This is a genomic window from Pseudomonas sp. GL-B-19 (assembly GCF_019956415.1).
Taxonomy (GTDB): domain Bacteria; phylum Pseudomonadota; class Gammaproteobacteria; order Pseudomonadales; family Pseudomonadaceae; genus Aquipseudomonas.
In genome coordinates, this window is record NZ_JAHBDK010000023.1 from 1 (window position 1) to 57,093 (window position 57,093).

Annotated in this window: 51 protein-coding genes, 1 tRNA gene and 1 rRNA gene; 34 read left to right on the forward strand and 19 right to left on the reverse strand. The window is 58.4% G+C overall.

All coding sequences use genetic code 11. The features are described 5' to 3' along the window. Positions 1-2 precede the first annotated feature (2 nt). Positions 3-118, forward strand: a 5S ribosomal RNA gene (gene rrf, locus KGB06_RS09495). Between the two features lie 423 nt (positions 119-541). Here the strand turns inward: rrf and KGB06_RS09500 are convergent. Then, positions 542-618, reverse strand: a tRNA-Arg gene (locus tag KGB06_RS09500). 348 nt (positions 619-966) lie between these two features. Between KGB06_RS09500 and gabD the strand changes: the two genes are divergently transcribed. The 3 genes from gabD (at position 967) to KGB06_RS09515 (ending at position 5,237) form a co-directional block, all read left to right on the forward strand. Beyond that, positions 967-2,409, forward strand: coding sequence for an NADP-dependent succinate-semialdehyde dehydrogenase (gabD, locus tag KGB06_RS09505; protein ID WP_223514491.1), 1,443 nt, complete (start codon positions 967-969; stop codon positions 2,407-2,409). 199 nt (positions 2,410-2,608) lie between these two features. Beyond that, positions 2,609-3,886, forward strand: a complete 1,278-nt coding sequence (gene gabT / locus KGB06_RS09510) for a 4-aminobutyrate--2-oxoglutarate transaminase (protein ID WP_223514494.1) — start codon at positions 2,609-2,611, stop codon at positions 3,884-3,886. A gap of 136 nt (positions 3,887-4,022) precedes the next feature. After that, complete coding sequence (locus tag KGB06_RS09515) at positions 4,023-5,237, forward strand: response regulator (RefSeq protein ID WP_223514496.1); 1,215 nt, start codon at positions 4,023-4,025, stop codon at positions 5,235-5,237. Positions 5,238-5,363: 126 nt separating this feature from the next. Here KGB06_RS09515 and KGB06_RS09520 read toward each other — a convergent pair whose 3' ends face one another. Together KGB06_RS09520 and desA are read right to left on the reverse strand one after the other, a co-directional pair. Beyond that, entirely contained in the window at positions 5,364-6,353 is a 990-nt protein-coding gene (locus KGB06_RS09520) for a GGDEF domain-containing protein (RefSeq protein ID WP_223514498.1), read from the reverse strand. A 149-nt stretch (positions 6,354-6,502) separates the two neighbouring features. Next, a complete protein-coding gene (desA, locus tag KGB06_RS09525; RefSeq protein WP_223514501.1) occupies positions 6,503-7,687 on the reverse strand; it encodes a delta-9 fatty acid desaturase DesA in 1,185 nt (394 codons plus the stop codon). 147 nt (positions 7,688-7,834) lie between these two features. Here desA and dibA point away from each other — a divergent pair, with 147 nt between their 5' ends. The 6 genes from dibA to KGB06_RS09555 all read left to right on the forward strand — a co-directional run bounded on the left by dibA (position 7,835) and on the right by KGB06_RS09555 (position 13,944). Next, positions 7,835-9,754 (forward strand): phosphodiesterase DibA, encoded by a 1,920-nt coding sequence (gene dibA / locus KGB06_RS09530; protein ID WP_223514503.1) that lies wholly within the window; start codon positions 7,835-7,837, stop codon positions 9,752-9,754. A gap of 157 nt (positions 9,755-9,911) precedes the next feature. Continuing rightward, positions 9,912-10,094, forward strand: coding sequence for a sulfur starvation response protein OscA (oscA, locus tag KGB06_RS09535; protein WP_134419279.1), 183 nt, complete (start codon positions 9,912-9,914; stop codon positions 10,092-10,094). 68 nt (positions 10,095-10,162) lie between these two features. Beyond that, positions 10,163-11,176 (forward strand): sulfate ABC transporter substrate-binding protein, encoded by a 1,014-nt coding sequence (locus KGB06_RS09540; RefSeq protein ID WP_223514506.1) that lies wholly within the window; start codon positions 10,163-10,165, stop codon positions 11,174-11,176. Positions 11,177-11,245: 69 nt separating this feature from the next. Further along, entirely contained in the window at positions 11,246-12,064 is an 819-nt protein-coding gene (gene cysT, locus KGB06_RS09545; RefSeq protein ID WP_223514509.1) for a sulfate ABC transporter permease subunit CysT, read from the forward strand. 13 nt (positions 12,065-12,077) lie between these two features. After that, entirely contained in the window at positions 12,078-12,950 is an 873-nt protein-coding gene (gene cysW, locus KGB06_RS09550) for a sulfate ABC transporter permease subunit CysW (RefSeq protein WP_223514512.1), read from the forward strand. A gap of 4 nt (positions 12,951-12,954) precedes the next feature. Further along, positions 12,955-13,944, forward strand: coding sequence for a sulfate/molybdate ABC transporter ATP-binding protein (locus KGB06_RS09555; RefSeq protein WP_223514515.1), 990 nt, complete (start codon positions 12,955-12,957; stop codon positions 13,942-13,944). A gap of 90 nt (positions 13,945-14,034) precedes the next feature. Here KGB06_RS09555 and KGB06_RS09560 read toward each other — a convergent pair whose 3' ends face one another. Continuing rightward, a complete protein-coding gene (locus KGB06_RS09560) occupies positions 14,035-14,553 on the reverse strand; it encodes a DUF962 domain-containing protein (protein ID WP_223514517.1) in 519 nt (172 codons plus the stop codon). A gap of 84 nt (positions 14,554-14,637) precedes the next feature. Between KGB06_RS09560 and KGB06_RS09565 the strand changes: the two genes are divergently transcribed. Together KGB06_RS09565 and KGB06_RS09570 are read left to right on the forward strand one after the other, a co-directional pair. Beyond that, the gene (locus KGB06_RS09565; RefSeq protein WP_223514519.1) at positions 14,638-15,324 is read left to right on the forward strand and encodes a Crp/Fnr family transcriptional regulator; all 687 of its coding nucleotides are present in this window, start codon (positions 14,638-14,640) and stop codon (positions 15,322-15,324) included. A gap of 70 nt (positions 15,325-15,394) precedes the next feature. Further along, a complete protein-coding gene (locus KGB06_RS09570; protein WP_223514522.1) occupies positions 15,395-15,760 on the forward strand; it encodes a response regulator in 366 nt (121 codons plus the stop codon). Between the two features lie 155 nt (positions 15,761-15,915). Here KGB06_RS09570 and KGB06_RS09575 read toward each other — a convergent pair whose 3' ends face one another. Beyond that, a complete protein-coding gene (locus tag KGB06_RS09575; RefSeq protein ID WP_223514525.1) occupies positions 15,916-16,920 on the reverse strand; it encodes an AraC family transcriptional regulator in 1,005 nt (334 codons plus the stop codon). 100 nt (positions 16,921-17,020) lie between these two features. Between KGB06_RS09575 and KGB06_RS09580 the strand changes: the two genes are divergently transcribed. The 9 genes from KGB06_RS09580 (at position 17,021) to KGB06_RS09620 (ending at position 25,112) form a co-directional block, all read left to right on the forward strand. After that, positions 17,021-18,094: a fatty acid desaturase gene (locus KGB06_RS09580; protein ID WP_223514528.1), complete on the forward strand. Its 1,074-nt coding sequence runs from the start codon at positions 17,021-17,023 to the stop codon at positions 18,092-18,094. A 411-nt stretch (positions 18,095-18,505) separates the two neighbouring features. Further along, positions 18,506-18,829, forward strand: coding sequence for a hypothetical protein (locus KGB06_RS09585; protein WP_223514531.1), 324 nt, complete (start codon positions 18,506-18,508; stop codon positions 18,827-18,829). Positions 18,830-19,013: 184 nt separating this feature from the next. Beyond that, positions 19,014-19,595 carry an alpha/beta hydrolase gene (locus tag KGB06_RS09590; RefSeq protein WP_223514534.1) on the forward strand — a complete coding sequence of 194 codons (582 nt, stop codon included), beginning with the start codon at positions 19,014-19,016 and terminating at the stop codon, positions 19,593-19,595. A gap of 58 nt (positions 19,596-19,653) precedes the next feature. Beyond that, positions 19,654-20,583 carry a sigma 54-interacting transcriptional regulator gene (locus tag KGB06_RS09595; RefSeq protein WP_223514537.1) on the forward strand — a complete coding sequence of 310 codons (930 nt, stop codon included), beginning with the start codon at positions 19,654-19,656 and terminating at the stop codon, positions 20,581-20,583. Positions 20,584-20,834: 251 nt separating this feature from the next. Then, a complete protein-coding gene (locus KGB06_RS09600; protein WP_223514540.1) occupies positions 20,835-21,617 on the forward strand; it encodes a MetQ/NlpA family ABC transporter substrate-binding protein in 783 nt (260 codons plus the stop codon). A gap of 547 nt (positions 21,618-22,164) precedes the next feature. Beyond that, positions 22,165-22,830: an amino acid ABC transporter permease gene (locus KGB06_RS09605; RefSeq protein ID WP_223514542.1), complete on the forward strand. Its 666-nt coding sequence runs from the start codon at positions 22,165-22,167 to the stop codon at positions 22,828-22,830. Further along, positions 22,811-23,470, forward strand: coding sequence for an amino acid ABC transporter permease (locus KGB06_RS09610; RefSeq protein WP_223514545.1), 660 nt, complete (start codon positions 22,811-22,813; stop codon positions 23,468-23,470). The genes KGB06_RS09605 and KGB06_RS09610 overlap by 20 nt, the downstream gene beginning before the upstream one ends. Next, positions 23,467-24,249 (forward strand): amino acid ABC transporter ATP-binding protein, encoded by a 783-nt coding sequence (locus tag KGB06_RS09615; protein WP_223514549.1) that lies wholly within the window; start codon positions 23,467-23,469, stop codon positions 24,247-24,249. Before KGB06_RS09610 ends, KGB06_RS09615 begins: the two co-directional genes overlap by 4 nt. Beyond that, complete coding sequence (locus KGB06_RS09620) at positions 24,246-25,112, forward strand: transporter substrate-binding domain-containing protein (RefSeq protein WP_223514551.1); 867 nt, start codon at positions 24,246-24,248, stop codon at positions 25,110-25,112. The genes KGB06_RS09615 and KGB06_RS09620 overlap by 4 nt, the downstream gene beginning before the upstream one ends. 145 nt (positions 25,113-25,257) lie before the next feature. Here the strand turns inward: KGB06_RS09620 and KGB06_RS09625 are convergent, their stop codons facing one another. Next, complete coding sequence (locus KGB06_RS09625; protein WP_223514553.1) at positions 25,258-26,454, reverse strand: AAA family ATPase; 1,197 nt, start codon at positions 26,452-26,454, stop codon at positions 25,258-25,260. Between the two features lie 177 nt (positions 26,455-26,631). On the opposite strand from KGB06_RS09625, the gene KGB06_RS09630 reads away from it, so the two are divergent. From KGB06_RS09630 to KGB06_RS09640, 3 genes are read left to right on the forward strand one after another with little or no spacing between them, the layout of a single operon-like run. Continuing rightward, entirely contained in the window at positions 26,632-27,735 is a 1,104-nt protein-coding gene (locus KGB06_RS09630) for an efflux RND transporter periplasmic adaptor subunit (RefSeq protein WP_223514554.1), read from the forward strand. Further along, positions 27,732-28,796 carry an efflux RND transporter periplasmic adaptor subunit gene (locus tag KGB06_RS09635; protein ID WP_223514556.1) on the forward strand — a complete coding sequence of 355 codons (1,065 nt, stop codon included), beginning with the start codon at positions 27,732-27,734 and terminating at the stop codon, positions 28,794-28,796. Before KGB06_RS09630 ends, KGB06_RS09635 begins: the two co-directional genes overlap by 4 nt. Then, positions 28,793-31,843: an efflux RND transporter permease subunit gene (locus KGB06_RS09640; RefSeq protein WP_223514558.1), complete on the forward strand. Its 3,051-nt coding sequence runs from the start codon at positions 28,793-28,795 to the stop codon at positions 31,841-31,843. Before KGB06_RS09635 ends, KGB06_RS09640 begins: the two co-directional genes overlap by 4 nt. A gap of 99 nt (positions 31,844-31,942) precedes the next feature. Here KGB06_RS09640 and KGB06_RS09645 read toward each other — a convergent pair whose 3' ends face one another. Together KGB06_RS09645 and KGB06_RS09650 are read right to left on the reverse strand one after the other, a co-directional pair. Further along, positions 31,943-32,572 (reverse strand): class I SAM-dependent methyltransferase, encoded by a 630-nt coding sequence (locus tag KGB06_RS09645; protein WP_223514560.1) that lies wholly within the window; start codon positions 32,570-32,572, stop codon positions 31,943-31,945. A gap of 186 nt (positions 32,573-32,758) precedes the next feature. Then, positions 32,759-33,115 carry a DUF6124 family protein gene (locus KGB06_RS09650; protein WP_223514562.1) on the reverse strand — a complete coding sequence of 119 codons (357 nt, stop codon included), beginning with the start codon at positions 33,113-33,115 and terminating at the stop codon, positions 32,759-32,761. 543 nt (positions 33,116-33,658) lie between these two features. Here KGB06_RS09650 and tssI point away from each other — a divergent pair. The 9 genes from tssI (at position 33,659) to KGB06_RS09695 (ending at position 43,962) form a co-directional block, all read left to right on the forward strand. Next, positions 33,659-35,731: a type VI secretion system tip protein TssI/VgrG gene (gene tssI / locus KGB06_RS09655; RefSeq protein ID WP_223514565.1), complete on the forward strand. Its 2,073-nt coding sequence runs from the start codon at positions 33,659-33,661 to the stop codon at positions 35,729-35,731. Beyond that, on the forward strand, positions 35,724-36,599 hold the full coding sequence (locus KGB06_RS09660; RefSeq protein ID WP_223514566.1) for a DUF4123 domain-containing protein: 876 nt from the start codon (positions 35,724-35,726) through the stop codon (positions 36,597-36,599). The genes tssI and KGB06_RS09660 overlap by 8 nt, the downstream gene beginning before the upstream one ends. Then, positions 36,596-40,018 carry a toxin VasX gene (locus KGB06_RS09665; protein ID WP_223514568.1) on the forward strand — a complete coding sequence of 1,141 codons (3,423 nt, stop codon included), beginning with the start codon at positions 36,596-36,598 and terminating at the stop codon, positions 40,016-40,018. Before KGB06_RS09660 ends, KGB06_RS09665 begins: the two co-directional genes overlap by 4 nt. A gap of 96 nt (positions 40,019-40,114) precedes the next feature. After that, positions 40,115-41,200, forward strand: coding sequence for a DUF6708 domain-containing protein (locus KGB06_RS09670; protein WP_223514570.1), 1,086 nt, complete (start codon positions 40,115-40,117; stop codon positions 41,198-41,200). Positions 41,201-41,217: 17 nt separating this feature from the next. Next, positions 41,218-41,403 (forward strand): hypothetical protein, encoded by a 186-nt coding sequence (locus KGB06_RS09675; RefSeq protein WP_223514572.1) that lies wholly within the window; start codon positions 41,218-41,220, stop codon positions 41,401-41,403. Between the two features lie 175 nt (positions 41,404-41,578). Next, positions 41,579-42,583, forward strand: coding sequence for a DUF6708 domain-containing protein (locus tag KGB06_RS09680; protein ID WP_223514574.1), 1,005 nt, complete (start codon positions 41,579-41,581; stop codon positions 42,581-42,583). Positions 42,584-42,600: 17 nt separating this feature from the next. Further along, positions 42,601-42,786 carry a hypothetical protein gene (locus tag KGB06_RS09685; RefSeq protein ID WP_223514576.1) on the forward strand — a complete coding sequence of 62 codons (186 nt, stop codon included), beginning with the start codon at positions 42,601-42,603 and terminating at the stop codon, positions 42,784-42,786. Further along, on the forward strand, positions 42,779-42,997 hold the full coding sequence (locus KGB06_RS09690) for a hypothetical protein (protein WP_223514779.1): 219 nt from the start codon (positions 42,779-42,781) through the stop codon (positions 42,995-42,997). Before KGB06_RS09685 ends, KGB06_RS09690 begins: the two co-directional genes overlap by 8 nt. A 251-nt stretch (positions 42,998-43,248) precedes the next feature. After that, positions 43,249-43,962, forward strand: a complete 714-nt coding sequence (locus KGB06_RS09695; protein ID WP_223514578.1) for a hypothetical protein — start codon at positions 43,249-43,251, stop codon at positions 43,960-43,962. 108 nt (positions 43,963-44,070) lie between these two features. Here KGB06_RS09695 and KGB06_RS09700 read toward each other — a convergent pair whose 3' ends face one another. The 11 genes from KGB06_RS09700 to KGB06_RS09750 all read right to left on the reverse strand — a co-directional run bounded on the left by KGB06_RS09700 (position 44,071) and on the right by KGB06_RS09750 (position 55,671). Beyond that, positions 44,071-44,715, reverse strand: a complete 645-nt coding sequence (locus KGB06_RS09700) for a methionine ABC transporter permease (protein WP_046031334.1) — start codon at positions 44,713-44,715, stop codon at positions 44,071-44,073. Beyond that, positions 44,705-45,826 (reverse strand): methionine ABC transporter ATP-binding protein, encoded by a 1,122-nt coding sequence (locus KGB06_RS09705; protein ID WP_223514580.1) that lies wholly within the window; start codon positions 45,824-45,826, stop codon positions 44,705-44,707. Before KGB06_RS09705 ends, KGB06_RS09700 begins: the two co-directional genes overlap by 11 nt. A gap of 2 nt (positions 45,827-45,828) precedes the next feature. After that, positions 45,829-46,638: a MetQ/NlpA family ABC transporter substrate-binding protein gene (locus KGB06_RS09710; protein ID WP_223514582.1), complete on the reverse strand. Its 810-nt coding sequence runs from the start codon at positions 46,636-46,638 to the stop codon at positions 45,829-45,831. A gap of 128 nt (positions 46,639-46,766) precedes the next feature. Further along, on the reverse strand, positions 46,767-48,125 hold the full coding sequence (locus KGB06_RS09715; protein ID WP_223514584.1) for an LLM class flavin-dependent oxidoreductase: 1,359 nt from the start codon (positions 48,123-48,125) through the stop codon (positions 46,767-46,769). Next, positions 48,125-49,318 carry an SfnB family sulfur acquisition oxidoreductase gene (locus KGB06_RS09720; RefSeq protein WP_223514586.1) on the reverse strand — a complete coding sequence of 398 codons (1,194 nt, stop codon included), beginning with the start codon at positions 49,316-49,318 and terminating at the stop codon, positions 48,125-48,127. The genes KGB06_RS09715 and KGB06_RS09720 overlap by 1 nt, the downstream gene beginning before the upstream one ends. 38 nt (positions 49,319-49,356) lie before the next feature. Further along, entirely contained in the window at positions 49,357-50,598 is a 1,242-nt protein-coding gene (locus tag KGB06_RS09725) for an SfnB family sulfur acquisition oxidoreductase (protein ID WP_223514588.1), read from the reverse strand. A gap of 403 nt (positions 50,599-51,001) precedes the next feature. After that, positions 51,002-51,766, reverse strand: a complete 765-nt coding sequence (locus KGB06_RS09730; protein WP_223514590.1) for a hypothetical protein — start codon at positions 51,764-51,766, stop codon at positions 51,002-51,004. 492 nt (positions 51,767-52,258) lie between these two features. Next, the gene (gene tcyN / locus KGB06_RS09735; protein WP_223514592.1) at positions 52,259-53,014 is read right to left on the reverse strand and encodes an L-cystine ABC transporter ATP-binding protein TcyN; all 756 of its coding nucleotides are present in this window, start codon (positions 53,012-53,014) and stop codon (positions 52,259-52,261) included. A gap of 4 nt (positions 53,015-53,018) precedes the next feature. Further along, entirely contained in the window at positions 53,019-53,684 is a 666-nt protein-coding gene (tcyL, locus tag KGB06_RS09740; protein WP_007949224.1) for a cystine ABC transporter permease, read from the reverse strand. After that, positions 53,684-54,478 (reverse strand): cystine ABC transporter substrate-binding protein, encoded by a 795-nt coding sequence (gene tcyJ, locus KGB06_RS09745; RefSeq protein WP_223514594.1) that lies wholly within the window; start codon positions 54,476-54,478, stop codon positions 53,684-53,686. Before tcyJ ends, tcyL begins: the two co-directional genes overlap by 1 nt. Before the next feature lie 200 nt (positions 54,479-54,678). Next, positions 54,679-55,671, reverse strand: a complete 993-nt coding sequence (locus tag KGB06_RS09750) for a D-cysteine desulfhydrase (protein ID WP_223514596.1) — start codon at positions 55,669-55,671, stop codon at positions 54,679-54,681. Positions 55,672-55,862: 191 nt separating this feature from the next. Here KGB06_RS09750 and epsC point away from each other — a divergent pair, with 191 nt between their 5' ends. Further along, the gene (epsC, locus tag KGB06_RS09755; RefSeq protein WP_223514599.1) at positions 55,863-56,789 is read left to right on the forward strand and encodes a serine O-acetyltransferase EpsC; all 927 of its coding nucleotides are present in this window, start codon (positions 55,863-55,865) and stop codon (positions 56,787-56,789) included. Positions 56,790-57,093: the final 304 nt, after the last annotated feature.

Consider the following 57,093-nt stretch of genomic DNA (forward strand, 5'->3'; position numbering starts at 1 on the left):
TTCTTGACGACCATAGAGCATTGGAACCACCTGATCCCATCCCGAACTCAGCAGTGAAACGATGCATCGCCGATGGTAGTGTGGGGTTTCCCCATGTGAGAGTAGGTCATCGTCAAGATTAAATTCCGAAACCCCTATCTGCGTATGCAGGTAGGGGTTTTGTTTTGTCCGCAGGAAAGTTCGTATCGTAGTGGTCTGACTCAGTTGGGAGGGCCTCCTGCTTGAGGGGCGCGGTCTTATAGAGCGCCGGAATTGATCAGAAAAAAACTACCTGAGTCAGCGAGCACACCATCATCAAGGTCCCAACCATGGCTTAGAGGCCGCGTAGCAGGCCCTAGAGGCTCGAATCAGGGCTCGTGATACGGAGAATGGCGCCCAGCTTTCGCCAACGCCCCTGACGTAGTCGTATGCCTTCAAGCATGGTTCGCCCTCGAGCGATGCTTGGCCCCGGCCGAGGAATGGCATTGCCCGGAATTGGTTCACCATTACCCACAAAAAAGCCCCAGACCCTACGGTCTGAGGCTTTTTCATTTGCGACGTATGGTGCACCAGGCGGGATTCGAACCCACGACCCCTGCCTTCGGAGGGCAGTACTCTATCCAGCTGAGCTACTGGTGCAAGCGGGCGCCATGATACTCATATGTGCAGCAGTCGTCCATGCTGCTGAATCGGCTGACTTTTTTGAAAGCGTAACGTGCGATTGCTACGTTGATCAGAAAAACTAGGCAAATGCGGCGTTTTCGTTCTTTTTTTCGAACAGCCTATTGTCCTTTACCCCCTTTGATCCTAGGATTCGTTTGAGATTTCAAACGCTCTTGTCTGGGTGCTGAACCGCACGATATCAATCAGTGCGCTATTTATGTGCTTCAGCCCAGTGAATGATTTCCCTGACGGCAGCCTATAGGGCGCCTTTCTACAATCATAATTTGCTCCGCGCTTGCCGCGGTGCTGTTAAGGAAAGCCGACATGCAGCTTAAAGACACCCAGTTGTTCCGCCAGCAAGCCTTCATCGATGGCGCGTGGGTCGACGCAGACAATGGTCAGACGATCAAAGTGAACAACCCGGCAACGGGCGAAATACTGGGCACCGTGCCGAAAATGGGCGCTGCCGAAACCCGTCGTGCGATCGAAGCCGCTGACAAAGCGCTGCCGGCCTGGCGTGCACTGACCGCCAAGGACCGCGCGAACAAGCTGCGTCGCTGGTTCGAGCTGATTATCGAAAACCAGGACGACCTGGCTCGCCTGATGACCCTCGAGCAGGGCAAGCCATTGGCCGAAGCCAAGGGCGAAATCGTTTACGCCGCATCCTTCATCGAATGGTTCGCCGAAGAAGCCAAGCGCATCTACGGTGACGTGATTCCAGGCCACCAGCCAGACAAGCGTCTGATCGTGATCAAGCAGCCAATCGGCGTTACCGCTGCCATCACCCCGTGGAACTTCCCGGCCGCGATGATCACCCGTAAAGCCGGCCCGGCGCTGGCTGCCGGTTGCACCATGGTGCTCAAGCCTGCTTCGCAAACTCCGTTCTCCGCGTTCGCCCTGGCTGAACTGGCTCAACGTGCTGGCATCCCGAAAGGTGTGTTCAGCGTTGTTTCCGGAAGCGCCGGCGACATCGGCAGCGAACTGACCAGCAACCCGATTGTACGTAAGCTGTCCTTCACTGGCTCGACCGAAATCGGTCGCCAGTTGATGGCTGAATGCGCCAAGGACATCAAGAAAGTGTCCCTGGAACTGGGCGGCAACGCACCGTTTATCGTGTTCGACGACGCGGACCTGGATAAGGCCGTCGAAGGCGCGATCATTTCCAAATACCGCAACAACGGTCAGACCTGTGTCTGTGCCAACCGTCTGTACATTCAGGATTCGGTCTACGACGCGTTTGCCGAGAAGCTGAGAGTGGCTGTGGCCAAACTCAAGATCGGCAACGGTCTGGAAGAAGGCACCACCACTGGCCCGCTGATCGACGAAAAAGCCGTGGCCAAGGTTCAAGAGCACATTGCTGACGCGATCAGCAAAGGCGCAACCGTTCTGGCGGGTGGCAAGGTCATGGAAGGCAACTTCTTTGAGCCGACCATTCTGACCAACGTGCCGAAGAACGCTGCTGTGGCCAAGGAAGAAACCTTCGGTCCATTGGCGCCGCTGTTCCGCTTCAAAGACGAAGCCGAAGTGATCGCGATGTCCAACGACACCGAGTTCGGTCTGGCCTCGTACTTCTATGCTCGCGACCTGGGTCGTGTGTTCCGTGTGGCTGAAGCGCTGGAATACGGCATGGTCGGCGTCAACACCGGGTTGATCTCCAACGAAGTCGCGCCGTTCGGCGGCATCAAGGCCTCGGGCCTGGGCCGTGAAGGCTCCAAGTACGGCATCGAAGATTACCTGGAAATCAAATACCTCTGCCTGGGCATCTAAGCTCGCAAGACAAGAGCCGGGCAAGGCATTGCTTCAAACGCAAAGGGCACGAGAGCGCTGTCCCTTTGCGACGCTTCAAACGGAATTTTCTCTGTGGTCGGGAAAGCTGTGGCAGTCGATCATCGCATGCTGCCGTAGTTGCCTCCCCGCTGCATTTTCCTTGAACCACACCGCCCGATGAGCGGTGAATGAGGACTTTATGAGCAAGACTAACGCATCCCTGATGAAACGCCGCGAAGCCGCTGTACCACGCGGTGTTGGCCAGATTCACCCGATCTTCGCCGAGTCCGCGAAGAACGCCACCGTGACCGACGTTGAAGGTCGCGAGTTCATCGACTTCGCCGGCGGTATCGCTGTGCTGAACACCGGTCACGTGCACCCGAAAATCATCGCCGCGGTGACCGAGCAACTGAACAAGCTGACTCACACCTGCTTCCAGGTACTGGCTTACGAACCGTACGTAGAAGTGTGCGAAAAAATCAACGCCAAGGTGCCAGGTGATTTCGAGAAGAAAACCCTGCTGGTGACCACTGGTTCCGAAGCTGTGGAAAACTCGATCAAGATCGCCCGTGCCGCCACTGGCCGCGCCGGCGTAATCGCGTTCACTGGCGCGTACCACGGTCGCACCATGATGACCCTGGGCCTGACCGGTAAAGTCGTGCCTTACTCGGCTGGCATGGGCCTGATGCCAGGCGGCGTGTTTCGCGCGCTGTACCCGAACGAACTGCACGGTGTGAGCGTCGATGACTCGATCGCCAGCATCGAACGCATCTTCAAGAACGACGCCGAGCCGCGTGATATCGCTGCCATCATCATTGAGCCGGTTCAGGGTGAAGGTGGTTTCTACGTCGCGCCTAAAGAATTCATGAAGCGCCTGCGTGCACTGTGCGACCAGCACGGCATCCTGCTGATCGCTGACGAAGTACAAACTGGCGCTGGCCGTACTGGCACTTTCTTCGCCATGGAACAGATGGGCGTTGCTGCCGACCTGACCACGTTCGCCAAATCCATCGCTGGCGGCTTCCCGCTGGCCGGTGTGTGCGGCAAGGCTGAATACATGGACGCCATCGCTCCAGGCGGCCTGGGCGGCACTTACGCCGGTAGCCCGATTGCTTGCGCCGCGGCCCTGGCCGTGATGGAAGTGTTCGAAGAAGAGCATCTGCTGGACCGCTGCAAGGCCGTCGGTGAGCGTCTGGTCACTGGCCTCAAGGCTATCCAGGCCAAGTACCCAGTGATTGGCGAAGTCCGTGCCCTGGGCGCGATGATCGCTGTCGAGCTGTTTGAAAACGGCGACAGCCACAAGCCAAACGCTGCTGCGGTAGCGTCGGTTGTGGCCAAGGCTCGCGACAAGGGCCTGATCCTGCTGTCCTGTGGCACCTACGGCAACGTTCTACGCGTCCTGGTACCGCTGACTTCGCCGGACGAGCAACTGGACAAAGGCTTGGCGATCATCGAAGAGTGCTTCTCCGAGCTCTGATTGATTTGTGAGCTGATCGACAAAAAACCCGCTTCGGCGGGTTTTTTTACGCCTCATGAAACACATTGAGGCCAATTGTTCTGTCTCGATTCGCCAGTGTTGGTTAAGGTTCAAGCATTGCGAGGGAGCGTGTTGCATGACTGTCGTTGATTTACCCGCTGCACCGAGAGTGTTGATTGCCGAGGCCGACCCGTGGTCTCGAGACTTGCTCAAGCAAGTGTTATTGAATGTGCGTTGCGACGCGCGACTGGACCTGTGCACCGATGGCCAGCAGGCAATGGATAAGCTGGCTGAAATTCCTTACGACCTGGTGATCGTTGACTGGGAGTTGCCTTGCGTCGATGGCCTGAATGTTTTGCGCAATGTGCGCCAACGCAAACGCAATCCGCCGTTACCCTTCATTCTGATGAGCAGTCGTAATGACAGTGCCAGCGTGCGCGAGGCTTTGCCTATGGCGCCCACGGCGTACCTGACCAAACCCCTGAACATGGAAAACCTGACCCGGCGTCTGCAGGGCTTGCTGCTGAATGCGGGTGAAGAGGTGTCCTGTGAGGTGCCAACGTTGGCGCCGGGCATGACGTTGTCGGTGTATCTGGAACATCGTCGAGAACTGACGGACGGCGCGCCGCTGATGACTGACGTGCAGGTAGCGGTCCAGCGCAGTCTCAATCCCGGCGGTCTCGATCTGAAGCGACTGGAAGACGAAGTTCGCACCGATCCGCAGATTACCGCTGTGCTGATCGCCGCCGCGAACAGCGCGGGGCATCACATTGGCGACCCCGTGCAGACCCTGTCTCAGGCCTTGCATCGTTTGGGCTCCGGGCAAAGCATGAACCTGATTCTGGGATTGGCGCTCAAGCGCAGTCCCCGGCTCGACGATCCGCTACTGGCGGACTATGCCCAGCGTTATTGGGAGCTGTCGCTGCACACCGCCGAGTACGCCCGCACGCTGGCGCGCTTGCTGGATCTTGAACAAGAGCGCTGTTACTGCGCGGGCATGCTGCATCGTCTTGGCGACCTGGCATTGCTGGGGTGTTTGCAAGAGTGGAAGCAGGCCGGAGGTGAGCTGGATGAGTGGGAAGAGGTGGGTGATGCGCTCGCAGTGTTCGGTGCAGGCTACGGTTCGGCGCTGCGCACTCGTTGGCGTCTGCCGCTGGAGCTGCGAGAGCTGATTGCAGCGGTCTATCAGCTCGGTGGCGGGGTTTACTCCCGCGAAGCGTTGGTGATGAACATGGCGGCTCAATTGGCGCGTCTGACCGAGCACGAGGGCGTTGAAGTGTTGGCGAAAAGCCGGGCGGCACGGTTGCTCAAGATCGGCTTGCCGGAACTCATGCGATTGCGCAAAAAGTAGGCATAACACCAATCCCCCTGTAGGAGCGGGCTTGCTCGCGATAGCAGTGATTCAGTCGACATCACTTTGACTGTCACTCCGCTATCGCGAGCAGGCTCACTCCCACAGGGGTCAGGTGGTGGACCATTAAGCAGAGATGATGCGGTTCTTACCCTGCCGCTTGGCTTTATACATCGCCGCATCCGCGCGTGCGAACAGGCTGTCGAGGCTTTCGTCTTCTTCAGTGAGGCTGGTTAAACCCTGGCTGACGGTGATACCGAAGGTCTGCTCATCATGGCTGAAGCGCAATTGCTGAATCTGCCGTTGCAGGCGCTCGGCCACTTGCATGGCCATGTCGGGCGCGCAGCCGGGAAATACCGCCGCAAACTCTTCACCGCCGATCCGGCCGAACACATCCCCACGACGTAATGCGCTGCGACCGCTCTCTGCGATCTGTTGCAGCACCGTGTCACCTTGCGGGTGGCCGTACGTGTCGTTAATCACTTTGAAATCATCGATGTCCAGCAGCAGGAACGCCAGTGGCACACCCTGTTTGCGCGCTTGGGCAAACTCGCGTTGCGCGCATTCGAAGAAGTGTCGGCGATTGCTGCTTTGGGTCAGTACGTCGGTGGTGGCCAAGCGTTGCAGCTCGGCTTCCGTGCGCTTCTTTTCGGTGATGTCTTCGGCAATTCCGACAATGATCACCGGTTGACCGGGCTCGGCCTGACGGTTGATGAAGCATTTGTCGCTGAGCCAACGCACCTGCCCATCGGCATTGATGATGCGGTATTCACGGTCTTCAACCGCGCCTTTGACCAGCACTTCGGCCAGGCTGCGTTCGGCATAGTCCAGGTCGTCGGGGTAAATGCTGTCGCGCCATTCGTTGTAGTTGGACAGCAAACTGCCGGTGGAGCGGCCGAAAATCCGCTCATAGGCCGGGCTGACGTAGAGCACCTGACGGGTTTCCCAATTGAATGCCCAAAGCACCGCGTTGACGCTCACCAGCAACGAGCTGAACAGCTGTTCACGCTCACTCAGGCGCGCCACTTCGCTTTGAGCATGCATCAGCGCCATCAAGGTTTGAGCGGTGTCGGGTAACTGCGGAAGGGATGAGTCAAGCAGGTGTTTGGAGACCATCGGGACAAATCTCAAAGGGCGTGTGCCGCTCGAGGTTCGAAAGCGGCTAAAACGAAGCCCGCCGGGCTGGCGAAGTGTCTTTGAGATAGGGGATTCGGAGCTAAGTTCCGAAGGGTGCGCCCACTAGCGGGGCGCACCGATCAACGGCATCAAGCAGCGGAAGGGCGCAGGGAGTAGGTTTTCAACTGGTCGGCGAAATCGCGCAGGGATTGAATCCCGCTGGCTTCAGCTTCGTGTACCCAGTCCTTGATGGCGGCGAGCATGTCGTGACCATTTGAGCTGGTCTTGACCCAGATCTGCTGCAAGGCCAGGCGTTTCTCGTAAATTACCTTCAGCGCCTGACTGTGCTCGAGCATAGCCTGAATGCGAACGTGGTGTTTTTCGTCCAGCAGGCTGGTTTCCCGCGAGAGCAGGCGCTTGGCGCGGTGGAATTGATGGCGGACCGAGTGATCGACCTTTTCCAGCTCTTGCTTGACCAGCGGCGCGATCACCAATTTGCGGTACTGGGCCATGATCTGAAAGCGGTTGTTGAGGATCGCCATGGCGGTGTCCATGTCCAGGTTGCCTTTGCCTTCAACCCGGTGGGCAATCGGTGCAACGCGCTGGACCTTCGCCAGGCGGAAGAAACTGAAGACCTGGATCCAGGCCCAACCGAGGTCGAACTCCCACTTCTTCACCGACAATTTTGCCGAGTTAGGGTAGGTGTGATGGTTGTTATGCAGTTCTTCACCGCCGATCAGGATGCCCCAGGGCACCAGATTGGTTGCGGCATCGCGACATTCGAAGTTGCGGTAGCCGACGGCATGGCCAAGGCCATTGACCACGCCAGCGGCCCACACCGGGATCCACATCATCTGGATAGCCCAGATGGTGATGCCGATGGTGCCGAACAGCAGCAAGTCGATGATGCCCATGATCGCGATACCCAACAGCGGGAATCGGCTGTAGAGGTTGCGTTCGATCCAGTCTTCGGGGCAGTTTTTGCCGTAGATACGCAGGGTTTCCGGGTTTTCTGCTTCTGCGCGGTACAGCTCGGCGCCTTTGCGCAGAACGGTGGAAAGCCCCTTGATGACCGGGCTGTGCGGGTCATCGACGGTTTCGCACTTTGCGTGATGCTTGCGGTGGATAGCGGTCCACTCGCGGGTATTCTGTGCCGTGGTCAGCCACAGCCAGAAGCGGAAGAAATGTTTCAGGCCGGCATTGAGCTCAAGCGAGCGATGGGCTGAGTAACGATGCAAATAGACCGTGACGCCAATGATTGTGACATGGGTCATCAGTAGGGTGACTGCTACCAGTGACCAGGGCGACAAGCCGAGTAAACCTTCGTACCACATAGGCTGTAGGGCCCTCGATAAAGAAAAAAATAGCCGTTGCATTATCACTAAGCCCACGGATAAAACCAGTCGCCCTTTCAGATAAGAGTGGCTGGATGTGTCCTTGACCTATTATTCCGACCCTTCTGTAGGGACATGGACGGCCAAATGTCTGCCACCTATCGCGATGCCTTGCGTGCAGCGCTGCTTTATCTGTTGTTTTCAGTCGCCTGGATGGCGTTGAGCGGCTATTTATTGAACAGTTTCTTCGATAGCTCTGCCGAGCTATTGCGATGGCAACTGATCAACGGTTATGTCTGGGTGGTACTCAGCGCCGGTTTGATCTTCATTGCCCGGGCCCGACTGTTCCAGTGCCTGGGGATCGGCGCCAAACTGCGCGAGCGTCAGGCCGACCGCGAGCGATTGCGCCAGGCGGCTGCGGTGTTCGATTGCACCCATGAGGGCGTGTTGGTCACCGATAGCAACGGGCTGATTGTCCATGTAAACCGGGCCTTCATGGCGATCACCGGTTATCGGCGAGATGAAGTGCTGGGCCAGCAACCCAGTCTGTTCAAATCCGGCCACCACCCACCAGCGTTCTACCAGGCGATGTTTGCGACGCTCAACAGCACCGGCGAGTGGAGCGGGGAAATCTGGAATCGTCGCAAAAGCGGCGAAATCTACCCGCAATGGCAAACCATCCGCATCATTCATGACGATCAGGGCCGGCGTAGCCAATACGTGGCGGTGTTTTCCGATATCAGTGCGATCAAAAACTCCGAACACGAGCTCAAACACCTTGCTCATCACGATCCGCTGACCGATCTGCCCAATCGGCTGTTGTTCACTGACCGCGTCGAACAGGCGCTGGCATCGGCGCAAATCCACAAACGGGGTTGTGCGTTGCTGATGATCGACCTGGATCACTTCAAGATGATCAACGACAGCCTCGGGCACACCGTCGGTGATCAGCTGCTCAAGGCCGTGGCCAAGCACTTGAAAGCCATGTTTGGCCCAGGCGTTACGTTGGCGCGTCTGGGCGGTGACGAATTTGCGGTGCTTGCCGAAAGTTGTCCGCAAGTTGCGCAGGCTGCGGCGCTGGCGCAACGGATCATCGATGGCCTCCGGGAGCCGTTTTGCATCGATGGGAATCGACTGTTTATTAACACCAGTGTCGGCATCAGCCAGTTTCCCAGTGATGCCTTGAGTGCCGAGCAAATGTTGCGCAACGCGGGTTCGGCCTTGTCCAAGGCCAAGAGTGCAGGCCGGGATGGCTACGCGCTCTACACCGAAGAATTGACTGCCCATGCCCAGCAGCGGGTAGAAATTGCTTTCCAATTGCGCCGCGCCCTGGAGAAGCAGGAGTTGCGCGTCCATTACCAACCCGTGCATGACCTCAAAACCAGTCGCCTGGTGGGCGTGGAAGCGTTGGTGCGTTGGGCGCATCCGCAGCGCGGGCTGGTGTCGCCAGCAGCATTCATCCCCATCGCCGAGCGTACGGGGTTGATTGCCGAGATCGATGCCTGGGTCATGCAGCAGGCCTGCGAGCAAATGTGCCAGTGGCAAGCCGCTGGCGTGGTGCTGTCGTTTGTTGCGGTGAATATTTCATCGCGACTGTTTGCCCGGAGCGAACTGTATCAGCAGGTGGCTCGTGTGCTTGATGCGACGGGGCTTGATCCGGCGCTTCTGGAGCTTGAAGTCACTGAAAGCGCGGTGATGGATGATCCGGAAGTGGCGCTGGAGCAGATGCATCGCTTGCGCGAATTGGGCGTGCGGTTGGCCATTGATGATTTCGGCACGGGTTATTCGTCGCTGCTGCGGCTCAAGCGTTTGCCGGTGCAAAAACTCAAGATCGACCAAGGGTTTGTCACAGGCTTGCCAGGGGATGAGGATGATGCAGCCATTGTGCGGGTGATCATTGCCTTGGCGCAGAGCATGGGAATGCAGGTGCATGCCGAGGGGATCGAGCAGGTCGAGCAGGCGGGATTTCTGCTGGAGCATGACTGCGATCTGGGGCAAGGCTACTGGTTTGGGCGGCCGGTGCCGGCTGAGCAATTGGATTGGATTTACGCGCCCGTTATTCGCTGATCCGCCTTAAACCCGCGCCCCATCAAATAATACTTTCTAGTTATATAAACATTCTTAAATAGTCTTTTTAAGAATATCAGCTCCTCACTACTATTGGTCTCACGCCGCAAGCAGTACCGCCACTGCCAGGCAACCTCTCAGTTGAAGGAGCAGCACCATGAGCGCATCCCTACGTAGTGTTGATGGCCAGGACGAAGCAACCATTTTGCGTGAGATCCAGAGCGCATTGCGCGATCTGCGCTTTGGGGCTGTGGAGATCACTGTGCATAACGCCCAGGTCGTGCAGATCGAACGCAAAGAGAAATTTCGTCTGCAGAGCCCGAGTAACAAACCGAGCTAAGCAACAGGCAACCCGCTTCCAGCACCTCATAAAAAGCCACCACAACCAGAATTCCAGGAGCTTTCACCATGTCGTCGATTCGTCATTTCGCTTTGGCCGCCCTGGCCAGTGCACTTTTTGCGGGTTCCGCGGTTGCCAAGGATTACGAACTGCTCAATGTGTCTTACGACCCGACGCGTGAGCTGTACCAGGACTACAACGCCGAGTTCATCAAGCTCTGGCAGAAGGATCACGCCGGTGACAACGTAAAAATCCAGCAATCCCACGGTGGTTCTGGCAAACAGGCCCGCGCGGTGATCGACGGGCTGCGCGCCGACGTTGTGACCCTGGCCCTGGCCGGCGACATCGACGAAATCGCCAAGCTCGGCAAGTCCCTGCCGGCCGACTGGCAGACGCGTCTACCGGATGCGAGTACGCCGTATACCTCGACCATCGTGTTCCTGGTGCGCAAGGGCAACCCTAAAGGCATCAAGGACTGGGGTGACCTGATCAAGAACGATGTGGCGGTCATCACCCCGAACCCGAAGACCTCCGGCGGCGCACGCTGGAATTTCCTCGCGGCCTGGGCTTATGGCCTGAAAGCCAACGGCGGTGACGAAGCCAAGGCCAAGGAATACGTACAAACCCTGTTCAAGCACGTGCCAGTGCTGGACACCGGCGCTCGCGGTTCGACTATTACCTTCGTCAACAACGGTCAGGGTGACGTGTTGCTGGCCTGGGAAAACGAAGCCTTCCTGGCGCTGAAAGAGGACGGCGGTGCCGACAAGTTCGAAATCGTCGTGCCTTCTCTGTCGATCCTTGCCGAGCCACCGGTGGCCGTGGTTGACAAGAACGCCGAGAAAAAGGGTAACGAGCAGATCGCCGATGCGTATCTCAAATACCTGTACAGCCCGGCCGGCCAGGAAATTGCGGCGAAAAACTTCTATCGTCCACGTGACAAGGACGTCGCCGCGAAGTACGCCAAGCAGTTTCCGACCCTGGACCTTGTGACCATCGACAAGAACTTCGGCGGCTGGAAAACCGCGCAACCGAAATTCTTCAATGATGGTGGCGTGTTCGACCAGATTTACCAGGCGCAGTAATCTTAAATAGCCATCAACGAGCCCCGATTTAACCGTCGGGGCTTTGCGCGTTCTCAACCAAGGACTTTTATGTCGCGTCGTATTTCCCCCGTCATACCCGGCTTCGGGCTGACGCTGGGCTACACCTTGGTGTACCTCAGCCTGATTGTGCTTATTCCTCTGGCGGCAATGTTCGTCCATGCCGCCCAACTCACCTGGGACCAGTTCTGGGCAATTGTCTCGGCGCCACGAGTGCTGGCGGCGTTGAAGTTGAGCTTCGGCACTGCGCTCTATGCCGCGATCATCAACGGCATCATCGGCACGCTGCTCGCCTGGGTCCTGGTGCGCTACACCTTCCCGGGACGCAAAGTCATCGACGCAATGATCGACCTGCCCTTCGCATTGCCCACTGCGGTGGCGGGTATTGCGCTGACTGCGTTGTACACCCCTACCGGTTTGGTGGGTCAGTTTGCAGCTGATCTGGGTTTCAAGATCGCGTACACCCCCCTCGGTATCACCCTTGCCCTCACTTTTGTGACACTTCCATTCGTAGTACGTACCGTACAGCCAGTATTGGCTGATATCCCGCGTGAAGTGGAGGAAGCGGCAGCGTGCCTCGGTGCAAAACCGTTACAGGTTTTCCGCCATATTCTGGTGCCAGCGCTGTTGCCAGCCTGGCTCACCGGTTTCGCTTTGGCCTTTGCCCGCGGGGTCGGGGAGTATGGTTCGGTGATTTTCATCGCTGGCAACATGCCGATGAAAACCGAGATTTTGCCGCTGCTGATCATGGTCAAGCTCGACCAGTACGATTACACCGGCGCCACGTCCATTGGTGTACTGATGCTGGTGGTTTCCTTCGTCCTGTTGCTGCTGATCAATTTGCTGCAACGTCGCATCGAAACCCCATAAGGAGGCGCGAACCATGTCCCAATCGTCTATTGCTGCCGCCTCTTCGGCCAACGCCGCCCGCCGTGGCAGTGCCACCTCGCGAAGAATCCTGATCGGTCTTGGCTGGTTGATTTTTGCGCTGTTCCTGTTGCTGCCGCTGTTTATCGTGGTGTCCCAGGGTTTGAAGAATGGCCTGGGTGCGTTCTTCACCGCGATCTTTGAACCGGACGCGCTGTCGGCATTGAAACTCACGGTGATCGCCGTGCTGATTTCGGTGCCACTCAACCTGGTGTTCGGTGTCAGCGCCGCATGGTGCGTGAGCAAGTATTCGTTCCGTGGCAAAAGTATGCTGGTCACGTTGATCGACTTGCCGTTCTCGGTCTCGCCGGTCATCGCCGGCCTGGTCTATGTGTTGATGTTCGGCGCCCAAGGCTTCTTCGGGCCGTGGTTGCAGGATCACGACATCCAGATCATCTTCGCCTTGCCGGGTATCGTACTGGCGACGATTTTCGTCACCGTGCCGTTCGTGGCGCGCGAACTGATCCCGTTGATGCAGGAACAAGGCACGCAAGAAGAAGAGGCCGCGCGCCTGCTTGGCGCCAATGGCTGGCAAATGTTCTGGCACGTCACCGTTCCCAATATCAAATGGGGCCTGATCTACGGCGTGGTGCTGTGTACCGCGCGGGCGATGGGTGAGTTCGGTGCGGTGTCGGTGGTTTCCGGGCACATTCGCGGGGTGACCAACACCTTGCCGCTGCACGTCGAGATCCTCTACAACGAATACAACCACGTGGCCGCGTTCGCCGTGGCAAGCCTGTTGCTGATCCTGGCGCTCTTCATCCTGCTGCTCAAGCAGTGGAGCGAAAACCGTATTAACCGCCTGCGCGCCAGCGCCGCGGAGGAATGATTTCATGTCGATTGAAGTGCGTAACGTCAGCAAGAATTTCAACGCGTTCAAGGCGCTGGACAACATCAGCCTGGACATTCAAAGCGGCGAACTCGTGGCGCTGCTCGGCCCATCGGGCTGCGGTAAAACCACGCTGTTGCGGATTATCGCCGGTCTGGAGACGCCGGATCAGGGCAACATCGTGTTCCACGGCGAAGACGTCTCCGGCCATGATGTGCGCGATCGCAACGTCGGTTTCGTGTTCCAGCATTACGCCTTGTTCCGCCACATGACGGTGTTCGACAACGTCGCGTTCGGCCTGCGCATGAAACCGAAAAACCAGCGTCCGAGCGAAAGCCAAATCGCAACCAAGGTTCACGAACTGCTGAACATGGTGCAGCTGGACTGGCTGTCGGATCGCTACCCGGAACAACTCTCCGGCGGCCAACGTCAGCGCATTGCCCTGGCCCGTGCCTTGGCAGTGGAGCCGAAAGTCTTGCTGCTCGACGAACCCTTCGGCGCCCTCGACGCGAAGGTCCGTAAGGAGCTGCGCCGCTGGCTGGCGCGACTGCACGAGGACATCAACCTGACTTCCGTGTTCGTGACCCACGACCAAGAAGAGGCGATGGAAGTCGCCGACCGGATTGTGGTGATGAACAAGGGCGTGATCGAACAGATTGGCTCACCGGGTGACGTCTACGAAAACCCGGCCAGCGATTTCGTTTATCACTTCCTCGGTGATTCCAACCGGCTGCATCTGGGGGAGGACAACCACGTGCTGTTCCGTCCGCACGAAGTGTCGCTGTCGCGGCATGAACTGGAAGATCACCACGCAGCTGAAGTGCGCGACATTCGTCCGTTGGGTGCGACGACTCGGGTGACGTTGAAGGTCGAAGGTCAGAGCGAATTGATCGAAGCGGAAGTGGTGAAGGATCACGACAGCCTGATCGGGCTGGCGAAGGGTGAAACCTTGTTCTTCAAGCCCAAGGTCTGGCAAAAACTGGCCAACATCTAAAGCAAAAGCTTCGCGAGCAGGCTCGCTCCCACAGGGGTTCTATGTGCGCCATAGATCTAATGTGGGAGCGAGCCTGCTCGCGAAGGCGTCTTATGCCGCAGCGCGATTCGGATTGATTCGTACACCCCCAGCCCGCGCCTCGATCTGCTCTTTGAGGTCATGCCGCAACCCCAGCAAAAACATCAACTCCACCACCACAAACAACGGCCCGACAATCAGCCCGCTCACATCATCAACAAACGCCGGCTTACGCCCTTCATAGTAATGCCCGACAAACTGAATCACCCAGCCCGCCACAAACATCCCGATACCGCTCGACAGCCAGACCAGCGTGCTTTGCTGCGCCAGTGTCTGCCCCGCCCAAACGGACAGTCCCAGCAATACGCTCATCAGCACCCCGAGGCGCAACTCCAGGCGCAGGTAAAACCACGCCGACGCCAGCGACACCAGCACCGCAGGTGACAGCCAGTCGCCAGCCCATTGCGGCCGCGACAGCAACACCGCGACGGCCACCATAATCAACGGAATACCGATAAAGTGGCTGGCGATGTTGCGCGGATCACGGTGGTAGGCGGCGTATTGACTGAGATGGTCAACGAGGCTTTTCATTGTTATTCCTCCTGTAGGGTGATTGATCATGCCCCGGGTTCACTTTTGGCTCTGTCGGGCAGGCGACAATCTCTAGGAGTTTCCATGGATATGCAGGCCTGGCGTGCGCGCCTGATGACGGGGCAATGGTTCAGTCATCTACCTGTTCCCTTACAGGATAGTCTGCTGGCTGCGGCCCGGATTCGGCGTTTGTCGTCGGGGCAATTGCTGTTCAAGCGAGGGGATCCGCCGTGCGGGTTGTATGCAGTGCTCGAAGGTTCGGTGCGCATCGGCGCAGTCAGCGAGCAGGGCAAGGAAGCGCTGCTGAGCCTGGTGGAGCCGCCCCACTGGTTCGGCGAAATCTGCCTGTTCGATGGTCAGCCGCGTACCCACGATGCCTTCGGCGTCGGCCAGTGCGTGCTGTTGCACATTGCGCAGGCGACACTGCTGAAGTTGCTCGACGAACAACCGGTGTATTGGCGGCAACTGGCGTTACTGATGAGCCATAAATTGCGCCTGACCTTCATCAACCTCGAACAGCTGAGCCTGATGCCCACCCCGGCGCGTCTCGCCCATCGCTTATTGATGATTGCCGAGGGCTACGGCGAAATCGAACCGCCGCGCCGGGTGCTGCAACTGCCCCAGGAGCAGTTAGCTTCGATGCTGTCGCTGTCGCGCCAGACGACTAATCAGATTCTTAAGGATTTTCAGGGTCAGGGGATTCTGAATCTCAAGTACGGCGAGATCGAAATTGTCGATGCCGAGCGGTTGCGGGCACTGGCGATTTTTTGAAACGCAACGTTATGGGTGGGCTTTGTCGGTGAAGGCGCCTAGCCTGTGACGACGATAATCGAGGTGTGCCATGCGTGTACTGCTAGTAGAAGACGAACCGGAGACCGCCAAACTCCTGGCCAACGGCCTGAATGAGGCGAGCTATTCGGTGGATGTAGCGCTAAACGGCATGGACGGCCGGCGCTTTATCGAGTCCGGCGAATACGAACTGATCATCCTCGACGTGATGCTGCCAGGGCTCAACGGCTGGCAATTGCAGCAGCAGATTCGCAAGCTTGGCGACACGCCGGTGCTGTTCCTCACCACCAAGGACGGCATTGAGGATCGACTGCGCGGGCTCGAACTGCATGAGGATGATTATTTGCTCAAGCCGTTTGCGGTGAGCGAACTGGTGACGCGGGTGCGCAAGTTGTTGCGGCGGGATCGTGGGCGCTGAGGGAATTTTGTGGTGTCTGGTCTTGCCTCATCGCGAGCAGGCTCACTCCCACAATTGATCTCCAGTAAACACAAATTTCACAACGACGCAGAACCACTGTGGGAGCGAGCCTGCTCGCGATGAGGCCGTAACATACAACGCACCTTCCGGATCAGTCAGCGCAACCCATCCCGAAACTGCCCCGGCGTCATCCCGGTCCAGCGCTTGAATGCGCGGCTGAAGCTGCTGGTATCCGCAAACCCCAGCAGGTAACTGACTTCACTCAACGAACAATGCGGATCACGCAGGTGTAGCAGCGCCAGGTTTTCGCGGCTTTCATTGAGCAGCGTATCGAACCGACAACCTTCGTCCGCCAAGTGCCGTTGCAGGCTGCGCAAGCTCAGGTGCAGGGCTTTGGCGATGAGTTCGGCGCTGGGTTCGCCTTCGGGCAATTGCTCTTCGATGGCGTCACGGACTTTGCGTTCCCAGGTCAACGGTTTCAGTTGTGCCAGGGTGCGTTTGAGCACGGTTTCATTGTGTTCGGCCAGTTCCGGATTGGCGTCATCCAAGTGGCTGTCGAAATCCACCAGAGAAAACTCCACGCGGTCTTCGTCGGCCGAGAAGTACACCGGTGAGCGGAAAACTTTATGCCATTGGTGCGCATCGGCCGGTTCCGGTCGGCGCAGGTATACCGCCAGCGGTGCATAGTCGCGACCGAGGCGATTGCGGCAGGTGCGCACATAGATCGCCGTGAAGGCGTCGATGGCTTCGAATGCCGGCGCCGGGTTGCCGGCAGGGATTTTCAGGTGAAAGCGGTAGCGATCCTCGGCGCGGGTCAGTTCCAGTTCCAGGGCATCGCTGACCACCTGGTGATACCGCACGATGCGCTCGAACACCTCGCGCAAACTGCCGCTGGCCACCAGTGCATAACCGAGCGCATGAAACGTGGTGGGGCTGACGAAACGCGACACGCGCAGGCCAATCGCCGGATCGCCACTGACCTGCACGGCGATTTCCCACAGGCGCGTGGTACCGGACAACGGGTAACGGGCGTTCGGGTCGTCCATCAATTGCGGATCAAGCCCGGCCTGATGGCACAGGGCGGTGCTGTCGAGGCCCAGCGCATCGAGTTGTTTGCACAGGGCGCGGGTCCAGCTGGCGAGGGAGGTCGGTTCAGTCATGCTGATTGGCGCTTCCGGTCAACAGGTTGGCGTTCTCGGCTACCACCTTGCGTGGGGTCGCAAGGCAGGATGCGAACATCAATAACCAGAGGATGGAAGCATGCACGGTACTTCTGCAAGTCCCCAGCGACTGAATGCATCGCAACGATCAGCACATATTCGGGAAGTGGTGCTGGCCAGGGGCGTTGAATTGCGTCAACGCTACCCGATTCTCAATCATCAGGACGCCCTCGGCGCAGGCATTTTAGCCTTTGCCATGGCCGGGATGATCGGTTCGGCGGCGCTATACATGACCGGGCACATAGCCTGGTGGGCGTGTTTGTTGCTCAACGCGTTTTTCGCCTCGTTGACCCACGAGCTGGAACACGACTTGATACATAGCATGTACTTTCGTAAACAGCGCGTGCCGCACAACCTGATGATGGGGCTGGTGTGGTTGGCGCGGCCGAGCACCATCAATCCGTGGATCCGCCGTCATCTGCACCTCAATCACCACAAGGTTTCGGGCACTGAAACCGACATGGAAGAGCGCGCCATCACCAACGGCGAGCCTTGGGGGTTTGCGCGGTTGCTGATGATCGGCGACAACATGATGTCGTCATTCATCCGCATGCTGCGGGCCAAGACCTGGGCGCAAAAATTCAGCATCGTCCAGCGCACTTTGAAGGTCTACGCGCCGCTCGCGCTGGTGCATTGGGGCGCGTGGTACATGTTCCTCGGCTTCCATGCGGCCAACGGCATCGCGTCTCTGATGGGGGCGCCGATTGAGTGGTCGGCGACCACCTTGTCGGTGATGCAGGTGATCGACATCGCGGCGGTGGTGATCATCGGCCCGAACGTATTGCGTACGTTCTGCCTGCACTTCATCAGCTCGAACATGCACTACTACGGCGACGTGGAACCGGGGAACGTGATCCAGCAGACCCAGGTGCTGAACTCTCCGTGGATGTGGCCGTTGCAGGCGTTCTGCTTCAACTTCGGCAGCAGCCACGGCATCCATCACTTTGTGGTGAAGGAGCCGTTTTACATTCGCCAGATGACCGTGCCGGTGGCGCATAAAGTGATGCGTGAGATGGGCGTGCGGTTCAATGATTTCGGCACGTTTGGCCGGGCCAACCGGTTTGTTCGCAAAGACGCTGCACAACCTCGGGAGGTTCGTGCCGCTCAGGTGTGATGGATAAAATCGGAAACTCAATCTCGAAATAAGCGATGACAAAGGCGCTCGTCATCAATTTGACCCAAAGAGGCGATACGTTAAAGCACAAGCAGGGAGGCTGGGCGGTCAACGTTTCGTTAGTCGCCATATGCGCTTTGGATCTAATAAAGTAATTAAATATTCCTTTATAAGATAAGCGTTTCAATCAATCATCGCTTCACAGATTTTGAGTTTCCGGGGCCGTCTCCTTGGCAGGGTGCGGTCCTTTTTTTATTCCCATAACGTTCCTGGCTTATCTGACTAATCGCTGATTTGTCTACGGACCTGTTATTTCTGACAGTAGACGAGAGGAGGGGCAGCCCTACACTGACAATGTGGCCCTTATGGGCAACCAAAGCAGGTCAGGAAACGTTTTCAGGGAGAAACCGCATGAGCTATTTCGCAGGCCATTACACGATGAACAGGGCAATGACTCATTTGGTGATAGAGGGCGATGAGCGGATATCGGGGCACCTGGATTTAGAGGACGCCCATCGCGACATCAGTGATGGGAGGGTCCGTTATCGGTGCGGCTGTAGCCTTGAATTTATCACTGTGGATGATATTCACGAGGTCAAGGAGCGGTGGTCGCTCATGTTCAGTACCAAGCGCATGTCGCTTGTCGGGACATGCGAGCAGACCTTCAAGAACGGCAAAACCAACACCCGGACCGTGTTGTTTAAACGAGACGAGCCCACTGCAAAAGCGTGTTGAGTCCAGCTGACCCAAGATCTTTCCTTAGCGCATCAACCCGACAGTGATCGGGTTGAACATCTGCTGCTTGAAATACCTTGTATATTCTTTATAGATCTTAATAAATATCTTCTTATTCCTTAACGAATATAACTCTCCTCCCTATACTCGACCAAGTACAGACACGCAGCAGGAGAGCTCCCCCATGCGCAACGAATCAATTCGCTACCTGATTGTGCCGGGCTGGCAAGGATCGCCGGACGATCATTGGCAAAGCCACTGGCAGAACAGCCTGCCGAATAGCGCGCGGGTGGAGCAGGCGGACTGGCTGACACCGCGTCGTGAAGACTGGGTCGCGGCGCTGGCCGAGGCGATTGCCGCCGATAGCACGCCGGTGATCCTGATCGCGCATAGCTTGGGTTGCATCACTGTCGCCCATTGGGCCGCCGCTGCACCCGTGCAGTTTCTGCGTCAGGTGCGCGGGGCCTTGCTGGTCGCTCCAGCGGATGTCGAGCGCCCGGCGTGTGCGCCGGCGTTGCGTAACTTTGCACCGATTCCCACCGACCTGCTGCCGTTCCCGAGCCAGATCGTCAGCTCCGACAACGACAGCGCCGTGAGCGCGCCGCGAGCCCTTGAGCTGGCGCGCAACTGGGGTGCCGAGGCGGGGATTTTGTCGGGTGCCGGGCACATCAATGTGAAGTCCGGTCACCAGCGCTGGGAGCAGGGTTTTGCCTACCTCTATCGCTTGCAGAACCGCATGGAACATCACGCCCTGCGACGCGCTTGAACCTTTTGTTTTTTTAAACGCCTGCCCGTCTCCCGGCGGTCTTTGGCGGGAGTCTGCCATGAGTCTTGAACACTTCGGTCAGCCGCTGCTGACTTTCCCTGACGCAGAAAAAAGCCCCCTGAGCATCCGCGCCAAGGCGCTGGTGTTTGTCGATCCGCGCTCGCGCCAGTTGCGTCAGGACCTGGAGGAACTGGCACCGCGCTCGATCTCGGTATTGATTCGCGGCGAAACCGGCAGCGGCAAAGAGCTGCTTGCGCGCCATATCCATCGCGCCAGCGATCGCGCCGGGTTGTTCGTCTCGGTCAATTGCGGGGCGATCAGCCCGACTTACGCTGATGCCGAATTGTTCGGTTATGTCGCGGGCAGCTTCAGCGGTTCGGCCAGCAGCCGCGCCGGGTGGTTCGGTTCGGCGAATGGCGGCACGCTCTATCTGGATGAGATTGGTGATTTGCCGCTGCCGATTCAAATCAAACTGCTCGCCGCGCTGGAAAACCATGAAGTGACCCGAGTTGGCGCGCACCAACCGAGCCCGGTGGACGTGCGTCTGGTCGCCGCCACCAGCATTGATCTGGCTCAGGCCGTGGCCGCCGGCAAATTCCATGAGCGGCTTTATCACTACCTCAGTGAAGGCCATCTGGAGCTGCCGGCATTGCGTGACCGCGTGGGCGATATTCTATCGCTGGCCGAGTACTTCCTCGGCATCTACAGCCATCGCCTCGACCTGCCGGTGCCGTTGATCAGTGAGGCCGCGCAGCTTGTGCTGGAGCGGCACAGTTGGCCGGGAAATACCCGCGAGCTGGAAAACGTCATTCACTTTGCGTTGTTGGTGAGTACCGGCGACGAAATTTTGCCGGGGCATCTGAATTTGCCTGACACGGCCGTGTCGCTGGCGCAGATCGAGCAGCAGCTCACGCGGATTCTCGGCAGCGGCACTGTCGCCGAAAAAGCAGCCTTGAAGCACCTTCTGCAAGACGCCGGCCTCCTGTAGGAGCAAAGCTTGCTCGCGATCCAGGCGACTCGGTCTGTCGGGAGGGTGCCATCGCGAGCGAGCTTTGCTCCTGCGGGTGATGCGCGAGCCAGAGCTGTATGAGCAAAATGGAATATGAAAGTGAATAAAAGATATTATTCGGGAATATAAAATCCCGGTATTGTCCGCGTCACGTCAGCGATAGCACATCACTGGCACTTGTATTTAAAGCCGTCGTCGATGACGACCGAGATTTTCGATAAGGACACTGCATGAAAAAGGTTCTGTTGTTCACCGCACTGGCGGCTGCCCTGACCGCGGGCCTGGCCCAGGCTGGCGAGAAACTGGTGGTTGCGGCGACCCCGATTCCACACGCCGAGATTCTGGAACTGATCAAACCAGCCCTCGCCAAAGAAGGCGTGGACCTGGAAATCAAAGTTTTCACCGACTATGTACAGCCAAACGTACAAGTTGACCAAAAACGTCTGGACGCCAACTACTTCCAGACCCTGCCGTACCTGAAAAGCTTCAACGAAGGCAAAGGCACGAACCTGGTGACCGTGATCGGCGTGCACGTCGAACCGTTCGGCGGCTACTCGAAGAAAGTCAAAACCCTGGCTGAACTCAAAGATGGCGCGACCATTGCCATCCCTAACGAAGGCAGCAACAGCGGCCGTGCCCTGATCCTGCTGCAGAAGGCTGGCCTGATCGAGCTGAAAGACCCGAAAAACGCTTTGGCGACTCCGAAAGATATCGCCAAGAATCCACACAACTTCAAGTTCAAGGAACTGGAATCGGCCATGCTCCCGCGTGTGCTGGATCAAGTCGACCTGGACATGATCAACACCAACTACGCGCTGGAAGCCGGTCTGAACCCGGCTAAAGACGCGCTGGTGATCGAAGGTGCGGATTCGCCGTACGTGAACTTCCTGGTGGCGCGTCCCGACAACAAGGACAGCGTTGCCATCCAGAAACTGGCCAAGGCATTGACCAGTCCTGAAGTGAAAGCCTTCATCGAGAAGAAGTACAACGGCGCGGTTCTGCCGGCGTTCTGATTCGACGCAGCATCAAAACCTTTCAAGGTTTCAAACGCCGACGGCTGATAAAGCGTCGGCGTGATCGTTCCCACGCTCCGCGTGGGAATGCCTCTAGGGACGCTCTGCGTCCTGTGACGCGGAGCGTCACGGGCTGCATTCCCACGCGGAGCGTGGGAACGATCAACTCTCTCAGGCCACCCCGGCCTTCAACGCCCGGTGCAACGCCACCAACAATTTCACGATCTCCTGCGGATCCAGTCGCTGCGGCACTTTTACGTCAGCCATTTTCTCTTCCTTGTGATGGTTCGGCCGGGGAAGTCTGGCCAAAAGCTGTGGGTCCTTGGAGGGGCATTATGAAAAAAAGATCCCTCCTGCAGCGCAAAGAAAAGTAGTCGTCTTACGTTGCGACCGCAAATCAACGGATAGTTTTTTGCGTGATATCAATATGCTTTAACGGTATTTAAATTCTAATTTTTATACCTTTAAAGTCGGTATCCGCCGGGCCGTTATCCACGACCCATGGACTGCGCCACCGTCGCTTACCGAGCGGCGTTCAGGATCTTCAATGAACTTCGATTACGCGTTTATCCTCAGCACTCTGCCGGCGTTTCTCAAGGCTGTGGGCGTGACACTGCAGGTCGGCTTTATCGCCATCGGTACATCGCTGCTGGTGGCGCTGCTCAACGCGACGATACTGGTGTTTCGCACGCCTTACTTGCAGCGCTGCGTCGGCCTGTATGTGGAACTCGCGCGCAACACGCCCCTGCTGATTCAACTGTTCTTCGTCTACTTCGCTTTGCCGGCGCTGGGCATCAAGGTTTCAGGCTTCGCGGCCGCGATCATCACCATGACTTTTCTCGGTGGCGCGTATCTCACTGAAGTGCTGCGCGCCGGTGTGGATGCCGTGCCCCAGGCGCAACTTGAATCGGGTCGCTCCATTGGCCTGTCACACGGGCAATTACTGCGTTACGTGATCCTGCCGCAAGCCGGCATCCTCAGCCTGCCATCGCTGTTCGCCAATTTCATTTTCCTGCTCAAGGAAACCACCGTGGTCTCGGCGGTGGCGGTGCCAGAAATTCTCTACACCACCAAAAGCTACATCGCGCTCTACTACAAAACCTACGAAATGCTCGCCGTGCTGACGCTGATTTGCGTGCTGTTGTTTTTGCCGCTGTCGCTGCTGCTCAGCCGTCTGGAAAGGAGGCTTCAGCATGGCCAGTTCGGGTCTTGAATTGCTCTGGGTGTCGTTGCCGCAACTGGGTAAAGGCGCCGCGCAAACCTTGTCGATCTCTTTTCTGAGCATCGCCATCAGCACCGTCGGCGGCGTGTTCTACGGCGTGTTGCGCACGCTGAATTCGAAATGGCTGAACGCGATTCTGCGGGTGTATCTGGAGTTGTTCCGGGCGATCCCGGTGCTGGTCTGGCTGTATTTGTTGTTCTTTGGCTTACCGATTTTCTTTGGCCTGAGTCTCCCGAGTTTCTGGTGCGCGGTGCTGGTGTTGTCGCTGTGGGGCGCCAGCGAAGTCGGCGAAGTGGTGCGTGGCGCGTTGCACTCATTGCCGCGCGGGCAACGTGAGGCCGGGCTGTCGATTGGCCTGGACGGGCCGCAACTCTACGGTTATTTGCTGCTGCCGCAAGCGTTGAAGCGCATGACACCGCCGACCCTCAACGTTTACACGCGCATCATCAAAACCAGTTCCTTGGCGGTGCTGATCGGTGTGGTGGACGTGATCAAGGTCGGCCAGCAAATCATCGAGCGCACCTACGAGTCGGTGCTGATCTACGGCGCCCTGTTCCTGTTTTTCTTTTTCATTTGCTACCCGCTTTCGGCCGCTTCACGCGTGCTGGAGCGGCGCTGGACACACGCATGAATGCTTTGATCGAGTTCAAGGGTTTCAACAAATTTTTCGGCGAGCAGCAGGTGCTGAACGGCATCGACTTGCAAGTGAAAACGGGCGAAGTCATCGTCATCCTTGGCCCTAGCGGTTGCGGCAAAAGTACCTTGCTGCGTTGCCTCATCGGCCTGGAAGTCGCCCACAGCGGCAGCTTGAATTTTGCCGGCCGCGAACTGCTGGACAAGGGCACCGACTGGCGCGAGGTACGCCAGCAGATCGGCATGGTGTTCCAGAGTTATCACCTGTTCCCGCACATGAACGTGCTCGACAATTTGCTGCTCGGCCCGCTGAAAGTGCAGAAGCGTGATCGCCGCGAAGCCCGCGATCAGGCCGAAGCCTTACTGGCGCGCGTGGGCCTTTCGGACAAGCGCGATGCGTTCCCGCGTCAGCTCTCCGGTGGCCAGCAGCAACGCATCGCTATCGTCCGTTCCCTGTGCATGAACCCCCAGGTCATGCTTTTCGATGAAGTCACTGCCGCCCTCGACCCGGAAATGGTCAAGGAGGTGCTGGAAGTCATACAGGGCCTGGCCCGCGATGGCATGACCCTGTTGATCGTCACCCACGAAATGGCCTTCGCCCGCGCCGTGGCCGACCGCATCGTGTTCATGGATGGCGGGCGAATCCTTGAACAAAACCCTCCCGAGATTTTCTTTACGAACCCGCAAACCGCACGAGCGCAGCAGTTCCTGGAGAAGTTCTCCTACGTCGCCGCACTACCCCAAACGACTCAAACAAAGGAACTGGAACTGCTATGAAAACTGCCAAGGCTTCACTACTGCTACTCCCGCTGCTTGGCCTCGCGTTGCTGGCCGGTTGCAACAAAACCGAAGAACCGGCCAAGCCTGTCGCGACCAGTGCCAGCTACCTGGAGAAAATCAAAGCCCGGGACAAGTTGATCGTTGGCGTCTTCACCGACAAGCCACCGTTCGGCTTCGTCAATGAGGCGGGGCGCTACGTGGGTTTCGATACCGACATTGGCCGTCAATTCGCCAAGGACTTGTTGGGTGATGAAAACAAAGTCGAGTTCGTCGCGGTGGAACCGGCCAGCCGGATTCCGTTCCTGCAAAGTGACAAGGTCGATCTGATCCTGGCCAACATGACCGTCACCCCCGAGCGCAAGGAGGCGGTGGAATTCACCAACCCGAACCTCAAAGTCGCGGTACAGGCTTTGGTGCCACAGGCCAGCACGGTGAAAAACCTCGATGACCTGGCCACGCGCACGACCATCGTCACCACCGGTACGACCGCGGATATCTGGCTGACCAAAAACCACCCGGACTGGAAACTGCTGAAATTCGAGAAAAACTCCGAATCGCTGCAGGCCCTGGCCAATGGTCGTGGCGATGCGTATGCGCAGGACAATCTGGTGCTGTTCAGTTGGGCCAAGCAGAACCCGGGCTATCGCGTGTTGACTCAGACCCTGGGCGCCGAAGCACCGATTGCGCCGGCCGTGAAGAAGGGCAATATCGAGCTGCGGGATTGGGTGAATAGCGAGTTGGCCAAGCTGGGTGAGGAGAAATATCTGCTCAAGCTTTACGACCAGTATGTACGCAAGGAACTGAGCGATGACACCAAGCCTGAGAGCGTGATTGTCGAGGGTGGGAAGTGGCAGGGGTGAGTCTGCGATTCATGCGGTGATTTCTTAGCCGCCTTCGCGAGCAGGCTCGCTCCCACATTGGATTGCGTCAGACGTTGATGTTGTGTCCTCTGGAGATCAATTGTGGGAGCGAGCCTGCTCGCGAAAGCGGTGTCTCAAGCACAGACTAATCCGGCCAGTTCCACGCCGGCTCATCCAGCATCCTTTGCCCGACAATGCCGGTCTGGCCGAGGTTTTTCTCCAGCACGATGCAATTGCATTCCGGGTCTTCCTGCAACGCTGAAATCAACCGCCGCGCATGAGACACCACCCACACCTGGCACTGCTCCGAGGCACGGATAATCAAGCGTGCCAAGGCAGGCAACAGGTCCGGATGCAGACTGGTTTCCGGCTCGTTCAGCACCATCAACGTGGGCGGGCGTGGTGTCAGCAGTGCGGCGACCAGCAGCAAATAACGGAGTGTGCCATCCGATAATTCGGCGGCCGATAACGGCCGCAATAGCCCTTCCTGATAAAACTCGATGGAAAACCGTCCGCCGGCCAGCGATTCGATGTGGAGTCTCGCACCGGGAAAGGCGTCGCTGATCGCGGTTCGCAGCGCCTCGGGGTCGCCGATTTCAATGATGGTCTGCAAGGCGGCCGCCAGGTCGCGACCGTCGTGGTGCAACACGGGTGTGCGGGTGCCGAGTTGCGGTTGGCGCACGGGCGCGTCGGCGTCACTGCGAAAGTGATCGTAGAAGCGCCAGCGACGAATGAACTCGCGTAATTCCAGAACCTCCGGCGAAGAACGCAAGCTGCCGACCTGGTCGAACAGGCTGTCGAAGTTCGGTGTGTGTTGGGCCAGCACGTCCCAGCTGCGATTGGCTCGGGCGCGGATCATCGGGCCGTTGCGATCCACCAGCAGGCTGGCCGGACGATAGATCGGCCCGGCCCAGACGCATTCACGCTTGATTTGCGGGTCCAGGCTGAAACGCGACGGAATAGGGAGAGGGTGTTCGGGCAGCATGAAGTGGCCGTTGGAATCGGGCAGCCCAAGACTGATCGAATAGCTGAAATCCTCACCGGCAAACCCCAGCCGCAGTCGTTTGACGCCGTGTCTCACCGTTGCCTCGACCGGGACTTCACCATTGCGCATGCGTCGGGTGATGTTTTCCGGCCCGGCCCAGAAGGTCGAGTCCAGCCCACCCTCACGGGCCAGCGCATTGACCACGCCACCCTGAGCGGTTTCCGCCAGCAGGCGCAGGGCGCGGTAAAGGTTGGATTTGCCGCTGCCATTCGGGCCGGTAATCAGGTTCAACCGACCCAGCGGGATGACCAACTTATTGATCGAACGGTAATTGGCTACGGCGAGGGTGTTGAGCATGTGGGTTCCTTGGGCCGGATCAATCGGCGAGCATTGTCGGGTACGCGCAGGCGTCTACGGCAAGTGTTTTCAGCAGAAACCATTACAAATTTTTTCTTCATAAGTCGGGCGTGCAAGGTTACAACTGTGTTCTAAGCTTTCTGTCGAGTTGCCCATAAAAAAGGCCAAGGAGTTTGCATGGCGGTTCCCGGATTGAAAGTCATCCTGGCCTTGAGCGTCGTCACTCTGCTGACGGCGTGCGATAAAAAAGAACCCGTAAAGGAATACTTGCCACGGGTGTTCATACAAGTCGTCCAGCCGGCGGATTACGCCGCCGCGGTGACCCTCACCGGTGACATCCAGGCTCGGATACAGACCGAGCTGTCGTTTCGCGTGGGCGGCAAGATCATCGAGCGTTCGGTCGATGTCGGTGACCGGGTGACGGCCAAACAAGTGCTGGCCCGGCTCGATCCCAAGGACTTGCAGAGCAGTGTCGATTCGGCCCAGGCCCAAGTGGCCGCCCAACAGGCGCTGGTCAAACAGAATGCCGCAGCGTTCGTGCGCCAGGAAAAACTCCTGCCCAAGGGCTACACCAGTCAGAGCGAATACGACGCGGCCCAAGCGGCGTTGCGCAGCAGTCAAAGCGCCATGAGCGCGGCTCAGGCGCAGTTGGCCAATGCCCGCGATCAACTGAGCTACACCGCACTGATCGCCGATGCGCCCGGCATCATCACCGCACGTCAGGCTGAAGTCGGCCAGGTGGTGCAGGCAACGATGCCGATTTTCAGCCTGGCTCGCGATGGCGATCGGGACGCGGTATTCAACGTTTATGAAGCGCTGCTGGCCGACAAGCCGACGGATGACACCATTGTCCTCAGCTTGCTTGATAACCCCGAGATCAAAACCACTGGCACCGTGCGCGAAGTGACCCCGGCAGTGTCCGCACAGTCCGGCACTGTGCAGGTCAAGGTAGGCCTCGACAGCCTGCCGCCGGGCATGCAACTGGGTTCGGTGGTGAGCGCCACGGCCAAGGGTGCGGGCAAGTCGGCGGTCGAACTGCCGTGGTCGGCCCTGACCAAAAATATCAGTGAGCCCGCCGTCTGGCTGGTCGACGACAAGGGGCAGGCCCAGTTGCACAGCGTCACGGTTGGCCGCTACCTGACAGGCAAGGTCATCATCAGCAAAGGGCTTACAGGTGGGGAAAAAGTCGTGATCGCCGGGGGGCAGCTGTTGCACCCGGGCATGGAAGTCGAGATTGCCGAAAATACTTATAAGGATCAGAGTTGGGGAGCCAAGCCATGAAGCCTTTATGGGCGTTGTCCCTTGGGCTGGTGCTGAGCGCCTGTTCCAAAAACGAACCGCCACCGGAGCCGATACGTCCCGTGCTGTCAGTCAAGGTCAAGGCCTTGAACGAAGAGGATCTGGGCCGGTTTGCCGGTAGCATCCAGGCACGCTACGAAAGCAATACCGGGTTTCGCGTGGGTGGGCGAATTGCCAGTCGTAACGTGGATGTCGGGACCGAGGTCGCGAAGGGCACGCTGCTGGCCACGCTTGACCCTTCCGACCAGCAAAACCAATTGCGTTCGGCCCAGGGCGACCTGGCGAAAATCCAGGCGCAACTGATCAATGCCCAGGCCAACGCCGAGCGGCAGCAGTCGTTGTTTGATCGCGGGGTCGGCGCGCAGGCGCAACTGGACGATGCCCTGACTCAGCTGAAAACCACCCAGGCTTCCCTCGATCAGGCCAAGGCGGCGGTCAACCAGAGCACGGATCAACTCGGCTATACCGAACTGCGCTCCGACCATAAAGCCGTGGTCACTGCGTGGAACGCCGAGGCCGGGCAAGTGGTGACCGCCGGCCAGCAAGTGGTGACCCTGGCGCAACCGGACATCAAGGAAGCGGTGATTGACCTGCCCGATACCCTGGTCGATCAACTGCCCAAAGATGTGGTGTTCCAGGTTGCGGCGCAACTCAATCCGAACACCAACACCACCGCAATCATCCGCGAAATCGAACCCCAGGCGCAGAGCGCAACGCGCACCCGTCGCGCTCGCCTGACCCTGGCCGAAACGCCGGAAGGGTTCCGGCTGGGCACAGCGATCAGCGTCACCCTGAGTTCGGCGGTCAAGCCGCGTATCGAACTGCCCCTTACCGCGTTGCAGGAGGTCGACGGCAAACCCCGCATCTGGGTGATTGATCCCGAGAAAAAAACCGTTTCACCACGGGACGTCAATGTCATCAGCCGCACCGACAGCACGGTGACGCTGGCCGATGGCGTGAAAAACGGCGAGCGAGTGGTCAGTGCCGGCGTAAATAGCCTCAAACCGGGGCAACAAGTGAAATTTGACGAGGACAGTCAATGAAAGGGCCTTTCAACCTCTCCGAATGGGCCCTCAAGCATCAGTCGTTCGTCTGGTATCTGATGTTCGTCGCGTTGCTCATGGGTGTGTTTTCGTATTTCAACCTGGGGCGCGAAGAAGACCCTTCGTTCACCATCAAGACCATGGTGATCCAGAGCAAATGGCCGGGGGCGACCCAAGAGGAGACCCTTAAACAGATCACCGACCGCATCGAGAAAAAACTCGAAGAACTCGATTCTCTCGACTACGTGAAAAGCTACACGCGGCCCGGCGAATCCACGGTGTACGTGAACTTGCGCGACACCACCAGTGCCAAGGACATCCCGGAAATCTGGTACCAGGTCCGCAAGAAGATCAACGACATCCGCTTCCAGTTCCCGCAAGGCATACAGGGGCCGTCGTTCAACGACGAGTTCGGTGACGTCTTCGGGTCGATCTACGCTTTCACCGCCGACGGCCTGACCCTGCGTCAGTTGCGCGACTACGTGGAACAGGCCCGCATGGAAATTCGCGGTGTGCCGGGGCTGGGCAAAATCGAAATGGTCGGCCAGCAGGATGAAGTGCTGTACCTGAATTTCTCCACGCGCAAACTCGCGGCGCTGGGCATCGATCAGCGTCAGGTGGTGCAGAGCCTGCAATCGCAGAACGCCGTGACCCCGGCGGGTGTCATCGAGGCGGGGCCGGAGCGGATATCGGTGCGCACTTCAGGGAAGTTCGCCTCGGAGAAAGACCTGGCCGAAGTCAACCTCAAGCTCAACGACCGCTACTATCGTCTGGCCGACATCGCCGAAATCAAGCGCGGCTACGTCGATCCGACCTCACCGGAATTCCGCTTCAATGGCAAACCCGCCATCGGCCTGGCGATTGCCATGCAGACGGGCGGTAACGTCCAGGCCTTCGGCAAGGCCTTGCACGAGCGTATCGACCAACTGACCGCCGACCTGCCGGTGGGTGTTGGCATCTACAACGTCTCGGATCAGGCCGTGGTGGTGGAGGAGGCCGTTGGCGGCTTTACCCGTGCGCTGTTCGAGGCGGTGATCATCGTGCTGGTGGTCAGTTTCATCAGCCTCGGTGTGCGTGCCGGGCTGGTGGTGGCGTGCTCGATCCCGTTGGTGCTAGCGATGGTGTTTGTGTTCATGGAGTTCAGCGGCATCACCATGCAGCGGATCTCCCTTGGCGCACTGATCATTTCCCTCGGCCTGATGGTGGACGACGCGATGATCACCGTGGAGATGATGGTCATGCGCCTGGAAATGGGCGAGACCAAGGAGCAGGCGGCCACGTTTGCCTATACCTCCACCGCGTTCCCGATGCTCACCGGTACGCTGGTGACGGTGGCGGGGTTTGTGCCGATCGGCCTGAACGCCAGCTCCGCCGGTGAGTACACCTACACGCTGTTTGCGGTGATTGCCTGCGCGATGCTGGTGTCTTGGGTGGTGGCGGTGCTGTTTGCGCCGGTGATCGGCGTGCACATCCTCAGCACCAACGTGAAACCTCACACAGGCGAACCCGGGCGCATCGGCAAAGCCTTCAATGGCGGCATGCTGTGGTGCATGCGCAATCGCTGGTGGGCCATTGGCATCACCGTGCTGTGTTTTGTGCTGGCGTTGTTTTGCATGCGCTATGTGCAGAACCAGTTCTTCCCGTCTTCGGATCGCCCGGAAATCCTGGTCGACCTGAACCTGCCGCAAAACGCCTCGATTGAAGAAACCCGCCGGGCCGTCGATCGTCTAGAAGCCACGCTCAAGGACGATCCGGATATCGTGCGCTGGAGCACCTACATCGGTCAGGGCGCGATCCGTTTCTATCTGCCTCTGGACCAACAACTGCAAAACCCGTTCTATGCACAGTTGGTGATCGTCAGCAAAGGCAAGACCCGTGAGGCCATGATGGAGAAGCTTCGCGAGCGCTTGCGCAACGACTTCGTCGGCATCGGCGGTTATGTCCAGGCACTGGAAATGGGCCCGCCAGTAGGGCGTCCGATCCAGTACCGCGTCAGCGGCAAAGACATTGATCAAGTGCGCCGGCATGCCATCGACCTGGCCTCCGAACTGGACAAGAACCCGCACGTTGGCGAGATCATCTACGACTGGAACGAACCGGGCAAAGTACTGCGCATCGACATTGCCCAGGACAAGGCGCGGCAGTTGGGGCTGTCTTCCGAAGATGTGGCCAACCTGATGAACGGCATCGTCAGCGGCCAGGCGGTGACCCAGGTCGATGACGATATCTATCTGATCAACGTAGTCGGTCGTGCAGTGGACTCCGAACGTGGTACGCCGGAAACCCTGCAGAACCTGCAAATCGTCACGCCTAGCGGCACGTCGATTCCGCTGCTGGCGTTCGCCACCGTGCGCTACGAACTGGAGCAGCCGCTGGTGTGGCGTCGCGATCGCCTGCCGACCATCACCATCAAGGCGGCGATACGCGACGAGGTCCAGCCGACGGACCTGGTGAAAATCCTCAAACCGTCCATCGATGCCTTTGCCGCCAAGCTGCCGCCCGGGTACAAGGTCGCCACCGGCGGTACGGTCGAGGAAAGCGGCAAGGCCCAAGGGCCGATTGCCAAGGTTGTACCGTTGATGCTGTTCTTGATGGCGACGTTCCTGATGATCCAGTTGCACAGCGTGCAGAAGATGTTTCTGGTGGCCAGCGTCGCGCCGCTGGGTTTGATCGGCGTGGTGCTGGCGTTGGTGCCAACCGGTACGCCAATGGGCTTCGTGGCGATCCTGGGGATATTGGCGTTGATCGGCATCATCATTCGTAACTCGGTGATTCTGGTGACCCAGATCGATGAATACGAGAAGAATGGCTATGCGCCGTGGGACGCAGTGGTCGAAGCCACCGAGCATCGACGCCGGCCGATCCTGCTGACGGCCGCCGCCGCGAGCCTGGGGATGATTCCGATTGCACGGGAAGTGTTCTGGGGGCCGATGGCTTACGCGATGATCGGCGGGATTGTCATCGCGACCTTGCTGACGCTGCTGTTCTTGCCGGCGCTTTATGTGGCCTGGTACAAAATTCGCGAGCCGAAGAAAGAGGTGGCTTAAAAAAAGCGAGCGCTTCGCGCTCATCGCGAGCAGGCTCGCTCCCACAGTGACCGCGTACCCCTGTAGGAGCGAGCCTGCTCGCGATGGCGTCCTGACGGCCTACACAGCTCTACGCCATACACTCGCCAACCAAGGCTGCTGCTCCCGCGGCAGCCCCGCCGGCCGATAGTAATGCTCCAGCTCCACAAACCCCGCCTCGGTCAGCAGTTGCTGCCACGCCGCAAGATCGTGATAAGCCCCATACCGCGGCCCATTCCAGCCTTCCTGATTCTCCCCGCGAGGATTGGAGCTGAACAACACCCCACCCGGTTTCAACGCCCCACGCAATTGCTTCAACACTCGCGGCAATTCCTGACGCGGGATGTGAAACAGCACCGCGTTGGCAAAAATTCCGTCGAAGCGCTCGTCCGGTAAATCAAGCTTCAAAAAGTCCTGCTGCCAGACCTCGCAACCGCTGTCCTCACGCGCCATCTGCGCAAACTTTTCCGACCCGTCGAGGCCGACGGCGGTATGCCCCATGCGCGTGAAGGTTTGCAGATCGCGGCCGGGACCACAGCCGAAGTCGAGGATGTCGAACGGTGCCTCGCCTTGAATATGCCGCAACAGGGCATCGATGTTCTGGCTGACATCGTGATCACGAGTGCCTTCGCGAAAATCTTCGGCCACCGAGTTGTAATGGCCCAGGGTGGTGGCGGTGATCTGCTGGAGGTCGTCGGGGGTCTGTTTCATGGGCGGCTGCGCAGGCAATTGGGGTTTGTCGAATATACGCCATGAGGCCGGTGGCTGCTGCGCAGCCAATCGCGAGCAGGCTCGCTCCCACAGTGGATTTTTGTCGAACACAAGTTTTGTGTTCACTGCAGATCAACTGTGGGAGCGAGCCTGCTCGCGAAAGCGGTGTAACTGACAACCAATGACTCAGCCCTGCTTCATCCCCAGGCAATCAATCGAGCGATCCACCATGGCTTTGGCGATCTCCAACAAATGCCAGACCGAAAACACCATGGCGCGTTCCGCACCTTTGAGGTGATCACCACACTGATACGCCGTCACCGAAGCACAGCGCAGCAGATCGGCGACATAAAGCTGGGTGTCTTCGAAACTCACGTCTTTGCTGACGTTGTAGAAGCGCAGTTCATCGGGCGGTGAGGGTTGATCGCCAGTGAGGTAGAAATCAATGGCACGGTAGAGCGCTGATCGATCCCTGGGCGGGTCTTCAGTACCGGTTTCGTTGGTGGAGGTTTCGGGAGGTGGATCGGGTACGGATTTCTTCATTGGTAAAACTCCTAGAGCTAATTGGAGCCAACCGATATCGCGACTAAACGACCAGGGGTGGCGGCTGCACACAGGTTAGTCGACCGGCCTCCAGGCAATACCGGCGCACCCGAGGGTGCCCTGCGCACAGCCACCATAACTTTCAGGCAAGGAAAACACCTGGAACGAGGTGGCGCTGTGCGCCTAGAGAGATCCGGGCGACTAAACCCAATCACTGATGAGCAGTGACGGACCGAGACTAGCCACGGAAATTGACAGGCGCAAGCGAGCGGAATGATCTAGGAAACTTCCTGCAAATGAAAGGGAGCGGACCTTCGGAACCTCTGATTTTCCTGTACGAAAACTTCCCTTCTAGCGTCGGTTATTGCCCATCTCGTTCGCCGACGCAGTTCTCTGAAAATCGGAAAGGTCTCGCTGTATTCGAAGACCCTTCCTACATCAATCCTTTTTCCCCGTTGGTACCTTGCCCGCCCATTTCGCGTGCACAGACCATGGACGGTTTGGACATCGCGCTTCATTTCCTCTTTGCTTAAGGATAAGCGTATGTTCGGTTCGGCCAACACGGCGCATTTCACGCTACACATCCCTGCTGTTCGCAATGATTTCAAAGTCCTCGCCTTCGACGGTGTCGAGGCCATCAGTGCCTTGTACGCGATCCAGGTTGAACTGGTCAGCGAAAACCCGGATTTCGATCTGGAAAGCTTGCTCAGCCAACCCGCATTTCTCCAGTTCGGTCATAACGGCGAAGGCATTCACGGCCGTATCGAAGACGCGCTCGTCGGAGAGTCCGGCAAACGCCTGACCCGCTATCAGCTGACCCTGGTGCCAGCGCTTCACTATTTGCAGTTCAGTTACGACCAACGGATTTTCCAGCACCTGACCGTGCCGCAAATCATTACCAAGGTGCTCAAAGGTCACGGCATTCAGGCCGATGCGTTTACCTTCCATGTCAGTACCAGCGCCGAGCGCGAGTACTGCACGCAGTATGGGGAAAGTGATTACGAGTTCGTCCAGCGGCTGTGTGCCGAAGACGGCATCGCATGGCATTTCCAGCATTCCCTGCAAGGCCATGTGCTGGTGTTCACTGACGACCAGACCTGGTTTCCCAAACTGGGCGAAACCGCTTATCAACAGGACTCCGGCATGGTGGCTGACGAACCGGTCGTCAGCCAGTTCTCGATGCGTTTCAGCACCCGCACCAGCACCACCACCCGCCGGCACTACGACTTCCAACGCCCGAATCTGCTGCTGGAAAACCGCTTCACGGCCGAGTTTACGCCTGAACTTGAAGACTACCGTTACCGGGTTCTGCTCGATAACGAACAGCGCGGCAAACAACATGTTCGCCAGGACTTGGAACGCCACCGTACCGATTACCAGTTGATCGAGGGCCAGAGCGATCAGCCGAGCCTGCGCAGTGGGCACTTTTTTGACCTGACCAATCACCCCCGCCAAGCCCGCAACGACTTGTGGCTGTTGCTCCGCGTGACGCATTCCGGAAAACAGCCGCAGTCACTGGAAGAAGCCATCACCAGCGACGTCCAACCCGCAGACGGCTTCACCCAAGGCTATCGCAACCGCTTCAGCGTCCTGCCATGGGACGTGATTTACCGGCCGCCGATGCGCTCACGCACAACGCTGCTGGTGAGCCAGACCGCCCGCGTCACCGGACCTGCCGGCGAAGAGATCTACTGTGATGAGTATGGTCGCGTGAAGATTGAGCTGCCGTGGGACCGGGCCGAGCTCAACAGTGAAAAAAGCAGCTGCTGGCTGCGCGTCTCGACGCAATGGGCGGGTCCACATTTCGGTGCGATGACGATTCCGCGTGTCGGCATGGAAGTCATCGTCACCTTTCAAGACGGCAATCCCGATCATCCGTTCATTACCGGGTGCGCGCCGAACAAGGTCAATGCGGTGCCATACCCCTTGCCCGAACACAAAACCAAAACCGTCCTGCGCAGCCAAAGCTCCCCGTACAGCGGTGGTTACAACGAACTGTCGCTCGAAGACCGCGCGGGGCAGGAGAAAATCTACCTGCGCGCCCAACGCGACCTCGAACACCTGATCCTCAACGACAGCGATACCAACATTGGTAATGACCGCCGCGAACAGATCACCCGTGACAGCCACAGCCTGATCAGCAACGACCGCTTCGAACAGGTCGACCACCACAGCGCGAGCCTGATCAAGGGTGACGAGTTGCACACCACCGAAGGTGCGCGCAATACCGTGATCGGCGGCAACGAATTGATCACCATCAGCGGCAACAGCAGCACGACGGCAGAGGGCACGCTGGTGATTCAGGCCGGGCCTCACGCGCATGTCACTGCTGCACATGTGGTGATCAAGGGCGATTCGAGCTTGACGATTGAGTGTGGCGGTCAGCACATCGTGATCAACGCCGCCGGTATTTTCAGCAGTGTGGTTATTGTTCAGGGTGGGGCGCCGATGGCCGGGGTTCCACCCACTTCGGCGCTATCGGCTGAGCAGGCCGCATCTATCGCTCTTCAAGTGCCCTTGTTACCTCCAACGCAGCGTTTGGCCTTGATGGCCAAAAAGCCGATCTGTGCGGTTTGCGAAGCCGATCAACTACAGGGGGGGCAAGCCAATGTTTGAGTTACCACCACTGCCGGATGATTTGCCTTGGACAATGCCTGCCTACTTGCTCCTGGACGGTGTCAGCGCGTCAAAACTGGCGCACCGTCTGCTCCGCTGGGATAACCCGGCAGTTTGTCTGTACCAAGGCTCCCGATTGCGGGAACTGTCGGACATCTCACCCTATTTGATCTCGCTCAAAGGTGCGCACGATCCATTGCTGGCGTACTACCAGGAAAACGCCGCACTTGAATGGGGCTATCTGCTGTTCAGCGCCGTTGACGCGTTAATGCTCAGTAAGCATTGGCGTCGCCTGCTGACCGTCGAACACCCGAGTGGTATTGAGGTCATGCCGCGTATCGCCGACCCGGCGGTCATGCATCAATTGCTCGGTCTTGCACAGCAAGCACAAAGCGCACGCTGGTTTGGTCCTATCGAACACGTGTGTTTGCCTGATGCCCTTCAAGCGACATGGCACCAACACGCACGTCCCGCTCACGCAGCGCCAGAACCTTGCGACACCTATCGGCTGACAGACCAGGAACTCACGGCGCTAGGGGAGGTTGAGTTTCGTCGTTCGGTGTTGGGTTTGAGTGAGCACTTGCACACGTATTTCCCCGAGTTTATGGCGTCATATCCGGCGCAGGAACGCCTGCGTTATGCCCAGCAAGTGGCTCAAGAGGCTTACCAGCAGGGCTTCACGTCGGAGCAGGAAATCACCCTTTACGCCAATGTTCTCGGTTACTTGGCCGGGCGACCGTTGGCCGATCACGCGGACATTGTCGAGCTACTGACGGTATCAACCCAGCATTCCCCTCTGACGCGTGTGCAACGCGCTGCCGAACTGGCTCAAAGCCGGGCCGCAGACCCACAAGGGAGCCGACAATGACTGCCCAACAACCGCCAAAAAACAGTGCCAATACCGCCGCCATGGCCAAGAGCGCCAAGGACGTCCGCTCCCCGGTAGGGCAATGCTCGTTGATGAGCAAAAAAGTGCAGTTGCTGCCGTTGCGTTACGGGTTGGTCGAATACCTTGACCCATCCTCCGAACTGTCCATGCCGTTCACACTGGACAGCCAGCCCCTCGGTATCCGGTTGTTGCGTGATGGCTTCCTGTACCTCATCGACACCGGCACGGGCCATCTGCATGAATACGCCCTTGAACAAGGGCAGATCACCAAACTGCTATGGAACAGCCAAGAAGTCGCCGCCGACTCGCGCACCGCTTCGGTAGGTGATCCTCATTTGGTCTTTGTTCGGCAACACACCTTGTACGCCAGCTATTCGGAAATGCAGTGGACGGCGTACAAGTGCTCGCAAGTCCTGAAAAACAGCACCGAACGTGAACGCTTGATGCAACGCATCGATCTGGCGAGTGCTTGCCCGGTAAAGGGTGGGACTGACTTGCTGAGCAAACAGCAGGCCGAAAACTGGCTGGCGGAAGTGGCAGAGAACACTTCGCAAACTGATGCGAAGAAGGTATTGCCCGAAGGCGCCAACCCGCAAGAGCGTCAGCCGTATAGCTGGGAAGATACGCCGCTGTTTCAAGAAACGGCGATTGAAGCGTTCACCAGCCAGGTGCTCGGTCCTTATCAGGACGATTACCTGTTTTTGGTTTTGCGCGATGACATTGGCGTCATGCGCGATCTGGCCAGTGCACAACTGAAGGTGGCCGACTGGATTGAGCAATGGAGTGCCGACGACGAAGGTCAGCGGCAGTACCTCACGGGCGCTTACATCCAGTCTTTGTACGATGCGAGTCCAGCGCGACTGGAGGCGTTGAGCGCAACGGATCCTGGGGTTCAAGCCCTGACGCAGGACACCACGCCCGAGCAGCAGGCCGCGATTCAGGAGCACCTGCAAAAAAGACGCGAGTCGGGAGGGCCGAGTCAATACGACGATATCGCGTTTTGGCGAAACTCCCCTAATCCGGGGGTTCAGGCATGGTTCACCATGTACGACACCTTGGGTGAGGCTAAGTGGCAAAAACACGCCAAAACCATCGGCCAGCTTGAGCAACAATCGAAGGACGCCCTGTATGGCGAAAAAATCGGCCAGCGTGGTATCGATGATCTGGTCAACCGACCCGCGATGGAGGCCTTCGTCAGCCAGCAGCAAACCCTGCTGAGTCATTGGCATCAGCGGCTTCAGGCCATCCGCGAAGATCGTTTGAAGATGATTACCGGTGGCTATTTTCACCGTGCCGCCTGGTATTACGACTTCCAGCACGATGGGCTAATCAAGCATCGCCTGGAGACCGAATTCGTCTGCGTGGCCGCGCTGTGCTCGAATCGCGCGGCGACGGAAAAACTGGCCGCCTACCTGGAAAACAACCTGCTCACCGTCGTGCCTGGACTGGACACCCTGACACTGGCTGACCAGTTGGAGGTGGGCAAAAAGCTGGCGGACTTGAGCAGCTTCTCGATCAAAGTAGGCACGGCCCAGGAGAGTCTTGCCAACGTCAACCTGCTCGCCAACCAGTTCAACAGCCTGATGACCGAACGACTGCCCAACTTTGTGGATCTGAATACGCGGTTCAGGGGGCTGCAAAGTTTGCTTGATAGCGCCTACATTCCCGCGCATCAGCTCATCGCTGCAGATCAGCTAGACAGAGCACATAACGAATTCAAACGGAAACAGCCAATTGACCCCAACAACTTCATACGCGACATCGGCGCACCGGCACGCCTGCAACTGCTGCGAGAGTTCTCCCGCAGTGGTTTGACCTTGCGGGCGGCGTCGGCCTCTGAAATTCAAGCGTTCAATCAGACCCGCGATGCCGCCCTCGACCTGCGGAGCCAGCTCAAGGACACCTACAAACAGCGCCATCGCGAGTTGTCGCGGCTCACCAGCGGTCTTGTGGTACCGGGTGGCGAGCAGGCTTTTAACCAGCACATCAATCAACTCAAGGCCAGGCTGGCGCCGTTGGAAGACAGCCTCAGCCGAGCCTTGACCGTCGGCAGCGGCAGCCCGGGGCAGATCGGCACGGTGATCGATGGCATGGCGCCGTCACTGCGTGACGAAATGCACCGGACCGTGCGTGATTTTCGCGCGACCGGGACGTTTGGCAAGCCACTGGGTAGCGCGATGAAGTCCGGGGGCGATGGGGTTGCGCTGTTGTTGTTTGTGTTTCAGGGGCAGAAGTTTGTTGAGGCGTTGAATGCGCTTGATAAGAAAACAGATCCATCTCTATCCGAATGGGGGGCGCTCTTTGAATCATTCGTCGGTATGTCGGCTGCTGGTTTTGCCGCGGTACAAGGCTTGTCGGTGACGATCTTGCAGGCACATATCGAGCAAATGGACAGTGCCGCCGGCAAGCTCAATACCATGAGCCGCCTGGGACGCTGGGCCGGTATTGCTGGGGCTGGCGCTTTTGGATTTGGTGCTCTGGCCGCTGCAATTGATCTGGGTAAACACTCTCAGCAATGGGGGAAGTCGCTGGCCGCAGGTGATTACAAAGGATTGGCGGCCACGACCCTGCAAATGACCGGTGATGCCATCCTGGTGGGTACCAATACTTGGGGCGCTAAACACACGACGTCGATCATTACCCACATCCTGAAAAAGCCCACCGAACTGCGGGCCCTGGCTTGGGCCGAAGCCAGCCCTCGGCTGGTGAGTATCGGCGTTAAAGCCAACCTGGTGGGGTTAATCGGCACCGCCCTGCAATTGACGGGCGAAGGTCTTTATAGCTACTTCAATCTGGACGCCCTGCAAAAATGGCTACAAGCCAGTGCCTGGGGGACGCAGAACCTGCAACGCAGCCTGCCGGATGACTGGAGCGCGTTGGCGAAGGTGGTGCAGCAACCGACCTGCGAACTGATCCGCGACGATAAACGCACCTACCTGAAACTGCTGCTGCCCGGTGTTCGTACACGGGAAATGGACAGTCGCCAATTGCAACTGCAGGCGTACCAGCAAACCCGTGATCTGCATATACCCCGTCCTTACAGCGCCCATTTACCACCTCTGCGCTGGCAGGAAAGCAGCGCGGCGTGGGCCGCCGTGTCGTTTGTCGCCAGCCAGGAAGAAGAGGGGTTGACCCTCCATCTGCCGATCAGCGACTCCCTGCAAACCCCCGATTTTGCTCTGGCCCTCAACATCGGTTACCAATTGGAAGCCGAGCGTGATTTGATTCACCGCACCTGTTTTGTGCTGCGTAATTTGTACATTGCAACGGAGCGCGGCGTCCGTCTGCCGGCCAAGGGACGGTTTAAACTCGACCCGGTGGAGAGCTTGCCGAACGGTACAGGCAAGGCGCCTTTCTGGTTATTTACTCGAGAAGAAATGGCGACGGTCGATGTTTAAAAGCCTGTTCAAACGCAAAAAAAATCCTCAGCCCCAGAGCCAGCACCGGATATCCGCAGTCAGCGACCCAGTGCCGGGCAACTGCGGGTCAAGGGTTTGAATGAAACGTTGTTCCTCGCCCCATTGCCGGTGTACACCGGGCAGGCGCAAGTGTCCCGTCGTAACTTTTCAGAAATGAACGAGACCTATCTGGAACTGGGGGGTAACAACTTCGGGATGGTGGAGCTGGGGAAAAGATTGGCGTTCCAGATATGGATGGTTTTGGTTACTGCTTTTTTTGCGCCTGTTCTTATTTGTTTATGGCTTGTTGCTTTTAGTCCCCCTGAGATTGATCGAAAATTTTTCGACATTGTTGGGGATGCTTTGCAAGTGTTCGCCACTGGTTCACTTCTATTTATTCTTCCTGTTGGCGCCTTCGTATACGGCATGTTCTCTGGCGTCTTCACCTCGGCCAAAAGCTACCCCGTACGTTTCAACCGCCAACGCCGCGAAGTCTGCTACATCGACGACACCACCCACCGCGTCCTGATCGTCCCTTGGGAAAGCGTGGTGGCCTGGGTCGCGAGCAGTCAGGGCATCACCAGCTACGGCGCCATGCGCGATCACACCTTTGGCATGGGCCTGGAAGACGAAGAGCGCGACACCGTGCAGTTTGTGCTGTCGTCCCAACCCAGCGATGCCCATGCGCTGGGCATGTGGACGTCCATTCGTAACTACATGGAAGAGGGGGAACTGGTCGATGCGCCCAACCCCATGCTCGTCATTTTGGGACTGACGCCGACCGAGGATGAACTCAAACCCTATGAGGGCCTGCATACCTTTGAGATCGAACGTAAAGGCGCACGCTTCATGGGTTCTTTAGATGACGATGGCGCGCACCTAACCGCCGAACAGCGACACCGTTACGGCTACGGAAAACGGACGCGCTGGCCTTTGCGCTGGTGGTACATCAGAAGAGTGCTGGTGTTCTGGAAAATGCCCTACCTGATCGCCGAATGGGCCCACCGCAAGGGTCGCCCGACGCTGCCCGAACAGGTGCAGGCCTGGTCCCAGCCGCTGCCTCCCGAACAATGGGCCAAACCCAGCCCGGCACTGCAAAAAGCCAACGCACAGGTGAAAACCGCCATGGACAAAAAAGGCGTGAACTTTGTCGATGCCTGCAAAGCGGCGGGGCTGCATTGAGTACGTCGGATTTCTCCTTGGCCCTCCGTATGGATGACCCACTGGAAGCCGAGCGTAATTTGTACATTGCGACGGAGCGCGGCGTCCGTCTGCCGGCCAAGGGCCGGTTTGAACTCAACCCGGTGGAAAGCATGCCGAGCGGTACAGGCAAAGCCCCTTTCTGGTTGTTTACCCGAGAAGAAATGGCGACGGTCGATGTTTAGGACACTGTTCAAACGCAAGAGCAAAGCTGACAGCACAGAGCCCGCACTGGATATCCGCAGCCAGCGACCCAGTGCCGGGGAACTGCGGGTCAAGGGTTTGAATGAAACTTTGTTCCTAGCCCCGTTACCGGTGTACACCGGGCAGGTGCAAGTGTCCCTCCGTAACTTTTCGCAGATGAATGAAACCTATCTGGAGCTGGGCGGGAACAACCGGGGGATGGTTGAGCAGGGGAAGATCCTGGCATTTGGAATCTGGTTGCCTTTGCTCACTGCATTTGTAGCCCCCAGTTTCGTAATCATGCAGGGGGTGCTTTTCTATCCAGAAAATTTCCCTACACCGTTCAATGATTTCATCGATGCGATCAAGGTATTTTCTAGTTACGCACTTCTATTCATCCTCCCAATTGGAGCCATGGTTTACGGGATGCTCTCCGGCGTCTTCGCCGCGGCCAAAAGCTACCCGGTTCGGTTCAACCGCCAACGCCGCGAAGTCTGCTACATCGACGACACCACCCACCGCGTCCTGATCGTCCCCTGGGAAAGCGTGGTGGCCTGGGTCGCGAGCAGTCAGGGCATCACCAGCTACGGCGCCATGCGCGATCACACCTTTGGCATGGGGCTGGAAGACGAAGAGCACGACACCGTGCAGTTTGTGCTCTCGGCCCAACCTAGCGATGCCCATGCATTGGGCATGTGGACGTCCATTCGTAACTACATGGAAGAGGGGGAGTTGGTGGATGCGCCCAACCCCATGCTCGTCATTTTGGGACTGACGCCGACCGAGGATGAACTCAAACCCTATGAGGGCCTGCATACCTTTGAGATCGAACGTAAAGGCGCACGCTTCATGGGTTCTTTAGATGACGATGGCGCGCACCTAACCGCCGAACAGCGACACCGTTACGGCTACGGAAAACGGACGCGCTGGCCTTTGCGCTGGTGGTACATCAGAAGAGTGCTGGTGTTCTGGAAAATGCCCTACCTGATCGCCGAATGGGCCCACCGCAAGGGTCGCCCGACGCTGCCCGAACAGGTGCAGGCCTGGTCCCAGCCGCTGCCCCCCGAACAATGGGCCAAACCCAGCCCGGCACTGCAAAAAGCCAACGCACAGGTGAAAACCGCCATGGACAAAAAAGGCGTGAACTTTGTCGATGCCTGCAAAGCGGCGGGGCTGCATTGAGTACGTCGGATTTCTCCTTGGCCCTCCGTATGGATGACCCACTGGAAGCCGAGCGTAATTTGTACATTGCGACGGAGCGCGGTGTACGCCTGCCGGCCAAGGGTCAGTTCAAACTCGACCCGGTGGAAAGCTTGCCGAGCGGTACCGGCAAGGCCCCTTTCTGGTTGTTTACCCGAGAAGAAATGGCGACGGTCGATGTTTAGGAAACTGTTCAAGCGAAAAAACCAATCCCCGGCGCCAGAGCTCGCACCGGATATTCGCAGCTTGCCTTATCCCGAGATCATCGAATGGTCAAAACCACTCTCCCCGGAACAGTGGGTCAAACGGTCCCCGGAGATGGAACAAGCCATCGCCAAACGCGAGGCTGAACTGGCCACGATGGTCGAGCAACCGTTGCTGTTGGAAAGGTCTTAGAGACTGTCATGCCTGCACCTTCCTCCATACCAATCCCCGGACACGCTGATTTACCGGATTACGACGTGTGCCTCCCGGCGAATCTGCGCCCCGACGCCAATCGCTTGATCCGCTATCTGCACGAGTTGCCGTATCGGCGAGTGAAGTACTGCCCTTGGTGTGGCAATACCAACTTGACCCGCCAGACTCATCTGGTCCGGCAACGACTCCCGCGTTACTACTGCTGTTCCTGTCGCAAGAGCTGCAACAGTTTGAGCGATTCGCCCTTTGCACACCTGCGCCGGATGGACCTGTGGTCAACGTTTGCGGTGTACCTGCTGGCCGGTTGGTCCAGCGTCCGGAAAGCGCCTCGTTTGAGGGTGAACCACAAAGTCTATTTCAGTTGGGGGCAGGCGGTCCGGGAGGTCATGGCTGAGGAGTGTCCAGAGCTGCACCAGTGGTGGACGACACGTCATTACCGGGAAAATCTGCAACCACCCGAGCACATTGCGGCGCAACAGCAAGCAGTCATCACCTGGATCGAGACGACGTTGAATGCCCAGCACGCGACGTGCCCCAGATGTGGCGGGACGAGGACCTACCGAATTAAAGGTATTCGCCCGAAGTTCAAATGTGATCCCTGCGTGACCTGCTTTTCCATTCTGTCCGGGACTCCGCTGGCCGGGATGATTCGAGCTGAACTGTGGGTCGATTTCATGAAAGGGGTGATGGATGGCGAAAGTATCCACGATCTGAAACGGCGCTCAGGTTTGGGCATGGGCGGTAGTACACGCTGGCGTGAGCAGTTTTTGTTATTGATCGAAGCGTTGGGGCACCCTGAGCTGCTGGGGTGGATCACCTGGATGCGCAGTCGTCGGCACAATGAAGTGTCCACCTTTGCGCGCCAGGGGGCGCATTTGGACAAGGCCACGCGCTCCATCTATCCACAAGGGACGCGAAAGGGCAGGTTTGTTTCCCAAAAATAAGAACTGCGCTTTTTGAATTTTCCTTTCTCGCGTTATTTACGCGACAGCGCGGCGTCGAAGACGGGGAGGGGACTCCCTCGCCACAAAGGCCCTTTAACCGCACCGTATTCAACGCTTGTTGAGCCCCCGCGCCAACCGATCCCCGCCAAGCTGAATCACCGCCACCAACACCACCAGCAACACAATCACCGTCAGCATGATCTGGCTGTCAAAGCGCTGATACCCATAGCGATAGGCGATGTCGCCCAATCCGCCGGCGCCAATCGCCCCGGCCATGGCCGACGAGTTGATCATGGTCACCAGAGTGATGGTGAAACCGCCGACAATCCCCGGCAGCGCTTCCGGCAGCAGCACATGCCAGACAATGTGCCAACGCCGACATCCCATCGCCTGCGCGGCCTCGATCAAGCCGAAATCGACCTCGCGCAAGCTGACTTCGGCAATCCGTGCAAAGAACGGCGTCGCGGCGATGGTCAGCGGCACGACGGCCGCCCAGACGCCATACGTGGTGCCGACGATGAGTCGGGTAAACGGAATCAGCGCCACCATCAGAATCAAAAACGGAATCGAGCGGAACAGGTTCACGAACGCGCCCAATGCGCGATTCAGCGTCGGTGCTTCGTAGATGCCGCCCTTGGAACTGGTGACCAGAAACACCGCCAGCGGAATACCCACCAGCAGCGCGATCAATGACGACACGCCGACCATCAGGAAGGTATCGATGAAACCTTGCAGCAAGCGATCAAACCACATAACCCAGCACCTCCACCTGTTGCGCCCACTGGCTGGCGCGCTGGCACAAGTCTTCGGCATCCAAAGTCGAGCCGGTGACCGCCAACAACAATTGCCCCAGCGCATGGCCCTGAATCCGTTCCACGCCACCTTGCAGCAACTTCACCCGTCCGCCGAGGGCGGCGAACAATGCCGCCAGATCCGGTTCGTCGCTGGCGCTGCCGGTGAACTGCAAACGCAGCACGACAGCGGCGTCCGAGGATTGCGGTTGTGGGCGCAAACGGCTTTGCAGTTCTGCCGGCAGGGCGTGTTGCAGGGGGGCGAGCAAGGTCTTGCTCACCTCATGCTGCGGGTTGCCGAAGACTTCCCACACCGGCCCTTGCTCGACGATTTTGCCGTGTTCGAGCACCACGACGCGGTCGCAAATATCGCGGATCACTGCCATCTCGTGGGTGATCAGGACGATGGTCAGACCCAGGCGCTGGTTGATCTCGCGCAGCAGGCCGAGGATCGATTGAGTGGTCTCCGGGTCCAGCGCCGAAGTGGCTTCGTCGCAGAGCAAAATCGCCGGGTCATGCACCAACGCGCGGGCGATGCCGACGCGCTGTTTCTGCCCGCCGGACAACTGCGCCGGGTAGGCTTTGTGCTTGCCTTGCAGGCCCACCAGTTCCAGCAGTTCACGCACCTTTTGCTCGCGCTGCTCCTTGGGTACACCGGCGACTTTCAGCGGCAGTTCGACGTTCTGCCACACCGTTTTGGCCGACATCAGGTTGAAGTGCTGGAAGATCATGCCGATCCGTCGACGCAGCGCCACCAGGCGATCTTCATCGAACTCGCCGATGTCCACCTGATCGATCAGCACGCGGCCGGTGCTCGGTTGCTCCAGACGGTTGATGGTGCGGATCAGCGACGACTTGCCGGCACCGCTGCGGCCGATAATGCCGAACACTTCGCCGTGCTGGATTGCCAGGTCGATGCCGTGCAACGCCGCCACCGGACCTTGCTGGCCGTTGTAGGTTTTACCCAGACCGATGAAGCGCACATGAGCCCGATTGAGCTCCGGGTGCAGTTCGGTGTGTTGAGCGTTTTTGAGCTCTGGAATCTCCAGTCGCCGTAGGGTGGCTGCCGTCATGCTCAGCTTTCCCAACCGGCTTGATAGAGCTTGCCGTGGGCCTTGTCCAAGGCTGCGCGAACCGCTGGCGAGTGCTGATAAATGTCGACGAACTTGATCAGGCGCGGGTCGGTTTTGCTCTTGGGCTGGATCACGAACTGGATCACGTATTCCTTGTGGTCGAGGCCGTCGAACAGCAGGGCAGAGCCGGCATCGAAGGTCTTCGCCAGGCGGATATAGGCCGGGTAGCCCTGGACCAGATCAGCATCGTCATAGGCGCGCACCAGTTGCACGGCTTCGACCTGAAGGATTTTGATGTTCTTCGGGTTAGCGATGATGTCGTCTTCGGTGGCCTTGTAGCCGACGCCCGGTTTCAGTGTGATCAGGCCGGCCTTGGCCAACAGTTGCAGACCGCGACCGCTGTTGATCGGGTCGTTGGCGATGGCCACGCTGGCGCCTTGCGGGAGTTCTTCGAAGCTTTTGTATTTCTTCGAATACAGGCCGACGTTGTTGATGATCCCCGGCGCGAACGGCACCAGGTCAAAACCGGAAGCGGCCTTGGCATTTTCCAGGAATGGCACGTGCTGGAAATAGTTCACGTCGATGTCGCCGGCTGCAAGGCTGACGTTGGGAGCGATCCAGTCGCTGAACTCCACCAGGTCGACTTGCAGGCCTTGTTTTTTAGCTTCTTCGACGGCGGCTTCCAAGGGGATGGCGAAGGCGGCGGTGGTGCCGATTTTCAACGGCGCGTCGGCGGCGAATACCGCCGAGCTGAACAGGCCGAGGGCCAGGGCCAGTGCTTTGACTGGTTGAGAGAGATAGTTCTTGGTCATGATGGTTATTCCAGTCAGGGCATTAGATGTGGGGTGTTTGTTAGGGCCTCATCGCTGGCAAGCCAGCTCCTACAGGGTTTTGTGAACGCCACAGATCCACTGTAGGAGCTGGCTTGCCAGCGAAGCTTTTAGCGGCGAAACGCCGATCCGGTGTGTTGCTCAGGCAAATGCGCTTCGCCCTGAAACAGCTTCTCCCGCAAGCTGCCCTGGTCATAAGCGGTCTTGTACGACCCTCGGCGCTGCAACTCCGGGATCACCAGTTCAATGAAATCCACATAGCTTTCCGGGGTGACAATCCGTGTCAGGTTGAAGCCGTCCAGGCCGGTTTCGGCGATCCAGGATTCCAGTTCGTCCGCCACTTGCTCGGGCGAACCGACCACCGTGATGTAGCGGCCACCGAGGGCGTGTTGCTCGAGCAATTTGCGGCGGGTCCAGTCGTTGTTTTGCAGGTTTTTGGTCGCCGACTGGATCGCGTTGCTCTTCACGTACTGGATCGGTTCGTCGATGGTGTATTCGGAAAAATCGATCCCGGTCGACGCCGAAAAATGCGCGACGCCGGCCTCGGCACTGGCATAGCTCATGTACTCGGCGTGCTTGGCCCAGGCCAAGTCTTCAGTGGCGCCGACAATCACGTTCAGGCCCATGAACACCTTGATGTCCTCGGGATTACGCCCGGCCTCGACGGCGCTGGCGCGAACCTTGTCCACCTGGATTTTGGTCAACGGTTTGTTCTGGCCGCTGATGAACACGCACTCGGCATGGCGCCCGGCGAACAGCAAACCGCGATCCGAACTGCCGGCCTGGAACAACACCGGTGTGCGCTGCGGTGACGGCTCGCACAGGTGATACCCCTCGACTTGATAGAACTCGCCCTTGTGCTCGACCTTGTGCACTTTCTCCGGTTGCGCGTAGATCCGCTGCTCGCGGTCGTTGAGCACCGCGCCGTTTTCCCAGCTGCCTTCCCAGAGTTTGTAGAGCACCTCCAGGTATTCATCGGCCTGGTCGTAACGGCGGTCGTGCTCGACCTGCTCGCTCAGGCCCATGGCCTGGGCGGCGCTGTCGAGGTAGCCGGTGACGATGTTCCAGCCGACCCGGCCACGGCTCAGGTGATCGAGCGTCGACATGCGCCGGGCGAACAAATACGGCGGTTCGTAAGTGAGGTTGGCGGTCAGGCCGAAGCCGAGATTTTTGGTCACGGCAGCCATGGCCGATACCAGCAGCAGCGGGTCGTTGACCGGCAGCTGGATCGATTCTTTCAGCGGCACATCGACCGAGTTCTGGTAGACGTCGTACACACCAACGATGTCGGCGATGAACAAACCGTCGAACAGCCCGCGCTCCAGCAGTTTCGCCAGTTCGGTCCAGTATTCGATCGTCTTGTACTGCGTGGAATTGTCCCGTGGATGCGTCCACAGGCCATGGTTGATGTGCCCGATGCAGTTCATGTTGAACGCGTTGAGCAGGATCTTCTTTTTGCCATTGGCCATCAGATGGTCCCTCGTAATGGAGGGTTTTCATCGTTCAGGTAGAAGTTGCCCACCGCGTGATATTTCCAGCGCACCGGGTCGTGCAAGGTGTGTACGCGTGCGTTGCGCCAGTGGCGATCCAGTCCGTGTTCGATCAACGTTGCCTGGCTGCCGGCCAGTTCGAACAGCGTGCTGCCGGCGGCGAGGGATATTTCGGTGCTGATGGCCCGGGCTTCCGCGACGGCAATCGAGGCGGCGGCGACGGTTTCGGCGTTGGTTTCGGCTTGAGCCTTGTCGAGGAATTCGCCGGAGCGTTCCAGCAGGGCTTCGGCGGCGTGCAGGCGAATGCTCAAGTGACCGAAACTTTTGAGGGTCAGCGGGTCGTCGGTGGCTTTTTCATGAGTAGCATCAATCCACGGCCGGGTTTTGGTCCGTACAAAATGCAGCGCATCTTCATAGGCTGCGCGGGCGATGCCGGTGTCGATGGCGGCGTGGAGGATCTGCGCCAGCGGGCCGACGGTGGTCGGACGTTCGAAAGCGCTTTGGAACGGGATCACGTCCTCGGCTGCCACATACACGTCGTCGAACACCACCGAACCGCTGCCGGTGGTGCGCTGGCCAAAGCCGCTCCAGTCGTCGATGACCGTCAGGCCTTGGCTGTCGCGGGGGACGAACGCCAGTTGCTGCACGCCGTTTTCATCCACCACCGAAGTCGGGATGCGTTGTGCGTAAATCGCGCCGGTCGAGTAGAACTTGCGACCGTTGATGCGATAGCCGTCACCGTCGCGTTTGAGGCTGGTAACGCGGTCGTGAGCGGTTTTCGTACCGAGCTCGGCGAGCGCATTGCCGAAGCGCTGGCCGGCCAAAACTTCGGCATACAGGCGTTGTTTTTGCTCATGGCTGCCGTTCACTCGCAGCACTTCAAGGGCATAGAAATGGTTTTGCGGGATTTGCCCGAGGGAACCATCAGCCTGGGCAATCAAGGCGATCACCTTGGCCAGCGTCACGTTGGACACGCCGGCGCCGCCATACTCCTTCGGTACGCTGATACCCCAGAGGCCTGAGCGGGAAAACACCTCCAGCTCCGGGTGCGGCAAACGGCGTTCACGGTCGCGTAGTGCGCTGTCGCGTTTGAAGTCGTCGGCCAGATCACTGGCGACGACAAGGGCTTGCTCATCGCTGGTTATGACCGCGACGTGGTGAGAAAAAGTCATGTGTTTCTCCAGAGATCTGGTCAAAAGGGTACTGGTCGTCAGATCCAGGAATGCCGCGCCGGCAAGGTGCCGTTGAGGTGATAGGTGCCGACTGCGTGATATTTCCAGCGCACCGGGTCGTGCAGCGTGTGCACGCGGGCGTTGCGCCAGTGGCGGTCGAGGTTGAATTCGGCGAGGGTGGCGCGGCTGCCGGCCAGTTCGAAGAGCTTTTCGCTGGCCAGCAGCGAGATCTCAGTGGTCAGCACTTTGGCTTCGGCCACGGCAATCGAAGCGCGGGCCGCCGACTCTGCCGTAAGTGGCGCGGCGTTGACCTGATCAAGCACATGCCCGGCCTTGCGCAGCAGCGCTTCGGCGGCGTGCAACTCGATTTTCAACTTGCCGATATCCGCAATCACGTAAAGGTCATCACTGGCTCGTTCAACCTTGGCGTCGATCCACGGACGCGCTCGGGTTTTCACGAACGCGATGGCATCGTCGATGGCCCCGCGGGCAATCCCCGCATCGATCGCGGCTTGAATCAGTTGCGACACGGCGCCCTGGAGGTTCGGCTTCTGGTTGATCTTCCAGTTATCCACCACCAGTTCGGCATCGACCTGCACGTTGTTGAGCAAAATGGTGCCGCTGGCGGTGGTGCGCTGACCGAAGCCCGACCAGTCATCAACGATGCGCAGCCCCGGCGTGCCGCGACGGACGAAGGCCAGCACTTGCTTGCCGTCATCGTTCAACGCTTTGACCGCGACCCAGTGGGCGAACAGCGCGCCCGTGGAGTAAAACTTCTGGCCATTGAGGACAAAACCGTCGCCGTCGGCGGTGATTCGCGCCTTGAGTTCCAGGGTGTTTTTAGTGCCGCGCTCGGGGCCCGCATTGCCGATGCGCCAGCCGTCGAGCACGCTTTTGAACAGCTGTTTTTTCTGCGCTTCAGTGGCGCTGCCCAGTACCAGGTTGAGAATGCCGAACTGGTTCTGCGGGATCTGTCCCAACGCCGGGTCTGCCGCGGAAATGATCGCGAAAACATCGGCAATTGTGACGAACGAAACCTGTGGGCCGCCGTATTCACGCGGGATGGCAATGCTGCCTAAGCCGCTACGGGTGAACTGTTCGATTTCCGACCATGGCAACTTACGCTGGCGGTCACGTTTGGCCGCGTGAAGACGGGCGACGTGCGCCAGTTCATGGGCGGCTTCGATGGCTTGAGCGTCGTTGCGCAAGACCTGTGCGGGCAACAACAACGGGGCGACGTCCAGATCACTGTGGACGATTGCATCTGCCAGACTGGACATCAGTGCCGCTCCTTGGCTGCACGCAATGCCCTGGCGATCTGCACTGGGGTGATTGTGTTCCGGACCATACCTACCTCACATCTCATGGGATCGTCGCGTGGGTTGCGACGAATAAAAACAAGAATGTCCGGTGGTCCGGTGTATATACCCTAAGCGCGTATAAAAAATTAATAAACTAACTTTTAGGAATATACATAGAAGGGGTGTCGCACACCCATTTGATGAGGTGGCACATACCCCCGTAGCAGCTGGCGAAGCCTGCGTCCGGCTGCGAAGCAGTCGTAAATCCTCAGTCCGCGATCAACCTGAATGACCGCATCGCTTGATTTTGCGACTGCTGCGCAGCCGGACGCAGGCTTCGCCAGCTGCTACAGGATCGAGCTCTCCCAGTGCCACAAGGATTTCAGCGTTTGCGGGGTTCAGCCGCCATCAGCAACTCCTTTGGCCGAACCTTCAGGTACGGATTGGCGCAGCCAATCTTCAGCCAGCGTGGCGGCGCCCAGCGCGAGTTGTTACCCACGCGGTCGAGGATGCAATACGTCACTTCCAGCCGCAGGTCTTCGCCGGCTTCGAGGATTATCGCCGGCGGCACCCAGACCTGAATGGGCTGGCCCACCTCGCTTGACTTGAGTCGGGGCAGGTCCATGCGCACGTCGCCCCAGCGCAAGGTGATTTCGTCGTCGGTGGCCATGTTCAGGTAAGGCTCGATGGTCAACGGTACGCCGCGCTTGATCTGGTTTGGGTTGACCCCTTGGCGGCGGATGGTCTCGGGGATGCCCACGGGCGCCAGGCTTTGGTTTTCGTCGCCGCACTGGGTTGATAGCGGGCCGCCAGGGCAATCCAGTTTGATCTGGACACGCGTCGCCGGTGACAGCGCAGGCCCTTGCCCAACTTGCATGATCTTGTAGTGGATGCGTGCGCAACCGTTGGCAATGAAGCTTTCCGGCACTCGCAGACTGAGCACGTTGCCGCGGTCGTCGGCAGTCAGCACCCTGGAGGCGACGTAGCAGTTGTTCCAGTACAGTTCGATGAGGTCGCCTGCGTCCATCCCGGGGTAGGGCGCCACGTCGATCATAAGATGAGCCGCCGAAATCATGTTGACGCCGGCCTTGTGCGATTGCGCCAGGGTCGGGGCCGCAAGTTCGGGTGTGTTCGAAATGCTTGTCATGGGGGTTTCTCCTTGAAGCCTTGCAGCGAAGTTCCGTTTCTGAAAGATCAAAAGGCGTGCATTACCCAGCAACAAATCTGCTTATTATTTGAATGTTAAATAATGCTGAAGTGCAAAGGTTTACGCCTGTTGGTGACTAGATAAGAGTGCGCTTGAATAGGTGTCAATAGAGCTTGCTAGTTAAGTGTTGGATCTCCTGTTATTCAGAATAATCCTACAGGCTGAAGTTAATATGCTGCATCGCGCTGTCGAACATGGCTACGAATTTAGCGGTGTTCGACGCAGATGGTGGCTTGGGCTCGCTCGGCGGCGAGCGTCGGGTTTAGCGAATTCTAGGCGAGAAAGATCTGTTGCAGGACATATATATGTACCGCACAAGGCATCAGTTGAATTATTTAAAGTGCGAGTGTGGCGAGTAGGCCGGAAGAGATTTTGCTGGCGGGATAGTTGTCACTTCCGTCCATGGAAGTTAACAAGTAGTGATGATGCTTCTCAGGCGTGAGTGTTGTTCAGAAACTTGCTGAGGAACTGTTTTGTCCGCTCTTCTTTCGGATTGGCAAACAACGCTTTTGATTCGCCTTGCTCGACGATTACTCCCTTGTCGAAAAACACCACGCGATTGGCCACGTCCCGGGCGAAGCCCATTTCGTGGGTGACGATGACCATGGTGCGTTTCTCCTCGGCCAGGCCGCGGATAGTCGCCAACACTTCACCGACCAATTCCGGATCGAGCGCCGAAGTCGGCTCATCGAACAGGATCACTTCCGGCTCCATCGCCAGCGCACGGGCAATCGCCACACGCTGTTGCTGACCACCGGACAGGCGTCGCGGGTAAGCATCTTCCTTACCCGCCAGACCGACCTTGGCCAAGAGCTTTTTGCCCAGGGCAACGGCTTCGGCGCGGGGGATCTTCTTTACGATGATCGGGCCTTCGATGACGTTTTCCAGAGCGGTGCGATGCGGGAACAAGTTGAAGTTCTGGAACACGAAACCGACGTGTTGGCGCAAGCGTCGTACCAGGCCTTGCTGCTGGTTCAGCGGACGGCTGCCATCGATCTCGATGTCACCGACCTTGATCCGGCCGCTGGTGGGCTCTTCGAGAAAATTCAGGCAACGCAGAAACGTGGTTTTACCCGAGCCGCTAGGCCCGATGATCGCCACGACTTCGCCTTCCTTCACTTGCAGATCGATGCCGTTGAGCACGACTTGACCCTTGAACTGCTTTGTCAGTTTTTCCACGACAATCATGGGGTCAGGACTCCTGGTCGTGCCGATTGACCCGCTCTTCCAACTTGTTCTGCAGGTGCGACAGCACCGTGGCCAGAATCCAGTAGATCAGCGCGGCGGCAAGATACATGGTGAAAATTTCAAAGGTGCGAGCGGTAATCAGCTGCGCCTGACGGAACAGTTCCGGCACTTGAATGGTGGCGGCCAGCGCCGTGTCCTTGACCAGTGAAATGAAGCTGTTGCCCAGCGGCGGCAAGGCCGTGCGCATCGCTTGCGGCAGGATGGCCCGGCGCAGGGTTTGCGCACGGGTCATGCCGATACTCGCGGCAGCTTCCCACTGGCCGCGCTCGATGGAGCTGATCGCGGCACGGAGGATTTCGCAGGCGTAGGCGGCCATGTTCAGCGAGAAGCCGATCAGGGCCGCCGGCAGCGGATCAAGTTCGATACCCAGTTGCGGCAAGCCGTAATAGATCACGAACAGTTGCACCAGCAACGGCGTGCCGCGAAAGAACGACACGTAGATGCGGGCGATCCAGCTCACCAGCTTGAAGCGCGACAGGCGCATCAGCGCCAGGCCGAAACCCATCACCAGACCGAAGAACATCCCGCCCAGGCTGAGGATCACTGTGTAATACGCGCCCTTGAGCAGAAAGGGCGCGGAATCCAGTGCGAGTTGGAAAGCTTCTTCCATTATTGAGTGACGTCAGCGCTGAAGTATTTTTCCGAAAGCTTTTTCAGCGTACCGTCGGCACGCAGCTTGTCGATGGCCTTGTCGATTGCGGCAAGCAACTCAGGCTCGCCTTTGCGCAGGGCAATACCGGCTTCCTGGCGGGAGAACGCTTCGCCGGCGGCGGAAGTGTCCTTGGCCTTTTTGGCGTATTCCAGCGCAGCGAGGCGGTCGATCAGAATAACGTCGATGCGGCCGACGCGCAGGTCCTGGAACTTGGTCGGATCATCGTCATAGGTTTTGATGTCGGCTTTTGGGACGTTTTCCTTGACCCATTGCTCGTAGTTGGTGCCCAGGCCTACTCCGACTTTCTTGCCAGCCAGGTCGGCGGCGGTCTTGACGGTGTCTTTGTTCTTGGTCAGGGTCAGCGCCTGAATCCCGGAGACGGTATATGGCGTGGAGAAGTCATACTTCTTCTTGCGCTCTTCCGAGATGGTCACCTGGTTGATCACCACGTCCAGACGCTTGGATTCCAGCGCTGCGAGGATGCCGTCCCATTTGGTTGGTTGCAGTTTGGCCTTCACACCCAACTCTTTTGCCAGAGCTTCAGAGAATTCGACTTCGAAGCCGGACAGTTTGCCGTCGGCGTCGACGAAGCTGAACGGTGGATAAGTGCCTTCCAGACCGACGTTGATCACGCCAGCGTCCTTGATTTTTTGCAGTTGCTCACCGGCAACCGCCTGGCCCAGCAACCCGGCGCTCAGTGCCAGGCCCAGTGAACCGACCAGCAGGTTTCGACGTAATGCGGAAAAATTCATGACAAGCCCCTGTGTTTTCTTATGGAAGACGCTTTTAGGAATGTTGGCAAAATCGGGAGTTGGACGACTGCATATCCTGCCCTAAAGCAGCATATGCGTCTCGCTGCAAATTCGCCTGCGGCGCGACTATATGACGACACCTTTAGATTGGAAAATACTGAATGCTGCTCTCGTTATTCCCCAATCGTATAGATGATCGGCTACAAAAAGTCTTTGTAGGCAAACAACGCGGGTGCGCCACCGGTGTGCAGGAAGATAATCGGCCCCTCATCGAAGCGCCCTCGTCCAATACCATCGAGCAACCCGGCCATGGCCTTGCCGGTGTAGACCGGGTCCAGCAGTAAACCTTCCTGGCTCGCCAGCAGTTTCACCGCCGCCAGTGTTCCGGCATTTGGCTCGCCATAGCGTGGGCCGAAATATTCGTCCCACAGTTCAATTTTGAAACTCGCTGGCAGCTGCACGCCCAGCAGTTCTGCCGTGCGCTCGGCGAGGCCCTGGACTTTCGGTCGCTGATCTTCATCGCTACGGGAAACCGTGACCCCGATCACTGGCAATTCCGGCAGTGCTTCACTCAGCGCCAGCGCCAGACCGCTGTGGGTGCCGGCGCTGCCCGATGCGAGGACCACGGCGGCAAACTTCAGGCCGGTGTCCTTGATCTGTTCGGCCAGTTCCAGCCCGGCGCGTACATAACCCAACGCGCCCAACGCATTCGAACCACCAATCGGCACCAGGTACGGCTTCTTGCCGTTGTTGCGCAGGAGCTCGGCCAGGGCTTGTAATTGCTCGTCGGCGTTATCGAGGTTTTCCACCAACTCGACCTTGGCATCGAACAGGTCCAGCAACAGGCGATTGCCGTTGCCGACATAGTTGGCGTCGTCGGTGCCCAAAGGGTTTTCCAGCAACGCGACGCAACCCAGACCCAGTTTGGCGGCAATGGCAGCTGTCTGGCGTACATGGTTGGACTGGAGCGCTCCCGCGGTGATGAGCGTGTCGGCACCTTGTGCCAGTGCATCGGCGGCGAGATATTCAAGCTTGCGCAGCTTGTTGCCGCCCATTGCCAGCGGCGTCAGGTCATCGCGTTTGACGTACACATCGCGGCCCAGCCAGGTCGACAAACGTTCAAGTTTTTCCAGGGCGGTAGGGTGGCCGAGTAAATCGAGACGGTTAAAGCGAGCGAGCTGTTGTTTGATCATGGGTCCGTACTGGCGCAGAAAGATTGTCAGGACTATAGGCACGCCCATTTGCCTGGGCAACCGCCAATCGCTTATAGCCAAAGATTCTGAGCTCTGCACAATTGGTTCTTAATTCGGCCTCAAGACCTTGCCGTAAAGTAAACGCCGTCAGTGCGGCCAGACAGTCCGGCCGCCCGTGAGGAGTTTTTACCGTGAGCGAGCGTTCCAGTCATTGGCAATTGCAGACCATCGTCAGCCAACTGCGCGCGGCGCGTGACGAGTGGCGCGCACAAAATGGTCGTGCCAGCACCGAGCAGGGCGGGCGTGAATTACCTTCGCGTGCGGCCATGGCGCAGATTCTTGAAGCGCTTTGCGGGGCGCTGTTCCCGATGCGCCTAGGGCCGGTGGATTTGCGCGAAGAGAGTGAAAACTTCTACGTCGGCCACACCCTTGATGTGGCGTTGAACGCGCTGCTGGCGCAGGCACGGCTCGAATTGCGCTATGCCGCTCGCCACAGTCAGCAGGCGGACGCTGAGATCGAGGCCAACACCATTGCGATCATTCAGGACTTCGCGCTCGCCTTGCCAGGGCTGCGCAGGTTGCTGGATAGCGATGTGCTGGCGGCCTATCACGGTGACCCGGCGGCGCGCAGTGTTGATGAGGTGTTGCTCTGCTACCCGGGCATTCTGGCGGTGATTCACCATCGCCTGGCCCACCATTTGTACCGCGCCGGGTTGCCGTTGCTGGCGCGCATCAGCTCGGAAATCGCTCACTCGGCCACCGGTATCGACATTCACCCTGGCGCGCAGATCGGTCGCAGCTTCTTCATTGATCACGGGACGGGCGTGGTGATCGGCGAGACCGCGATTATTGGTGAGCGGGTGCGGATTTATCAGGCGGTCACGTTGGGCGCCAAGCGTTTCCCGTCTGATGAGGACGGTCAGTTGCAGAAAGGCCATCCGCGCCATCCGATTGTGGAGGATGACGTGGTGATCTATGCCGGAGCGACGATTCTGGGGCGGATCACGATTGGCAAGGGCTCGACCATCGGCGGCAATGTCTGGCTGACCCGCAGCGTGCCGGCGGGGTGCAACCTGACGCAGGCGAATTTGCAGCATGATGATGGGACGCAGAAGTAAGTCGCGAAATCTGCGCTGACTGATCCGCCGCCATCGCGAGCAGGCTCGCTCCCACAGGGTTTTTGTGGTGTTCACAATGATGTGGGCTGACACAAATCCACTGTGGGAGCGAGCCTGCTCGCGATTGGTTTCAAGCCGGACCGAGATAATGGCATTCAGCCAATTCTCCACTGAACGAATCCTCAAAACCCCGCGTCATTTCCATCCTTGAGCTAGCTTACAAGCACGACCGCCGAGCCTCGGGATTAGTCCTTAGCCCCCTATCCATGTTTAACTTGAACGTTCATTCAAGTTAAACCGGCGG

What these genes read in the sequence shown, in the direction of transcription:
- KGB06_RS09705 (WP_223514580.1), bottom strand. Translation starts at nt 45,826, where the DNA reads ATGACGGCAGCCACCCTACGGCGACTGGAGATTCCAGAGCTCAAAAAC.
- oscA (WP_134419279.1), top strand. Translation starts at nt 9,912, where the DNA reads ATGAGCGCATCCCTACGTAGTGTTGATGGCCAGGACGAAGCAACCATT.
- KGB06_RS09710 (WP_223514582.1), bottom strand. Translation starts at nt 46,638, where the DNA reads ATGACCAAGAACTATCTCTCTCAACCAGTCAAAGCACTGGCCCTGGCC.
- KGB06_RS09660 (WP_223514566.1), top strand. Translation starts at nt 35,724, where the DNA reads ATGTTTGAGTTACCACCACTGCCGGATGATTTGCCTTGGACAATGCCT.
- KGB06_RS09540 (WP_223514506.1), top strand. Translation starts at nt 10,163, where the DNA reads ATGTCGTCGATTCGTCATTTCGCTTTGGCCGCCCTGGCCAGTGCACTT.
- tcyN (WP_223514592.1), bottom strand. Translation starts at nt 53,014, where the DNA reads ATGATTGTCGTGGAAAAACTGACAAAGCAGTTCAAGGGTCAAGTCGTG.
- KGB06_RS09610 (WP_223514545.1), top strand. Translation starts at nt 22,811, where the DNA reads ATGGCCAGTTCGGGTCTTGAATTGCTCTGGGTGTCGTTGCCGCAACTG.
- KGB06_RS09650 (WP_223514562.1), bottom strand. Translation starts at nt 33,115, where the DNA reads ATGAAGAAATCCGTACCCGATCCACCTCCCGAAACCTCCACCAACGAA.
- KGB06_RS09580 (WP_223514528.1), top strand. Translation starts at nt 17,021, where the DNA reads ATGCACGGTACTTCTGCAAGTCCCCAGCGACTGAATGCATCGCAACGA.
- KGB06_RS09600 (WP_223514540.1), top strand. Translation starts at nt 20,835, where the DNA reads ATGAAAAAGGTTCTGTTGTTCACCGCACTGGCGGCTGCCCTGACCGCG.
- KGB06_RS09630 (WP_223514554.1), top strand. Translation starts at nt 26,632, where the DNA reads ATGGCGGTTCCCGGATTGAAAGTCATCCTGGCCTTGAGCGTCGTCACT.
- KGB06_RS09520 (WP_223514498.1), bottom strand. Translation starts at nt 6,353, where the DNA reads ATGGTCTCCAAACACCTGCTTGACTCATCCCTTCCGCAGTTACCCGAC.
- cysW (WP_223514512.1), top strand. Translation starts at nt 12,078, where the DNA reads ATGTCCCAATCGTCTATTGCTGCCGCCTCTTCGGCCAACGCCGCCCGC.
- KGB06_RS09560 (WP_223514517.1), bottom strand. Translation starts at nt 14,553, where the DNA reads ATGAAAAGCCTCGTTGACCATCTCAGTCAATACGCCGCCTACCACCGT.
- KGB06_RS09515 (WP_223514496.1), top strand. Translation starts at nt 4,023, where the DNA reads ATGACTGTCGTTGATTTACCCGCTGCACCGAGAGTGTTGATTGCCGAG.
- KGB06_RS09620 (WP_223514551.1), top strand. Translation starts at nt 24,246, where the DNA reads ATGAAAACTGCCAAGGCTTCACTACTGCTACTCCCGCTGCTTGGCCTC.
- KGB06_RS09690 (WP_223514779.1), top strand. Translation starts at nt 42,779, where the DNA reads ATGTTTAGGAAACTGTTCAAGCGAAAAAACCAATCCCCGGCGCCAGAG.
- KGB06_RS09605 (WP_223514542.1), top strand. Translation starts at nt 22,165, where the DNA reads ATGAACTTCGATTACGCGTTTATCCTCAGCACTCTGCCGGCGTTTCTC.
- cysT (WP_223514509.1), top strand. Translation starts at nt 11,246, where the DNA reads ATGTCGCGTCGTATTTCCCCCGTCATACCCGGCTTCGGGCTGACGCTG.
- KGB06_RS09720 (WP_223514586.1), bottom strand. Translation starts at nt 49,318, where the DNA reads ATGACTTTTTCTCACCACGTCGCGGTCATAACCAGCGATGAGCAAGCC.
- KGB06_RS09565 (WP_223514519.1), top strand. Translation starts at nt 14,638, where the DNA reads ATGGATATGCAGGCCTGGCGTGCGCGCCTGATGACGGGGCAATGGTTC.
- KGB06_RS09680 (WP_223514574.1), top strand. Translation starts at nt 41,579, where the DNA reads ATGAATGAAACCTATCTGGAGCTGGGCGGGAACAACCGGGGGATGGTT.
- dibA (WP_223514503.1), top strand. Translation starts at nt 7,835, where the DNA reads ATGTCTGCCACCTATCGCGATGCCTTGCGTGCAGCGCTGCTTTATCTG.
- KGB06_RS09590 (WP_223514534.1), top strand. Translation starts at nt 19,014, where the DNA reads ATGCGCAACGAATCAATTCGCTACCTGATTGTGCCGGGCTGGCAAGGA.
- gabD (WP_223514491.1), top strand. Translation starts at nt 967, where the DNA reads ATGCAGCTTAAAGACACCCAGTTGTTCCGCCAGCAAGCCTTCATCGAT.
- KGB06_RS09555 (WP_223514515.1), top strand. Translation starts at nt 12,955, where the DNA reads ATGTCGATTGAAGTGCGTAACGTCAGCAAGAATTTCAACGCGTTCAAG.
- tcyL (WP_007949224.1), bottom strand. Translation starts at nt 53,684, where the DNA reads ATGGAAGAAGCTTTCCAACTCGCACTGGATTCCGCGCCCTTTCTGCTC.
- KGB06_RS09570 (WP_223514522.1), top strand. Translation starts at nt 15,395, where the DNA reads ATGCGTGTACTGCTAGTAGAAGACGAACCGGAGACCGCCAAACTCCTG.
- KGB06_RS09625 (WP_223514553.1), bottom strand. Translation starts at nt 26,454, where the DNA reads ATGCTCAACACCCTCGCCGTAGCCAATTACCGTTCGATCAATAAGTTG.
- KGB06_RS09640 (WP_223514558.1), top strand. Translation starts at nt 28,793, where the DNA reads ATGAAAGGGCCTTTCAACCTCTCCGAATGGGCCCTCAAGCATCAGTCG.
- KGB06_RS09665 (WP_223514568.1), top strand. Translation starts at nt 36,596, where the DNA reads ATGACTGCCCAACAACCGCCAAAAAACAGTGCCAATACCGCCGCCATG.
- KGB06_RS09585 (WP_223514531.1), top strand. Translation starts at nt 18,506, where the DNA reads ATGAGCTATTTCGCAGGCCATTACACGATGAACAGGGCAATGACTCAT.
- tssI (WP_223514565.1), top strand. Translation starts at nt 33,659, where the DNA reads ATGTTCGGTTCGGCCAACACGGCGCATTTCACGCTACACATCCCTGCT.
- KGB06_RS09615 (WP_223514549.1), top strand. Translation starts at nt 23,467, where the DNA reads ATGAATGCTTTGATCGAGTTCAAGGGTTTCAACAAATTTTTCGGCGAG.
- KGB06_RS09725 (WP_223514588.1), bottom strand. Translation starts at nt 50,598, where the DNA reads ATGTCCAGTCTGGCAGATGCAATCGTCCACAGTGATCTGGACGTCGCC.
- KGB06_RS09575 (WP_223514525.1), bottom strand. Translation starts at nt 16,920, where the DNA reads ATGACTGAACCGACCTCCCTCGCCAGCTGGACCCGCGCCCTGTGCAAA.
- KGB06_RS09645 (WP_223514560.1), bottom strand. Translation starts at nt 32,572, where the DNA reads ATGAAACAGACCCCCGACGACCTCCAGCAGATCACCGCCACCACCCTG.
- KGB06_RS09750 (WP_223514596.1), bottom strand. Translation starts at nt 55,671, where the DNA reads ATGATCAAACAACAGCTCGCTCGCTTTAACCGTCTCGATTTACTCGGC.
- desA (WP_223514501.1), bottom strand. Translation starts at nt 7,687, where the DNA reads ATGTGGTACGAAGGTTTACTCGGCTTGTCGCCCTGGTCACTGGTAGCA.
- KGB06_RS09730 (WP_223514590.1), bottom strand. Translation starts at nt 51,766, where the DNA reads ATGACAAGCATTTCGAACACACCCGAACTTGCGGCCCCGACCCTGGCG.
- KGB06_RS09715 (WP_223514584.1), bottom strand. Translation starts at nt 48,125, where the DNA reads ATGGCCAATGGCAAAAAGAAGATCCTGCTCAACGCGTTCAACATGAAC.
- KGB06_RS09595 (WP_223514537.1), top strand. Translation starts at nt 19,654, where the DNA reads ATGAGTCTTGAACACTTCGGTCAGCCGCTGCTGACTTTCCCTGACGCA.
- tcyJ (WP_223514594.1), bottom strand. Translation starts at nt 54,478, where the DNA reads ATGAATTTTTCCGCATTACGTCGAAACCTGCTGGTCGGTTCACTGGGC.
- KGB06_RS09700 (WP_046031334.1), bottom strand. Translation starts at nt 44,715, where the DNA reads ATGTGGTTTGATCGCTTGCTGCAAGGTTTCATCGATACCTTCCTGATG.
- KGB06_RS09635 (WP_223514556.1), top strand. Translation starts at nt 27,732, where the DNA reads ATGAAGCCTTTATGGGCGTTGTCCCTTGGGCTGGTGCTGAGCGCCTGT.
- gabT (WP_223514494.1), top strand. Translation starts at nt 2,609, where the DNA reads ATGAGCAAGACTAACGCATCCCTGATGAAACGCCGCGAAGCCGCTGTA.